Origin of the sequence: Brevibacterium sp. (assembly GCF_022712115.1) — a bacterium.
GTDB classification, from domain to species: domain Bacteria; phylum Actinomycetota; class Actinomycetes; order Actinomycetales; family Brevibacteriaceae; genus Brevibacterium; species Brevibacterium salitolerans.
Genome location: NZ_JALAHB010000203.1, coordinates 1 through 45,532, shown reverse-complemented (window position 1 = coordinate 45,532; position 45,532 = coordinate 1). Strand labels below are relative to the sequence as shown.

At 70.5% G+C, this 45,532-nt stretch carries 36 protein-coding genes and 1 tRNA gene; 13 read left to right on the top strand and 24 right to left on the bottom strand.

The window, feature by feature from the left end; translation table 11 throughout:
* The 3 genes from Q0A33_RS11690 to Q0A33_RS11680 form a co-directional block, all read left to right on the top strand.
* Positions 1 to 789: transketolase C-terminal domain-containing protein (locus Q0A33_RS11690; protein WP_291796697.1), on the top strand; the 789-nt coding region annotated here is incomplete at its 5' end.
* Complete coding sequence (gene tal, locus Q0A33_RS11685; protein ID WP_291796694.1) at positions 786 to 1,901, top strand: transaldolase; 1,116 nt, start codon at positions 786 to 788, stop codon at positions 1,899 to 1,901. The genes Q0A33_RS11690 and tal, both read left to right, overlap by 4 nt.
* A gap of 14 nt (positions 1,902 to 1,915) precedes the next feature.
* Positions 1,916 to 3,637: a glucose-6-phosphate isomerase gene (locus tag Q0A33_RS11680; RefSeq protein WP_291796691.1), complete on the top strand. Its 1,722-nt coding sequence runs from the start codon at positions 1,916 to 1,918 to the stop codon at positions 3,635 to 3,637.
* A 101-nt stretch (positions 3,638 to 3,738) separates the two neighbouring features.
* On the opposite strand, the gene secG is transcribed toward Q0A33_RS11680, so the two are convergent.
* From secG to Q0A33_RS11615, 13 genes are all read right to left on the bottom strand, one after another.
* Entirely contained in the window at positions 3,739 to 3,984 is a 246-nt protein-coding gene (gene secG / locus Q0A33_RS11675) for a preprotein translocase subunit SecG (RefSeq protein ID WP_291796688.1), read from the bottom strand.
* Between the two features lie 8 nt (positions 3,985 to 3,992).
* Positions 3,993 to 4,799, bottom strand: a complete 807-nt coding sequence (gene tpiA, locus Q0A33_RS11670) for a triose-phosphate isomerase (RefSeq protein ID WP_291796685.1) — start codon at positions 4,797 to 4,799, stop codon at positions 3,993 to 3,995.
* A 5-nt stretch (positions 4,800 to 4,804) separates the two neighbouring features.
* Positions 4,805 to 6,028, bottom strand: a complete 1,224-nt coding sequence (locus tag Q0A33_RS11665; RefSeq protein WP_291796682.1) for a phosphoglycerate kinase — start codon at positions 6,026 to 6,028, stop codon at positions 4,805 to 4,807.
* Positions 6,029 to 6,066: 38 nt separating this feature from the next.
* Entirely contained in the window at positions 6,067 to 7,071 is a 1,005-nt protein-coding gene (gene gap, locus Q0A33_RS11660) for a type I glyceraldehyde-3-phosphate dehydrogenase (RefSeq protein WP_291796679.1), read from the bottom strand.
* A gap of 73 nt (positions 7,072 to 7,144) precedes the next feature.
* Positions 7,145 to 8,128, bottom strand: a complete 984-nt coding sequence (gene whiA / locus Q0A33_RS11655; RefSeq protein WP_291796676.1) for a DNA-binding protein WhiA — start codon at positions 8,126 to 8,128, stop codon at positions 7,145 to 7,147.
* A 61-nt stretch (positions 8,129 to 8,189) separates the two neighbouring features.
* Entirely contained in the window at positions 8,190 to 9,230 is a 1,041-nt protein-coding gene (gene yvcK / locus Q0A33_RS11650) for a uridine diphosphate-N-acetylglucosamine-binding protein YvcK (protein WP_291796674.1), read from the bottom strand.
* 5 nt (positions 9,231 to 9,235) lie between these two features.
* Positions 9,236 to 10,129: an RNase adapter RapZ gene (gene rapZ / locus Q0A33_RS11645; RefSeq protein WP_291796671.1), complete on the bottom strand. Its 894-nt coding sequence runs from the start codon at positions 10,127 to 10,129 to the stop codon at positions 9,236 to 9,238.
* A complete protein-coding gene (uvrC, locus tag Q0A33_RS11640) occupies positions 10,119 to 12,035 on the bottom strand; it encodes an excinuclease ABC subunit UvrC (RefSeq protein WP_291796668.1) in 1,917 nt (638 codons plus the stop codon). Before uvrC ends, rapZ begins: the two co-directional genes overlap by 11 nt.
* Positions 12,022 to 14,919: an excinuclease ABC subunit UvrA gene (gene uvrA, locus Q0A33_RS11635; protein ID WP_291796665.1), complete on the bottom strand. Its 2,898-nt coding sequence runs from the start codon at positions 14,917 to 14,919 to the stop codon at positions 12,022 to 12,024. Before uvrA ends, uvrC begins: the two co-directional genes overlap by 14 nt.
* A 127-nt stretch (positions 14,920 to 15,046) precedes the next feature.
* The gene (locus Q0A33_RS11630) at positions 15,047 to 16,054 is read right to left on the bottom strand and encodes an alcohol dehydrogenase catalytic domain-containing protein (protein ID WP_291796662.1); all 1,008 of its coding nucleotides are present in this window, start codon (positions 16,052 to 16,054) and stop codon (positions 15,047 to 15,049) included.
* On the bottom strand, positions 16,054 to 17,784 hold the full coding sequence (locus Q0A33_RS11625; RefSeq protein WP_291796659.1) for a thiamine pyrophosphate-binding protein: 1,731 nt from the start codon (positions 17,782 to 17,784) through the stop codon (positions 16,054 to 16,056). Before Q0A33_RS11625 ends, Q0A33_RS11630 begins: the two co-directional genes overlap by 1 nt.
* A gap of 50 nt (positions 17,785 to 17,834) precedes the next feature.
* Positions 17,835 to 19,166, bottom strand: coding sequence for a TRAP transporter substrate-binding protein DctP (gene dctP / locus Q0A33_RS11620; RefSeq protein WP_291796656.1), 1,332 nt, complete (start codon positions 19,164 to 19,166; stop codon positions 17,835 to 17,837).
* A gap of 66 nt (positions 19,167 to 19,232) precedes the next feature.
* The gene (locus Q0A33_RS11615) at positions 19,233 to 20,033 is read right to left on the bottom strand and encodes an SDR family oxidoreductase (RefSeq protein ID WP_291796653.1); all 801 of its coding nucleotides are present in this window, start codon (positions 20,031 to 20,033) and stop codon (positions 19,233 to 19,235) included.
* 141 nt (positions 20,034 to 20,174) lie between these two features.
* Between Q0A33_RS11615 and Q0A33_RS11610 the strand changes: the two genes are divergently transcribed.
* On the top strand, positions 20,175 to 21,068 hold the full coding sequence (locus Q0A33_RS11610) for a helix-turn-helix domain-containing protein (RefSeq protein ID WP_291796650.1): 894 nt from the start codon (positions 20,175 to 20,177) through the stop codon (positions 21,066 to 21,068).
* Between the two features lie 14 nt (positions 21,069 to 21,082).
* Here the strand turns inward: Q0A33_RS11610 and Q0A33_RS11605 are convergent, their stop codons facing one another.
* Positions 21,083 to 23,596: a DEAD/DEAH box helicase gene (locus Q0A33_RS11605; protein WP_291796647.1), complete on the bottom strand. Its 2,514-nt coding sequence runs from the start codon at positions 23,594 to 23,596 to the stop codon at positions 21,083 to 21,085.
* 69 nt (positions 23,597 to 23,665) lie between these two features.
* Here Q0A33_RS11605 and Q0A33_RS11600 point away from each other — a divergent pair, with 69 nt between their 5' ends.
* Positions 23,666 to 23,953, top strand: a complete 288-nt coding sequence (locus Q0A33_RS11600) for a YciI family protein (RefSeq protein ID WP_291796644.1) — start codon at positions 23,666 to 23,668, stop codon at positions 23,951 to 23,953.
* A 159-nt stretch (positions 23,954 to 24,112) separates the two neighbouring features.
* Here Q0A33_RS11600 and Q0A33_RS11595 read toward each other — a convergent pair whose 3' ends face one another.
* Both Q0A33_RS11595 and uvrB read right to left on the bottom strand, forming a co-directional pair.
* Positions 24,113 to 25,102, bottom strand: a complete 990-nt coding sequence (locus Q0A33_RS11595; protein ID WP_291796641.1) for a TerC family protein — start codon at positions 25,100 to 25,102, stop codon at positions 24,113 to 24,115.
* A gap of 203 nt (positions 25,103 to 25,305) precedes the next feature.
* Positions 25,306 to 27,513 carry an excinuclease ABC subunit UvrB gene (uvrB, locus tag Q0A33_RS11590; RefSeq protein WP_291796639.1) on the bottom strand — a complete coding sequence of 736 codons (2,208 nt, stop codon included), beginning with the start codon at positions 27,511 to 27,513 and terminating at the stop codon, positions 25,306 to 25,308.
* Between the two features lie 198 nt (positions 27,514 to 27,711).
* On the opposite strand from uvrB, the gene Q0A33_RS11585 reads away from it, so the two are divergent.
* From Q0A33_RS11585 to Q0A33_RS11570, 4 genes are read left to right on the top strand one after another with little or no spacing between them, the layout of a single operon-like run.
* Positions 27,712 to 29,145 (top strand): branched-chain amino acid ABC transporter permease, encoded by a 1,434-nt coding sequence (locus Q0A33_RS11585; protein ID WP_291796636.1) that lies wholly within the window; start codon positions 27,712 to 27,714, stop codon positions 29,143 to 29,145.
* A 26-nt stretch (positions 29,146 to 29,171) separates the two neighbouring features.
* The gene (locus tag Q0A33_RS11580; RefSeq protein WP_291796633.1) at positions 29,172 to 30,152 is read left to right on the top strand and encodes a branched-chain amino acid ABC transporter permease; all 981 of its coding nucleotides are present in this window, start codon (positions 29,172 to 29,174) and stop codon (positions 30,150 to 30,152) included.
* Entirely contained in the window at positions 30,149 to 31,075 is a 927-nt protein-coding gene (locus Q0A33_RS11575; protein ID WP_291796630.1) for an ABC transporter ATP-binding protein, read from the top strand. The genes Q0A33_RS11580 and Q0A33_RS11575 overlap by 4 nt, the downstream gene beginning before the upstream one ends.
* A complete protein-coding gene (locus Q0A33_RS11570; protein ID WP_291796627.1) occupies positions 31,072 to 31,842 on the top strand; it encodes an ABC transporter ATP-binding protein in 771 nt (256 codons plus the stop codon). The genes Q0A33_RS11575 and Q0A33_RS11570 overlap by 4 nt, the downstream gene beginning before the upstream one ends.
* A gap of 75 nt (positions 31,843 to 31,917) precedes the next feature.
* Here the strand turns inward: Q0A33_RS11570 and Q0A33_RS11565 are convergent, their stop codons facing one another.
* A complete protein-coding gene (locus Q0A33_RS11565; RefSeq protein WP_291796624.1) occupies positions 31,918 to 33,177 on the bottom strand; it encodes an ABC transporter substrate-binding protein in 1,260 nt (419 codons plus the stop codon).
* 220 nt (positions 33,178 to 33,397) lie between these two features.
* Between Q0A33_RS11565 and Q0A33_RS11560 the strand changes: the two genes are divergently transcribed.
* Complete coding sequence (locus tag Q0A33_RS11560) at positions 33,398 to 33,823, top strand: OsmC family peroxiredoxin (protein ID WP_291796621.1); 426 nt, start codon at positions 33,398 to 33,400, stop codon at positions 33,821 to 33,823.
* A gap of 35 nt (positions 33,824 to 33,858) precedes the next feature.
* Here the strand turns inward: Q0A33_RS11560 and coaE are convergent, their stop codons facing one another.
* The 5 genes from coaE to rpsA all read right to left on the bottom strand — a co-directional run bounded on the left by coaE (position 33,859) and on the right by rpsA (position 40,307).
* The gene (gene coaE / locus Q0A33_RS11555) at positions 33,859 to 34,803 is read right to left on the bottom strand and encodes a dephospho-CoA kinase (RefSeq protein WP_291796618.1); all 945 of its coding nucleotides are present in this window, start codon (positions 34,801 to 34,803) and stop codon (positions 33,859 to 33,861) included.
* Positions 34,804 to 34,833: 30 nt separating this feature from the next.
* On the bottom strand, positions 34,834 to 35,544 hold the full coding sequence (locus Q0A33_RS11550; protein ID WP_291796615.1) for a GntR family transcriptional regulator: 711 nt from the start codon (positions 35,542 to 35,544) through the stop codon (positions 34,834 to 34,836).
* Positions 35,487 to 36,752 carry an MFS transporter gene (locus Q0A33_RS11545; protein WP_291796612.1) on the bottom strand — a complete coding sequence of 422 codons (1,266 nt, stop codon included), beginning with the start codon at positions 36,750 to 36,752 and terminating at the stop codon, positions 35,487 to 35,489. Before Q0A33_RS11545 ends, Q0A33_RS11550 begins: the two co-directional genes overlap by 58 nt.
* Positions 36,753 to 36,923: 171 nt before the next feature.
* A complete protein-coding gene (locus tag Q0A33_RS11540; protein WP_291796609.1) occupies positions 36,924 to 38,798 on the bottom strand; it encodes a hypothetical protein in 1,875 nt (624 codons plus the stop codon).
* A 30-nt stretch (positions 38,799 to 38,828) separates the two neighbouring features.
* Positions 38,829 to 40,307, bottom strand: a complete 1,479-nt coding sequence (gene rpsA, locus Q0A33_RS11535) for a 30S ribosomal protein S1 (protein ID WP_291796606.1) — start codon at positions 40,305 to 40,307, stop codon at positions 38,829 to 38,831.
* A 252-nt stretch (positions 40,308 to 40,559) separates the two neighbouring features.
* Between rpsA and Q0A33_RS11530 the strand changes: the two genes are divergently transcribed.
* Positions 40,560 to 41,396: a class I SAM-dependent methyltransferase gene (locus Q0A33_RS11530; RefSeq protein ID WP_291796603.1), complete on the top strand. Its 837-nt coding sequence runs from the start codon at positions 40,560 to 40,562 to the stop codon at positions 41,394 to 41,396.
* Positions 41,397 to 41,439: 43 nt separating this feature from the next.
* Here Q0A33_RS11530 and polA read toward each other — a convergent pair whose 3' ends face one another.
* On the bottom strand, positions 41,440 to 44,085 hold the full coding sequence (gene polA / locus Q0A33_RS11525) for a DNA polymerase I (protein WP_291796600.1): 2,646 nt from the start codon (positions 44,083 to 44,085) through the stop codon (positions 41,440 to 41,442).
* Between the two features lie 102 nt (positions 44,086 to 44,187).
* Between polA and Q0A33_RS11520 the strand changes: the two genes are divergently transcribed.
* A complete protein-coding gene (locus Q0A33_RS11520; RefSeq protein ID WP_291796596.1) occupies positions 44,188 to 44,634 on the top strand; it encodes a hotdog fold thioesterase in 447 nt (148 codons plus the stop codon).
* A gap of 21 nt (positions 44,635 to 44,655) precedes the next feature.
* Here Q0A33_RS11520 and Q0A33_RS11515 read toward each other — a convergent pair whose 3' ends face one another.
* Positions 44,656 to 45,276, bottom strand: a complete 621-nt coding sequence (locus Q0A33_RS11515; RefSeq protein WP_291796594.1) for a response regulator — start codon at positions 45,274 to 45,276, stop codon at positions 44,656 to 44,658.
* A 116-nt stretch (positions 45,277 to 45,392) separates the two neighbouring features.
* On the opposite strand from Q0A33_RS11515, the gene Q0A33_RS11510 reads away from it, so the two are divergent.
* Positions 45,393 to 45,474: transfer RNA gene (locus Q0A33_RS11510), tRNA-Leu, on the top strand.
* Positions 45,475 to 45,532: the final 58 nt, after the last annotated feature.

The window sequence follows — 45,532 nt, the reverse complement described above, 5'->3', positions numbered from 1 at the left end:
CTCATCTGCACCGGCATCGCCCTGCACGGTCCCACCCGCCCCTACAACGGCACCTTCCTCGTGTTCAGCGACTACCAGCGCCCGGCCGTGCGGCTGGCGGCGCTCCAGCAGGTGCCCAGCGTCTTCGTCTGGACGCACGACTCGATCGGCGTGGGCGAGGACGGCCCCACGCACCAGCCGGTGGAGCACGTGAGCTCGCTGCGCGCGATCCCGGGCGTGGACGTCGTCCGCCCGGCCGACGCCACGGAGACCGCCGTCGCCTGGGCCAAGGTGCTCGAGCGCACCGACGGCCCCTCCGGCCTCGTGCTCACCCGTCAGGGCGTGCCGGTGCTGGACCGCACGGTGCTCGCGCCCGCCGCCGAGGCCCGCCGGGGCGCCTACGTGCTGGCCGACGCGGTGAACGAGTCCACCGGCCTGCCGGACGTGCTCCTCATGGCCTCCGGATCCGAGGTGCAGCTCGCCCTCGCGGCGCAGGGGACGCTCGCGGAGTCCGGTGTGCACGCCCGTGTCGTCTCCGTGCCCTGCATGGAGTGGTTCGAGGCCCAGCCGGCCGAGTACCGCGAGTCCGTCCTGCCGGCCGCGGTCGCCGCCCGCGTGAGCGTGGAGGCCGGCACGGCGCAGAGCTGGTACCGCTGGCTCGGCACCCACGGCGTGCCCGTCTCGCTGGAGCACTTCGGAGCCTCCGCGCCGGGCGCGGAGCTGTTCGAGCGGTTCGGGTTCACCCCGGCCGCGGTCGTCGACGCCGCGCGGGCCTCGCTCGACGCCGTCGCGGAGAGGAGCCGGTCATGAGCACACCGCTGGAGCGCCTGAGCGCCGCCGGCGTCTCCGTCTGGCTCGACGACCTCTCCCGCTCGCGACTGGACTCGGGCTCCCTCGCGGAACTCCTGGAGACCCGGTGCATCGCGGGCGTGACGACGAACCCCACGATCTTCGCGCAGGCGATCTCCCAGGACCCGGCGTACGGGCCCCGCCTCGCCGAGGCCGTGCGCACGGCCGGGCCCGAGGCCGGCGCGGAGGAGCTCATCGATCTCCTCACCGTCGCGGACGTCCGCGACGCCTGCGACGTGCTCCGCGGGGTCCACGAGCGCACCGACGGCGTGGACGGCCGCGTCTCCCTCGAGGTCTCCCCCGCCCTCGCCCATGACAGCGAGGGCACCATTGAGGCGGCGAAGCGCCTGGCCGCGGCGGTGGACCGTGAGAACGTCATGATCAAGATCCCCGCGACCGAGGCCGGGATCTACGCGATCCCCCGCGTCCTCGAGGCCGGCATCAGCGTCAACGTCACCCTGGTGTTCAGCCTCGACCAGTACCGCAAGGTCGTGGAGGCCTACCTCACCGGCCTCGAGCGGGCCCGCGAGCACGGCGCGGACCTCTCACGGATCGCCTCCGTCGCCTCGGTCTTCGTCTCCCGGGTAGATGCGGAGATCGACGGCCGCCTCGACGCGCTCGGCACGGAGGAGGCCCGCGCCCTGCGCGGCGGCGCGGGCCTCGCCAACTGCAGGCTCACGCACCGCGTGCAGTCGCAGGCCTTCGGCTCCGAGCGCTTCCGGGTGCTGGCCGCGGCCGGTGCACGGATGCAGCGGCTGCTGTGGGCCTCGACTGGCGTGAAGGACCCGGCCTACCCGGACACCCTCTACGTGTCCGGGCTCGTCACCCCGGACACCGTCAACACGATGCCGGAGAAGACGCTGGAGGCCTTCGCGGACCACGGCGAGGTCCCTGCGGACACCATGCCCGGCTCCTACGCCGCGGCGGATGCGCACTTCGATGCGCTGGCGGGCCTGGGCATCGACTACGCCCAGGTCATGGAGAAGCTGCAGGCGGAAGGGCTGGAGAAGTTCTCCGCGAGCTGGAGCGAACTGGTGGACGTCGTTGCGACGCGGCGTTCGGACTCGGTCTGAAAGGAGTGAGCGCGATGAGTGCGACAGTGGGGTTCCCCGCTCCGGAGGAGCACAGGGCGGAGCGCGGCAGGATGATCGCGGAGAAGCTGGCCTCACGGCTCGCGGCGCGGGACACCGGCCTCTGGGGCCCGGGCACGGCGCGGACGGCTGAGCACCGCCTCGGCTGGACGGACCTGCACACGCGCTCGGCAGGCCTCGTCGAGCAGATCGACTCCCTCCGTGAGGAGCTGGCCGCCGAGGGCGTCGACCGCATCGTCCTCGCAGGCATGGGCGGCTCCTCCCTGGGCGCCGAGGTCATCGCCGCCTCCCACGGCGCCGAGCTCGCCGTCCTCGACAGCACGGATCCGCTGTCCGTGCGGGCCGTCGTGGAGTCCGCGGACCTCGCCCGCACCGCCCTCGTGGTGGGCACGAAGTCCGGGACGACGATCGAGACGGTCTCCGCCGCCTCCGCCTACGCGCAGGCGCTGCGGGGCCTGGACATCGAGCCCACGGAACGGCTCATCGCCGTGACGGATCCGGGCACCACCCTCGCGGAGCAGGCTCTCGAGGAGGGCTGGCGCCGGGTGTTCCTCGCGGATCCGGACGTGGGCGGGCGCTTCAGCGTGCTCGGCGCGTTCGGCCTGGTGCCCGCCGGCCTCGCGGGCGCGGACGTGGCCCAGGTCGTCGCAGAGGCGGCCGCCGTCGCGGAGGCGCTCGCCGAGGACGGCGAGGGCAACCCGGCGGTCGAGCTGGCCTCGGCGCTGTCCGCCGCCCATGCCCGCAGCATCCGGATCCTCGCCGTCGCCGCCACGGACCCCGCCCTCGAGGCCCTGCCCGCCTGGCTGGAGCAGCTCGTGGCGGAGTCCACGGGCAAGGACGGGGCCGGCGTCCTGCCCATCGCCTGCGAGTCCGTGCACGCCGCGGGCTTCGCCGATGCGGACGCCGGCACCGGCATCTGCTTCCTCGGCGAGGCGCTCGGCGAGCATCAGCCGGTCTCCGGCGTCGCGGTCTCGTGCGAGGCTCCCCTGGGTGCGCAGTTCCTCATCTGGGAGACCGCGACGGCGCTGCTGGGGGCCGCCATCGGCGTGGATCCCTTCGACCAGCCGGACGTCGAGGCCGCCAAGGCACGGGCGCGGGAGATCCTCGCGCGCAGGACGCAGGCGGCCGCGGGGAGCCCGGAGACCGGCGGTGACGCAGACGGCGGGGCAGCACCCGCCGAGGCCGCCCAGGAGCCCGCGCCGTTCCTCGTCGAGGGCGAGGTCGAGGTGTACGCCTCCGTCCACCTCATCGACGACCTCGAGCTCCACGAGCGCACGCTGTCGGGTCTGCTCGGTGCGATCCTGCCCGAGCGCGACGACGAGCGCTACCTCGCCGTCTGCGCCTACCTCAGCTCCGTGCACGACGCCGAGGCCGCGCGACTGCGTCCCGTCCTCGCGGACAGGGCCGACGGCGCGCCGGTGTCGTTCGGCTGGGGTCCGCGCTATCTGCACTCCACGGGCCAGCTGCACAAGGGCGGACCGGACACCGGTTCCTTCCTGTTCGTCACCGCTGCGATCTCCGCCGAGGACGATCTGGCGGTGCCCGGCGCCGGGTTCGGCTTTGGCAGCCTCATCTCCTCGCAGGCCGCGGCCGATGCGGATGTGCTGGAGGGCCTGGGACGCCGTGTCCTGCGGGTCCGGCTGCGTGAGCGGGACGAGGGTCTGCAGCAGCTGCTGGCAGCGGCCGCCGGAACCTCGCCCGAGCGGGTGGGCGAGTAGGCCGCAGGGCGGACACGCGAGAGGCCAGGAGGGACACGTCCCTCCTGGCCTCTCGTTCTGCGGCATTCAGCCCGTGCGGCACTCAGCTCATGTGCGGCGGCTCAGCCGGCGAAGCGCACCGAGACGCCCAGCAGCACGATGCTGGCGACCCAGATGATCGCCACGAGCGTCGTGAAGCGGTTGAGGTTGCGTTCGGCGACACCGGACGAGCCCAGCGAGGAGCTCATGCCGCCGCCGAACATGTCGGACATGCCGCCGCCCTTGCCCTTGTGCATGAGGATGAGCATCGTGAGGAAGACGCTGGTGAGGACGAGAATCGCCGTGAGCGTCCAGTTGAGGATCTCCATAGTGCCCTTCAGTCTACCCGGTGTGCGGCGGTGATCAGCGACGCGAAGCCGGCCGGGTCGAGGCTCGCGCCCCCCACGAGGGCACCGTCCACGTCCGGGACCGCCACGATCTCCGCGACGCTCTCGGCCTTCACACTGCCGCCGTAGAGGATCCGCGTGGCCTGGGCCGCGGGAGCGCCCAGCAGGGTCTCGAGCCGGCCGCGGAGGGCGGTCGCCATCTCCCCGGCCTCCTCCGGCCCCGCGGTCTCGCCGGTGCCGATCGCCCAGACCGGCTCGTAGGCCAGCACCAGACCGGGGACGTCGTCTGCGCCGAGGCCCTCCAGTGCGGCGTCCAGCTGCGCGAGGACGACGGCGACGTGGTCGCCGGACTGCCGGGACTCGAGCCCCTCCCCCACACACAGCACCGGGGCGAGCTCGTGCCGGACGGCCGCGAGGATCTTGCTGCGGACGAGCGCATCGTCCTCGCCGTGGTGCTCGCGCCGCTCCGAGTGGCCCACGAGCACGTACTCGCAGCCCAGCCGGCGCAGGAACTGCCCCGAGACCTCACCGGTGTAGGCCCCGGAGTCGTGCGCGGAGAGGTCCTGCGCACCGTAGGACAGCGCGAGCTTGTCCCCCTGCACCAGGGTCTGCACGGAGCGGATGTCCGTGAAGGGCGGCAGCACGGCCACCTCGACCGCGTCCAGGTCCACCTTCGCATCCCGCAGCGCCCAGTCGAGCTTCTGCACGAGGGTGAGCGCCTCGAAGTGATCGAGGTTCATCTTCCAGTTGCCCGCGATGAGCCGCCTGCGGCCGCCGGCCGTCTTCGTCGTCGCCATGCCGCTCAGCCCTCCAGCACGTCGAGGCCGGGAAGCGTCCGGCCCTCGAGGAACTCGAGGCTCGCCCCACCGCCGGTGGAGATGTGGCCGAACTGGTCGTCGGAGAAGCCGAGGGTGCGCACGGCGGCGGCGGAGTCTCCCCCGCCCACCACCGTGAGCCTGCCGGCCTCCGGGCCGCCGTGGGCGGTGGTGAGGGCCTCGGCCACGGCACGGGTGCCCGCGGAGAACGCGGGGAACTCGAACACGCCCATGGGCCCGTTCCAGAACACCGTGCGCGCGGCCGTGATCCGCGCGGCGAACGCCGCGGCGGTCTCCGGACCGATGTCCAGGCCCAGCGCCTCGGCGCCGCCGGGGGTGGACTCGAGAGCGTCCGCCGGCGCGACCCAGTGCTCCGCGTCCGCGGCGAACGAGGCGGCCATCACGATGTCCGTCGGCAGGAGGATCTCCACACCGCGTTCGGCCGCCTTGCGCAGGTATCCGCGAGCGGTCTCCAGCTGATCGGACTCCACGAGGCTCCTGCCGATCGCGTGACCCTGCGCGGCGAGGAAGGTGAACGCCATGCCCCCGCCGATCGCGAGCGTGTCCGCCCGCTCCAGCAGGCTGTCGATGACCCCGAGCTTGTCGGAGACCTTCGACCCGCCCAGCACCACCGCATAGGGCCGCGCCGGGTCCTCGAGGAGGCGCGTCGAGACCTCGACTTCCGCGCTCACGAGGTCACCGGCATAGGCCGGCAGGCGGGTGGCGATGTCGTACACGCTCGCCTGCCTGCGGTGGACGACGCCGAATCCGTCCGAGACGAAGACGTCCGCGAGCTCCGCGAGCTGATCGGCGAACTCACCGCGCTCCGCATCGTCCTTAGAGGTCTCGCGCGGGTCGAACCGGAGGTTCTCCAGGAGCACGATCCCGCCGTCGCCGAGTGCGGCGACCGCAGCGTGGGCCTGCGGTCCCACGGTGTCCGCGGCGAAGGCCACCTCGCGGCCCACCGCCTCGGCCAGCGCCGGCGCGACGGGTGCGAGCGAGAGCTCGTCGACGACCTGCCCCTTGGGCCGGCCGAGGTGCGCGACGACGATCACCCGGGCACCGGCCTCGGCCAGCCGCCGGAGCGTGGGCGCCGAGGCCGTGATGCGGCCCGGGTCCGTGATGCGCCCGGCGTCCATCGGGACGTTGAGGTCGCTGCGGACCAGGACGCGCCTGCCCGCGAGCGGCCCCGCGCTCTCAAGAGTCTTCATTCGGTTCCCTTTCGGTGTTCGGTGCGGCCGGTCCGCTCTCAGCGCAGCTGCCGGCCCACGTGGGCGGCGAGATCGAGGAGGCGGTGCGAGTAGCCCCACTCGTTGTCGTACCAGGCGATCACCTTGAGCTGCTCGCCCACCTGTTCGGTGAGCGTGGCGTCGATGATCGCGGAGTGGTCGTCCATGACGATGTCGGAGGAGACGATGGGGTCCTCCGTGTAGCCGAGGATCCCGGCGAGCGGGCCCTCAGCCGCCGTGCGCAGCGCCTCGTTCACCTCCGCGGGAGTGGTGGAGCGCTCCGGCACGAAGGTGAGGTCCACGAGCGAGCCCGTGGGCACGGGCACGCGGATCGCCATGCCGTGCAGGCGGCCGGCGAGCTCCGGCAGCACCTTTCCCACGGCACCGGCCGCGCCCGTCGTGGTGGGGACGATGTTGACCGCCCCGGCCCGCGCGCGGCGGAGGTCCTTGTGATTGCCGTCGACCAGACGCTGGTCGCCGGTGTAGGCGTGCACCGTGGTCATGAGGCCGGAGGCGATGCCCACCGTCTCGTGGAGCGTCTTGGCGACGGGCGCGAGGCAGTTGGTGGTGCACGAGGCGTTGGAGACGACCCGGTGGCGAGCGGGATCGAACTCCGACTCGTTCACGCCCATGACGAACATGCCGTCCACGCCCTTGCCCGGCGAGGACATGATGACCACGCCGGCTCCGGCCTCCAGATGGGCCGAGGCCTGGTCCGCGGACCGGAAGCGTCCGGTCGACTCGATGACGACGTCGACCCCGTACTCGCCCCACGGGATCTCCGCGGGCACCGACTTCTCGAACGCCTGCACGTGACGGCCGTCGACGATGAGCGAGTCCTCGTCATGGCTCACCTCCGCGTCGATCCTGCGCCAGACGGAGTCATAGGTGAGCAGGTGTGCGAGCGAGGCGTTGTCCGTGAGGTCGTTGATGGCGACGACCTCGACGTCCGGGGACGTGAGCGACTGGCGGAAGAAGGATCGGCCGATGCGTCCGAAGCCGTTGATGCCGATGCGGATGGTCATGCGTGTGCTTCCCTCCTGAGGCGACGTGCGGAGCGGGTGGCCCCGCGCTCCCATCCTATCGAGACGGGGTGCCTCAGTTCTCCTCGAGCATGTCCGGCGTGACGAACGCATCCGTCCCGGCGATGCCCAGCTCCTCCGCGCGCTTGTCCGCAGTCGCGAGCAGACGGCGGATCCGGCCGGCCACCGCGTCCTTCGTCATCACGGGATCCGCGAGCTGGCCGAGCTCCTCGAGGGAGGCCTGCTTGTGCGTCATGCGGAGCGCGCCTGCATAGCGGAGGTGCTCCGGCACGTCGTCGCCGAGGATCTCCAGCGCCCGCTCGACCCGCGCGCTCGCCGCCACGGCCGCCCGTGCCGAACGGCGCAGGTTCGCGTCGTCGAAGTTGGCCAGCCGGTTGGCGGTGGCCCGGACCTCGCGGCGCATGCGGCGCTCCTCCCAGACGAGCACGGCCTCGTGCGCCCCCATCCGGGTGAGCAGGGCGGCGATCGCATCCCCGTCGCGGATGACCACGCGATCGGTGCCGCGGACCTCGCGCGCCTTGGCGGTGATGTCCAGCCTGCGCGCCGCACCCACGAGGGCCAGCGCCGCCTCCGGGGCGGGACAGGTGATCTCCAGCGCGGCGGAGCGCCCGGGCTCCGTGAGCGAACCGTGGGCGAGGAAGGCGCCCCGCCAGGCGGCCTCGCAGTCCGCGGCGGTGCCGCCCACGATGGCGGACGGCAGCCCGCGCACCGGCCGGCCGCGGGCGTCCAGCAGCCCGGACTGCCGGGCCAGCGAGGCACCGTCGCGCGTGATCCTCACCACGTAGCGGCTGCCCCGTCCCCGGGCGCCGCCGGAGATCACCACGATCTCCGCGACCGGGCCGTAGAGCGAACGGATCTCCGCGCGGAGACGACGCGCCGCCGCCGCGGTGTCCAGCTCCGCCTCCACGAGGACCGCAGAGCCGGAACGGTGGAGCGCACCCGCGAAGCGCAGCATCGAGGAGACCTCCGCCCTCCGCGCCGAGATCCGCGTCACCTCGCAGCGAGCGAGCTCGTCCTTGACCGCAGCCGTCAGCGCCATGTTCGCCTCTCGTCTCCCCACTTCATGAGCCTCACCACCGGTCCGGGACGGAACCCGGCCCTCACCACTGGTCCTCCTCGAGCAGCCCCGAGTCCAGCAGCATGTCACGGTAGCAGGCCGCCAGCTTGAGGCTGTCATGCTGGCGCGGTCTGCGCGAGGTGAGCGGGTGGGTGCGCAGATGGGCCCCGAACAGCGATTCCGCGATCTCCGGGAGGGCGGGCTCCTTGGCCGCCGCCACGGCGTCCACGAGCACGTAGTCGAGTGTGAGCGCCGGCGCGTGCAGGTGCAGCGACTGCAGGTGGTCCACGAGGGTGAGGTCCGCGGTCTCCCCCGGCGCGGCGCCGAGGTTGAGGGTGAGGCTCTTGAGCGCGGTGGAGGCGCAGATCGCCTCGGCCAGCTCCGGCACCAGCAGGTGCGGCATGACGGAGGTGTACCAGGATCCCGGGCCCAGGTTGAGCAGATCCGCCTCCTGCACGGCCTCGATCGTCTCCGCCCGCGCGGGCGGGGCACCGGGGACGAGCCGGACCTGGGCGACCCTTCCCGGCGTCGTCGCGAGCACGGACTGCCCCCGGATGACCGTGACGGGTCCGCCGTCCGGCGGGTGCACGTCCGCCTCGATGGTGAGCGGCACGGACGACATCGGCAGCACCCTGCCGTGGGCCCGCAGCAGCTGGGCGATCCAGTCGAGCCCCTCGACGTGGTCGTCGTTGATCTGCCACAGCGCGGCGATGAGGAGGTTGCCCACGGCATGGCCGTCGAGGCTGCCCGAGGACGTGAAGCGGTGCTGGATGACGTCGCGCCACACGCGCCCCCACTCGCCGTCGTCGCAGAGTGCGGCCAGCGCCATGCGCAGGTCGCCCGGCGGCAGGCCGCCCATCTCCTGCCGGAGGCGTCCGGAGGAGCCTCCGTCGTCCGCGACCGTCACGACCGCCGTGAGCGAGTCCGTGATGAGGCGGAAGGCGCGCAGGGCGGCGTAGAGCCCGTGGCCTCCGCCGAAGCTCACGACCCTGGGCTCGGAGCCGCGTCCGGCGGCCCTGCCGCGGAGCGAGAGCGGCAGCTCCTCCGTGGTCGGGGCCCCGCCGGCCTCGTGCTGAGCGGTCATGGCGCTCACTCCCTTCCCAGATCCCGGTGGCGGACGGTGACACGCGCCGGCGTCTGCTCGCGCAGACGCCGGCCGAGCTCCTCGGCCATCGCGACCGAGCGGTGCTTGCCCCCGGTGCAGCCCACCGCGATCGTCGCGTAGCCGCGGGACTCGCGGAGGTAGCCCTCGATCGCGATGCGCAGCGCCGCGGTGTAGTGGTCGAGGAACTCGCCCGCACCCGGGTCCGCGAAGACGAAGTCCGCCACCTCGCGGTCCGTGCCGTTGAAGGGCCGCAGATGGGGCACCCAGTGGGGATTGGGCAGGAAGCGCACGTCCGCGACGTGGTCGCCGTCCTTGGGCACGCCGTTCTTGAAGCCGAAGCTCATGACGGTGAGCCGGAGCGTCTCCGCGTCCTCCGAGCTGAAGGCCTGCCGGACCTCCCGGCCGAGCTCGTGCACGTTGAGCTCCGAGGTGTCGATGACGACTCCGGCACGGTGCCGGAGGTTGTCCAGCGCCTCCCGCTCCGCCGCGATGCCGTCGAGCAGCGTCCCCTCGCCCTGCAGCGGGTGCGGGCGGCGGACGGACTCGAACCTCTGCACGAGCACGTCGTCGCTCGCGTCGAGGAAGAGGACGCGGACCATGATGCCCTGTTTGAGGTACTCGTCGACCGCGTGGTCGAGATCCGTGCGCTGCGTGCTGCGGCCGCGGATGTCCGCCACGACCGCCACCTTGGGCAGCGCTCCGTCGGCACGGCCCACCAGCTCGAGCAGCGGGGCGATCATCTGGGGCGGCAGGTTGTCCACGACGTACCAGTCGAGGTCCTCGAGCACGCGCGCCGCCGTGGTCTTGCCGGCGCCGGACATGCCCGTCACGAGGAGCACGTCCACCTGATCCGGTCTCGTCTCGTTCTCACTCGTCACTCTCGGACTCCTCTCCCCCGGGCTGGGCGCCGCCCGCCTGTCGCTGCGCGCCGTTCAGCTCTCGCTGAATGGTATCCGCCAGGCTCGGTCCCACACCCTTCACCCGCTGCAGCTCCTCCGGTCCCGCGCGGCGGATGCCGGCCACGGAGCCGAACTCCGCCAGGAGGGCCTTCCGCTTCGCCGGTCCCAGTCCCGGGATCGAGTCCAGCGCCGAGGCCGTGCTCGATCTCCCGCGCCGCTTGCGGTGGTAGGTGATGGCGAACCGGTGGGACTCGTCGCGCACGCGCTGGAGGAGGTAGAGGCCCTCGGAGCCGCGCGGGAGCACCAGCGGGAAGTCGTCGCCGGGCAGCCACACCTCCTCGAGCCGCTTGGCGAGCCCTGCGACCGCGATCTGCGCGAGGCCCAGATCGTCGAGGGCGCGCCGCGCCGCGGCCACCTGCGGCGGGCCGCCGTCCACGAGGAGCAGCGAGGGCCGGTAGCCGAACCTCTCGTCCGGCTCGTCCGAGGCCAGTGACTCGAGGTAGCGGGTGAACCGGCGGGAGACCACGTCGTACATGGAGGAGGTGTCGTCCCGCGCGGCCTCGCCGCGGACGGCGAAGTGCCGGTAGTCGCGCTTGACGGGCAGACCGTCCTCGAACACCACGAGGGAGCCCACCACGTCCTGGCCGCCCGTGTGCGAGTTGTCGATCGCCTCGATCCGCAGCGGCGGCTCCTCCAGCCCCAGATGCTCCTGGATCTCCTTGAGGGCCTCGCTGCGGGTGGTGAGGTCCGACGCCCTCCGGGTGCGGTGGAGGGTGAGGGCCTGCTCCGCGTTCTGCCGGACCGTCTCGAGGAGCGCGCGCTTCTCCCCGCGCTCCGGCACGCGCAGATCCACGCGGCGACCGCCGCGGCGGTCCCACAGCCAGTCGCTCAGGCTCTCGGGCTCCTCCGGCAGTGTGTCGACGAGGACCTCCGGCGGCACGGCCTGCGGATCCGCCTCGCCGTAGGCCTGACGCAGATAGTCCGCGGCGAGGCTGGCCGGGGTGGAGTCCTCGAGCCTCTCGACGATCCAGCCGCGTTCGCCCCGGATGCGCCCGCCCCGCACGTGGAAGACCTGCACGGAGGCCTCGAGGTCGTCGAAGTGGACGGCGAACAGGTCGCAGTCGGCGTTCATCGACAGGACGACGGCGTTCTTCGCCAGCACCTTCTCCAGTGCGGCGATCTCGTCACGCAGACGCGCGGCGGTCTCGTAGTCGTAGACCTCCGCCGCGGCGGCCATCCGCCGCTTCCTGTCCGTGATCATGGTGCCGGTGTTCCCGGACATGAAGTCCGTGATGCCGCGCACCAGCTCGCGGTGCTCCTCCTCGCTCACCTGCCCCACGCAGGGGGCCGAGCACTTGCCGATGTAGCCCAGCAGGCACGGCCGGCCGCTGCGTTCGGCCCGCTGCAGCACGCCCTTGGTGCACGTGCGCACGGGGAACACCTTGAGCAGGAGGTCGAGGGACTCCCGGATCGCCCAGGCCTGGCCGAATGGACCGAAGTAGGTGATGCCCGGCTTGCGCCTGCCGCGGGTGACGAAGACGCGCGGGTACCGGTCCTTCGAGGTGATGGCCAGATACGGGTACGACTTGTCGTCCCGGAACATCACGTTGAAGCGGGGGCTGAACTCCTTGATCCAGGTCCACTCCAGCTGGAGCGCCTCCACCTCCGTGCCCACCACGGTCCACTCGACGGAGGCGCCGGTGTGGACCATCCGGAAGGTGCGGGGGTGCAGGTTCGCGGGGTCCGCGAAGTACGAGTTCAGGCGCTGCCGGAGGTTCTTCGCCTTCCCCACGTAGATGACGCGGCGGTCCTCGTCGCGGAAGCGGTAGACGCCCGGCGACGTGGGTATCTCGCCCGTGCGGGGCCGGTACTCACTCGGATCCACCGGCCGCCCTCCGCTCGAGGAGCTCGGCGAGGTAGCGCCCCGTGTGGCTGGACTCCACGCGCGCCACCTCCTCCGGAGTGCCCTGTGCGATCACCTGGCCGCCGCCGCGGCCGCCCTCCGGACCCATGTCGATGATGTGGTCCGCCGCCGCGATGACGTCGACGTTGTGTTCGATGACGATGACCGAGTTGCCCTTGTCCACGAGACCCTGGAGCACCCCCAGCAGCCGGGAGATGTCCTCGAAGTGCAGACCGGTCGTGGGCTCGTCGAGCACGTAGACGGTGCGGCCCCGGGTGCGCTTCTGCAGCTCCGCCGCGAGCTTCACGCGCTGCGCCTCGCCGCCGGAGAGGGTGGTCGCGGGCTGTCCCAGCCGGACGTAGCCCAGCCCCACCTCGTTGAGTGTGCGCAGGTGCCGGGAGATGGCGGGCACCGCCTCGAAGAACTCCGCGGCCTCCTCGATGGGCATGTTGAGGACCTCCGCGATCGACTTCCCCTTGAAGCGGGCGTCGAGCGTCTCGCGGTTGTACCGCGCGCCGCCGCACACCTCACAGGGGACGAACACGTCCGGCAGGAAGTTCATCTCGATGCGGATGGTGCCGTCGCCCTTGCAGTTCTCGCAGCGTCCGCCCTTGACGTTGAAGGAGAAGCGCCCCGGCTGGTAGCCCCGGATCCGCGCGACCTCCGTCTCGGAGAACAGCCGGCGGATGTGGTCGAAGACCCCGGTGTAGGTGGCCGGATTGGACCGCGGGGTGCGGCCGATGGGCGACTGATCGACGTGGATGACCTTGTCGAGGTGCTCGAGGCCCTTCACCGACTTGTGTCGGCCAGGCACGCGCTTGGCGTTGTTGAGCTTGTTGGCGAGCTCCGTGTAGAGGATGTCGTTGACGAGGGTCGACTTGCCGGAGCCGGACACGCCCGAGACCACGGTGAGGACCCCCAGGGGGAAGTCGACGGTGAGGTCCCGGAGGTTGTTCTCGTTGGCCCGCACGACGGTGAGCGTCCGCTCCCTGTCCAGCGGGCGGCGCGCGGCCGGCAGCGGGATCCGACGCCGGCCCGCGAGGTAGTCGCCGGTGAGGGACTTCTGCTCGTCCGTGAGGCCCGCCACCGGTCCGGAGTAGACGATCTCACCGCCGTGCTCACCGGCGCGCGGGCCGATGTCCACGATCCAGTCGCCCGCCTCGATGGTCTCCTCGTCGTGCTCGACGACGATGAGGGTGTTGCCCAGGTTGCGGAGCTTCAGCAGCGTCTCGATGAGGCGGCGGTTGTCCCGCTGGTGCAGGCCGATGGACGGCTCGTCCAGCACGTAGAGCACGCCCACGAGGCCGGAGCCGATCTGCGTGGCGAGCCGGATGCGCTGCGCCTCTCCGCCGGAGAGGGTGCCGGCGGTCCGGTCCAGGCTGAGGTAGTCGAGGCCCACGTCGAGGAGGAACTGCAGCCGCGCGGTGATCTCCTTCATCACCTGGGCGGCGACCTGCGCGTCCCGCGAGGAGAGTTCGAGCCCGGTGAGGAACTCCGCCGCCTCGTCGATGGGCAGGGAGGAGACCTCCGCGATGGACCTGCCGCCCACCGTGACGGCCAGGACCTCCGGCCGCAGACGGGCACCGTGGCAGACGGGGCAGGGCACCTCCCGCATGTACGCCTCGTAGCGTTCGCGCGAGGAGTCCGACTCCGTCTCCTCGTGCTTGCGGAGGATGTACTGGTAGACGCCCTCGAAGCCGGTGGAGTAGGTGCGCTCGCGGCCGAACCGGTTCTTGAACTTCACCTGGACCTTGTAGTCCTTGCCCTCGAGCAGGGCCTTCCGCACGGGCGCGGACAGGTCCTTCCACGGAGTGGTGAGATCGAAGCCGAGCTCGTCGGCCAGGCCCGCGATGATGCGGAGGAAGTACTGCGAGACGTTCTTGCCCGCCGACCACGGCGCGATCGCGCCCTCCGTGAGCGAGAGGTCGTCGTCCGGGACCACGAGCGATTCGTCGACGCTCAGGCGGGTGCCGATCCCGTCGCACTCCGGGCAGGCGCCGAACGGCGAGTTGAAGGAGAAGGTGCGCGGTTCGATCTCGTCGAGGACGAGGGGGTGGTCGTTGGGGCAGCGCAAGTTCTCCGAGAACGTGCGCACCGTGCCGTCGTCGACGAGCTCGACGTCGATGCGCCCCTCCGCTGCGGCGAGTCCGGTCTCCACCGAGTCCGTGAGGCGCTGGTGGACGCCTGAGCGGATGACGATGCGGTCCACGACGACGGAGATGGAGTGCTTGTACTGCTTCTTGAGGACGGGCGGATCGTCGAGCCTGATCTGCTCGCCGTCGACCACCGCGCGGGAGTAGCCCTGCGAGAGCAGGGAGGAGAAGAGATCCTTGAACTCGCCCTTGCGCTCGCGGACGAGCGGGGCCAGCACCGCGATCCGGGTGCGCTCCGGCAGCTGGAGCAGCGAGTCCACGATCTGCTGCGTCGTCTGCTTCTCGATGCGCTCCCCGCACGTGGGGCAGTGCGGGACTCCCACGCGCGCCCACAGGAGGCGGAGGAAGTCATGGACCTCGGTGATGGTGCCGACGGTGGACCGGGGGTTCTTCGAGGTCGACTTCTGGTCGATGGAGACCGCCGGGGACAGTCCCTCGATGAGGTCCACGTCCGGTTTGTCCACCTGCCCCAGGAACATGCGGGCGTAGGAGGAGAGGGATTCGACGTAGCGGCGCTGCCCCTCCGCGAAGATGGTGTCGAAGGCGAGCGAGGACTTGCCGGAGCCGCTCAGCCCGGTGAACACCACCATCGCGTCCCGGGGAATCGTCACGGACACGTCTTTGAGATTGTGCGCGCGTGCACCCTCCACGCGGATCGTGGGAGCGTCGGGATGAGGGAGCACCGCTGCTGCGGAGGTCGTCTGCGAAGTCACGCCCCCACTCTAGTGAAGGGCACGGACACAGGACCCCCACCGTGACCGAGCCCACGGCGCACCGGGACCCACGCGCCCTCACCTCCCCGTGAGCGGGCTGTCCGAGACTCTGCCTCCGGGGGCATTCCTATGGCCGGACCACGCACTTGCCCAACAGGCCACCGGCGCGGAGCCGGTCAAAGGCGCCCTGGACATCCTCGAGCGGAACCGTATCCGTCACCAGCGACTGCAGGACATCCGCCTCGGCGAATAGGATCCGAGAGGCCGACTCCGCGTCGGCGAGGGTAGCGGAGAAGGAGCCGATCATCGTCAGCTCGCGTGCCATGAACTGCAGGGCATCCAGCGTGGGCGCAGCCTTGTAGGCCGCCACCAGGCAGATCCGGCCGCCGCGTTCCACCCCCTGCGTCACCGCGTGGTCCAGCACGGGCTGCGCCCCGGCGCACTCGAAGAGGCAGTGCACCGGTTCCTCCGGCAGGGAGGTCAGGATGCGCGCCCCCGGCAGCAGCTCACGGAGCAGAGAGGTCTTGCCCTCGTTGCGCTCCACCACCGTCACCCGGGAGAACCCGAACCGCAGCAGAACATATGCCACCAGCAGACCGATGGGCCCGGCACCGGCCACCTGCACCGGAAGAGAGCGCTCCTCTCGCAGCACCTCCGACTTGTGCACCGCACGCACCGCCACGGCCAGCGGTTCCAGCAGGGAGGCCGCGGTGCTGGAGACGCCGTCAGGCACCACGCACCAGTCCGGCACGGCAGCCGCCTGCACCACGACCTCATCGGCGAACCCAGCGGCGTAGTTCCCGAACCCGCCGGTACACCGAGTCTCCTCGCCCTGCCGGCATTGCACGCAGGTCCCGCAGCTGCCGAAGGGCAGCAGCACCGCACGCCTCCCCTGCCACTGCGGGTCGGTGCCCGGCCCGGTCTCCACCACCTCGGCGACCACCTCGTGTCCGAACGGGGTGGTCGCGGGGATCCGGCCGAGGCCGGCGAACATCCCGTCGGAGCCACAGATGCCGCAAGCCTCCACACGGGCCCGGAGCTCGCCGACGCCCAGGACCGGACGCGGCACCTCCGTGAGTTCGAGTGCTCCTGGGCCGGCGATCCGCACCGTGCGCACGGTGTCGGGGCGGTTCATCAGGCCTGCTTCCTGAAGTTCTGGTAGTAGGGGATGACGATCTCATCCTCCGCATCGACATCGCCGAGCATCCGCAGCGTGGTGGGGTGCACCACGTCAGGGTCGATCTCCAGATTCAGACAGGCGGGCAACCCCGAGTCGAGCGCGCGCCGCATGGCCGCGGGGATCTCCTCCAGGGTGCGCACCCTCTCGCCATATCCGCCCAGGGCCGCGCAGACCTCGTGGTAGTCCGTGTCGGCCAGCTCGCTCACCACCACTCCGCGTTCGCCGTAGACCGCTTCCTGACCGTGGACGGACATGCCCCAAACGGTGTTGTTGAACACGACTGTGACGATGGGGAGCCCATGCCGGACCATGGTGTCGAATTCCTGGAGGTTGAAGCCGGCAGCACCGTCACCGGTGATCACGACGGTGGGCCGACCGGTCGCCGAATGTGCCCCGATGGCGAAGCCGGGGCCGATGCCCAGGCAGCCGAGATAGCCGAGGCGGAGGACATCGCCAGCGTTCTCGGAGGTGACATGGTAGGAGGCCCACGAGGCGTTCTCAGCCCCGTCGAGCACGAAGGTCGAGCCGTTCGGTGCGGCGTCCACCACCGCCTTCGCCGCGTGGTAAGGGTGCATCCGACCGCTCTGCGTAGTCGAGTCCGCGAACTGCGCCGCATGCGCGGCACGTCCCGTCTGCACCTGCTCCAGCCAGGCGGCGCGCTCGCCGGCCGTCGGCCGCCCGACAAGCGCCTCCGCGAGCTGGACGAGTACGGCACGGCTGTCTGCCACCACCCCCAGCTCCACATCGGCGATCCGACCGATCTCCGCGGCATCCTGATCGACCTGGAACACCCGCGCACCGGGGAACAGCGATGCCCGCCCGCCGGTGAACATCCCCTGTCGTTGGCCGAGCACCAGCACCACGTCAGGTGCCTGCCCCGCCGCGACGCATGCCAGCAGTGTGGAGAGCCCACCGGCATGGAGCGGAGAGCTCGAGGGGATGACCCCTTCGGACTTGTTCGGGGTGAGTACCGGGATCTGCAGGGCCTCGGCGAGCGCCCGCAGCTCCTCCTGCGCACGCGGAAAGCTCACTCCGCCTCCCGCCACGATGAGCGGGCGCTGGGCCTCGCAGAGGGCCTGTGCGATCTGCTCGACCTGTGCGGGAGCAGCGTGGCCGCCCGAGGCGACGGTGCCCACTGCGGGGAACCGCACCTCGGTGACCGGAGCGGTGTCGAAGAGCACATCGATGGGGATCTCGAGAAGGACGGGGCCGGGTACCCCACCCTTCGCCTTCGCCACTGCGAGGGCGAGGATCTCCGGAATCCGCCAGGGATGCGTCACCCGGTAGGACCACTTCGTCATCGGCGCGGCCACTGTGATCTGGTCGATCCCGCCCTGCAGAGGGTTGGTCTCCGTCTCCCGCAGCGGCGGGGCGCCCACGATCGCGATCATCGGCACCCGGTCGAGGTAGGCGTTGCCGATAGCGGTCACGGTGTTGAGGAAGCCGGGCCCCGAGGTCGTGACGGAGACGCCGGGCTCACCGGTCACACGGGCATAGGCATCCGCGGCGTGTCCCGCCGAGGCCTCGTGCCGGGTGTCCAGCAGGGTGACGCCGTGGTCGGCGCACTCCACGAGGAAGGCGTCGAGATGCCCTCCGTGCAGGGCGAATACCGTGGTGAGGCCGAGGCGGTGGAGGGAGTCGGCGAGCAGGGAGCCGCCGGTGCGCTGGTCTGAGGACGTGTGCATGAGAACTTCTTCTCCTGAATCTTGAGGTGCAGGCCGTGCGAGAAGACAAATCATTCCGGCCGGTGGGCAGCAGCGACCTCCTCGCCGTAGACGGAGTAGAAGTCTCGCAGGTAGCCGGAGCTGGCGAGGTCGGTGAGGTCGCCCTCATACCAGTCGGCGAAGTCCGCGTATGTGCCCGCGTCCGTGTAGCCGAGGTCTCCGGCGGTGTCCGCCCACCGGCTCTGTGCCTCCTCGTGGCGCTCCAGGTAGGCGGCCCCGTCGAACGCCGAGGATGCCTCAACCTGTGCGAGCACCTCGGCGTTGACTTCCTGCAGACGGACGTCGGCAGCTGGATCGAGCTGCAGGAACTCGCCGCCGGCTTCGCCCACGGCCTCGAGAGCGTCACGCGCATAGAGGTAGTACCCCTGGTGCTGATCGACGGACCAGTCCGTCATCTGGTCGAACACCAACTGGCGGACAGGGAGCGGCAGGTCCTCCCAGGAAGAGCCCGCGAGGACGGCAGTCGGTCCCAGCACGAAGTTGGTGGTCACCGGGAGAGTCACATAGGGGGCCACGTCGAGCACCCCCATTCCCAGATGTACGGTCATTGCGGTGAAGGAGCAGTCGAGCACTCCCCTCTGCAGCGCGTCGAAGACCTCCGTGTAATCGATGCTCACGGGAGTCGCGCCAAGTGCCTCAAGCTGGGCGATCTGGGTCTCCGAGCTGGCAAGGATCTGCTTGCCCCTGAAATCGTCGACCGATTCCACCGGCTCCTTGCATGCCAGCGCGGTGGCACCGCCGGGCACATGCGGGATCAGCGGGGTGAGGCCCTTCTCCTCCAGTTCCGTGTGCACCTCCGGAGTGTTCCAGGCGGTCTCCGCCATCGCTGCGTGCGAGGCCAGCTCACCGGTGAGCGGGGACGGCGAGCCATCGACGGATGACTCTGCGACGGCGTTGAGCACCGGATAGAGCTTGGGCTCGTAGCTGAAGCTGAAGGACGCCATGTCGAGACGTCCGTCGGCGAGGGCGTCGTCGACCTCCGCGGTGGGCGCGATCGCACCGGCCCAGTTGACGTCGACGGTGACGATGCCTCCGGAGAGCTCTTCGACCCTCTCCGCCATCGCCACCTCCCGCTGGCCGAAGTACCGTTCAGGACCCGTCGCATTGCTCTGGTAGGTCAGGGAGATAGGTTCGAGATCCTGCAGAGCTGCTTGGTACTCCTCGGCGGAGGCACCATACGACACGCCTTCGGCAGCGCCCTCACCGCCGGCTCCGGTACTGAGCGAGCCGGCGCACCCCGCAAGCAGCAGCGCTGTCACGCTGAGACCGGCAGTAGTGGCGACTGTCCGGGACGGACGGGACGAGCTGGGCGGCCAGAAGCGGGTGGGAGCGGTGAGCGTCATCGCTGGTCTCCGATGTACAGGTGCCTGAGGCGGCACAAAGAGATGAATGGGAAAGGAAAGGCGCAGTCAGCGCGAGAGCTTGGCCATCACGTCCGGGTAGCGGCGCAGATGCGCTCCCCCATTGACGTCGAGCACCTCACCGGTCATCCAGGAGGAGGCGTCCGAAGCCAGGAACAGGGCGACCTCCGCGATGTCTTCGACGGTGCCGTTGCGACCGAGCGGGGTGTTGTCCGTGAACTCCGCCTGGATCTCCGGCACCGAGGTGAGACCGGTGACCAGCGGCGTCTCCACGAGCCCTGGCGAGATGGCGTTCGCTCGGATGCCGCGGGGTGCGAGTTCGAGCGCCGCGACCTCGGTGAGCATCGTCAGGCCCGCCTTCGCTGCGCAGTACGCTCCGAATCCAGCCGCCGGCTGACGGGCATTGAGCGAGGCGATACTGGTGAGCGTGCCGCCGTCGGCGAGGGCACGACCCGCATGTTTGGCCACCAGGAATGCACCGGTGAGGCTCACCTCGAGGACGGTTCGCCAGCTCTCCAATGGGTAGTCGATCAACCTGCCCGGGATATTCACTCCCGCGCAGTTGAGGACCGAGTGCACGGTGTCGTGCTTAGCGAACAGCCTTTCGAGCGTGAGTTCTTCCGCCACGTCTGCCTCAGCCCACTCCGCACCACGGCCCAGCTGCTCGGCCCTGGTACGAGCGCCCTGGGCGTCTCGGTCTGCGATCACAACTCGCGCACCGGCCCGGACAAACCGCTGAGCAGCGCCCCAACCGATCCCGGAGGCGCCGCCGATGATGACGGCCCTTCTGCCTGCGAGCACCTCGGACTCTGCCATGTCCTGTGGAGCCGTCTTCTGTGGGTCAGTCATATCCGTCTGCCTTCTGCGATCTCCGTTGATCGCGCAGTCCGATGAACCTGTTACGAACCTAAAGGGTGGGAATATGCATGTCAATAGTGGCACTATGCCACCCTCTACGATGAGGGGCACACCTACAGATGGGAGCAGACCATGGCTCGCCGCTCACCGCAGACCGAACGCCTCACGGAGACGATCGAGCTGCTCGCGTCGACCGGCCGCACTGGCCGCACGCTTGCAGAGCTCGCCCGCCATTTCGGCGTGGACAAGGCGACCCTCCACCCGATGCTCACCGAGCTGACCCGAGTGGGATGGCTGACCAGAGACCCTCGTGCCAAGACCTACCACCTCGGGCCGCGCCTCGTACCGATCGGCGATGCGGCGAGGGACGCGTTCGACCTCGTCGAAATCGCGCGTTCCCACACGCTTCCCCTTTCAGAAGAACTGCATGCGACCGTGCTCACCTTCACACGCTCTGGCGAGAACATCGTGCTGGCAGACATCACCGGCGCGGGCCACTCGGCGCATGGCGGGCGTCCGCCGGCGATCGGCATGCGCACCGGCGACGTCCTCGCGTTCCGGCCTCCGCTCGCCGCTCCCTTCGTCGCCCATTCCGAGGAGGAGGCCGAATCCTGGCTGGCCCGGTCCCCGGACGGTGAAACCGGTCGCGCACACCTGCGCAGCGTGCTGGCTGCAATTCGGATGAGGGGGTTCGGCGTCGAACAGTTCGTCCCCGCACCAGAAGGCCTCGGCGAGATCGTCGAACGGCTGGCCGGGGACCTGTACGGCTCCGCGCGTGCGACGCACCTGATCCAGGATCAGCTCGATCGGTTCGGCAGCGCGTTCGCGGTGGCGGAGATCGAGCCGCAGCGTGAGTACTGGCCGCTGACCGTCAACGCCCCGGTCATCGACTTGGAGGGCCGCGCCGTCATGTGCCTGTCCGTGACAGATCTGCGCGGCCCTCTCAGCGGTAGCCAGCTCACGGAGATCGGTCAACAGGTTGCAGAGACTGCCGCTCGGCTCTCCGCCGCTGCCGGGGCGCGCTGAGGACCCACGCGCCCTCAGCTCCCCGTGAGCGGGCCCACGGATTCGATCCGCAGCACCGCCTCGCCCGCCTCGTCGGAGGCGTCGAGATCCACGACCGCCGTGATCGCCCAGTCGTGGTCGCCCTGCGGGTCGCTGAGGATCTGGCGTGCCGTCCACTCCCGCGCCCCGGGTCCGTCCTCGATCTGCACCAGCCGGGGACTGCGGGCGGCCTGGTCGATGCCGAGTTCCCCGTACTCCTCGTAGAAGTCCTCGATCGCGTCCTCCCACTCCCGGGCGCCCCAGCCGGAGCCCGAGTCCAGGTCGCCCAGCGCGCGGTAGGCGGCGCGCTCCGCCAGCAGCACCCGGTGGAACAGCGCATTGCGCACTGCCGCGGCGAACCGGCGGCGATCGGAGGTGAACGTCTGCCGCAGGGCGGTGAGCGCCTCCTCGGGGACGGCCTCGGTGGGATCCGTGAGCTTCTCCCATTCCTCGACGAGGCTCGAGTCCACGCGGACCACCAGGTCGCTCAGCCAGGTGATGATGCTCTCGAGCTCCTCTCCCCGCCGGTCGACCGGCACCGTCTGCGTGAGTCCCCGGACCACGTCCAGCAGGTACCGGAGCAGACCGCCCTCCACGCGTGCCAGGCCGTAGTAGGCGACGAACTGCGAGAAGTTCATGGACTGCGAGATCATGTCCGCGACGATCGCCTTGGGCTCGATCCCGATCTCGCGCACCCACGGAGCCGAGGCCGCGTACGCCTCGAACGCCTCCTCGAGCACCTCCCGGTTGGGCCGGGGCACGTCGATCTCGTCGAGGATCGCCATGCGCTCCGTGTACTCGACGCCCTCGGCCTTGAGCGCGGCGAGCTCCTCGCCCCTGATCCGGTCCAGCTGGCCCCGGAGGATGTGGTACTGGATCTGGGTGGTGGCCTCGATGACGCTGAGCGCATCGAGCGCCCAGCTCTCGCCCTCCGGGTCGAAGAGATCGAGTGCGGCCAGCGCGAACGGGCTCAGCGGCTGGTTGAGCGCGAAGTCCGGGCCCAGCTCCTCGCTCAGCCGGTACTCCGCACCCCCGGGCACCTCCACGCGCTCCACGACGCCGCCGGCCAGGAGCGTCCGACCGATCTGCAGCGCCCGCAGCATGAGGTCGAGCTGGCGGTCGCGGCTCTCGTGCGTGCGCTCGATGAAGTCGCGGACGGTGTCGACCCCCGCGTGCGGACGCGCCAGGAGGTTGACGATCGTCGAGTGGGTGATCCGCATGTGCGAGCGGAGCAGCTCCGGCGTGCCGTCGACGAGCTTCCGGAAGCTCTGCTCCGACCAGCCCACGAAGCCCTCCGGCGCCTGCTTCTTCCGCACCTTCTTCCGCTTCTTGGGATCGTCCCCGGCCTTCGCGAGCGCCTGGACGTTCTCGATCTCGTGCTCCGGCGCCTGCGCGACGACATAGCCCACCGAGTCGAATCCCGCGCGGCCCGCGCGGCCGGCGATCTGCAGGAACTCGCGCACCTGCAGCTGCCGCACCCGGCGCCCGTCGTACTTGGTGAGCGAGGTGAGCAGCACGGTCCGGATGGGCACGTTGATGCCCACACCGAGCGTGTCCGTGCCGCACACCACGCTCAGCAGACCCGTGAGCGCCAGATGTTCGACGAGGCGCCGGTAGCGCGGGAGCATGCCGGCGTGGTGCACGCCCACGCCCCCGAGGACGAGCCGGCGCAGCGTCTCCCCGAATCCCTTGCCGAACCGGAAGCCGCGCACCTCCTCTGCGATCCGGTCCCGCTGTTCGCGGCTCGTGAGGTTGGCACTGAGGATCGACTGCGCGAGCTCCACCGTGCGCGCCTGCACGAAGGACACCACGTAGACCGGCGCCCGGTCCTCGCGCACGAGTTCGGAGAGCTTGTCCAGCAGCGGCTTCTGCGAGTACTCGAACTCCAGCGGCACCGGCCGCTCCGCGGAGCTGATGCAGGCGGTGTCGCGGCCGGTGAGCTCTGTGAGCCGGCGTTCGATCTCCGTGGTGTCGCCCAGCGTGGCGGACATGAGGACGAACTGCGTCTGCGGCAGCTCGAGGAGCGGCACCTGCCAGGCCCAGCCCCTCTGCGGATCCCCGAAGTAGTGGAACTCGTCCATGACGACGAGGGCGACGTCGAGCTCCGCGCCCTGTCGCAGCGCATGGTTGGCGAGGATCTCCGCCGTCGCGCAGATGACGGGGGCGTCCGCGTTCACGGCCGTGTCGCCGGTGACCATTCCCACGTTCTCCGCACCCAGCGCCTCGACGAGCGAGAAGAACTTCTCGCTCACGAGCGCCTTGAGCGGCGCGGTGTAGTAGGCGGTCCTGCCGGTGGACACCGCGTAGTAGAGGGCGGCGAGGGCCACCGTGGACTTCCCAGAGCCCGTGGGCGTGGCGACGATCGCATTGTCCCCCGCGAGCACCGTGAGGATCGCCTCCTCCTGCGCCGGGTAGGGGGTGATCCCCTGGTCCCGCAGGTGCTCCTCGAACGCCTCCCACACGGTGTCCGCAGTGGCGAAGTCCTCGGGGATCGGGACGAGACGGGGCACGTGTGCAGCTCCTAGCGGAAGGGGAGATAGGCTCGGACCACTCAATCCTACGATCACCAGGAGGGCACTGTGGCCGTCTTCGCCGTCACCTATGTCTACGGACCGGACACCGAGAAGCGCATGGGCATCCGCCCCGCGCACCGCGAGACCCTGGGCCGCCTCTACGAGGAGGGCACGCTGCTGGCGGCCGGCCCCCTCGAGGACGAGCTCACCCCGGGCGGACTGCTCATCGTCTCCGCCGGGTCCAAGGAGGAGGTCGCCGCGATCATCGGCCAGGACCCCTACGCCGAGGCCGGGGTCATCGCGGAGACGACGATCCGCGCCTGGACGCCGGTGTTCGGGCCCTTCGCGGCCTGAGGCTCCTCGCGCAGAGCCCGCGCTCCGCACGCACGCAGCCCCTCCGCACCGGATGGTGCGGAGGGGCTGCGTGCGGCGGGGCAGTCTGCGCTGACCTGCTCAGTCGCGGTGGAGGGGTGTCCGTCTCTCCGACCGGATCCCTTCCTCGCGCTGACCTGCTCAGTCGCGGTGGAGGGGCTTCTCCTCCGCCCGCCGCATGGCGATGAGGCTGGCGATCGTCGCCACGAGCATCGAGACGATGATGAAGCCCAGCGACGTCCAGGTGCTGATCTCCGGGACGCTGTGGCGGAAGGACTCCGGGAACCAGTCCGACTCGTGGAGGGCATGGAGGACGAGCTTCACGCCGATGAACGCGAGGATCGCAGCGATCCCGTAGTGGAGGTACGGCAGCTTGTCCAGCAGACCGCCCAGCAGGAAGTAGAGCTGACGCAGGCCCATGAGGGCGAAGACATTGGCGGTGAACACGAGGAACGGATCCTGCGTGATGCCGAAGATCGCGGGGATCGAGTCCAGGGCGAACATGATGTCCGTGGAGCCGATGGCGATGAACACGATGAGCATCGGCGTCCAGTACTTGGTGCCGTCGATGTTCACGCGCAGCTTGTTCTCGTGGAACTCCTCCGTGATGTTGATGCGCTTGCGCAGGATGCGGATGAGGCCGTTCTCCGAATCCGGGTCCTCCTCGCTGAAGGCCTGCCGCCAGGCCGTCCACAGGAGGAAGACGCCGAACAGGAAGAAGACCTCGATGAAGCTCTCGATCACCGCCGCGCCGGCGACGATGAAGATGCCGCGGAAGATGAGCGCGAGGATGATGCCCACCATGAGCACCTCCTGCTGGTACTTCCGCGGCACGGAGAACCCGGTCATGATCACGATGAACACGAACAGGTTGTCGATGCTCAGGCTGTACTCCGTGAGCCAGCCCGCGAGGAACTGCCCGCCGTGCTCGGCATCGCCCATCGCGAAGAGGATCCCCGCGAACACGAGGGCGAGGGACACGTAGAAGACCACCCACAGGGTCGCCTCCTTCATGGAGGGCACATGGGGGCGCTTGACGACCAGCAGCAGGTCGGCAACGAGGATGAGGACCAGCACGACGGACGAGACGACCTCGAACACGTGGTAGGGGTCCTGGAAGAACTCCAGCATGGATGCCTTTCGAGAGAGGAGCGTGATGGACGCGGTCGAAAGTCTCTCCCACGGCCTTGGCAGACCGCTCCACACCCGGACCCGGAGTGCGCGCCCTCAGAGCACGCGCACCGTCCGGATCGAGCTGACGAGTGTGGACCAGGGTGGGATACTCCCCTTCACCGAACGCTTCATGGTACACCGATCGGGTGCCGGCGTCTCACCTATGCGTGCCCCGCGTCCTTCATCTGCCGCAGCTCCTTCTTCAGATCGCCCAGCTCGTCGCGCAGTCGCGCCGCGAGCTCGAACTGGAGATCCGCCGCCGCCTGGTGCATCTGGTCCGTGAGCGTGCCGATCAGCTCCACCAGGTCCTCGGCCGGGGGCGTCACCGTGTCCCGGCCCGCGCGCGCCGCACGCTGCTCGTCCGTGAGCGTCGCGTTGAAGCCCCGCTTGCCCTTGCCGTAGTCGAACTCCGCGAGGATCTCCCGCGTGTCCTCGTCCTCCCGGCGGAGCCTCTCCGTGATGTCGGAGAGCTTCTTGGTGAGCGCGCGCGGTTCGATCCCGTGGTCCTCGTTGTGCTTGATCTGCACGGCGCGGCGGCGGTCCGTCTCGTCGATCGCCTCCTGCATGGAACGCGTGACCGTGTCCGCGTACATGTGGACCTCACCGCGGACGTTGCGGGCGGCACGGCCGATCGTCTGGATGAGGGAGGTCGCGGACCGCAGGAAGCCCTCCTTGTCCGCGTCGAGGATCGAGACGAGCGAGACCTCCGGCAGGTCGAGCCCCTCCCGCAGGAGGTTGATCCCCACGAGCACGTCGAAGTCGCCGGCGCGCAGCTCGGAGAGCAGTTCCACACGGCGCAGGGTGTCCACGTCCGAGTGCAGGTACTCGACGCGGACCTCGTTCTCCAGCAGGTAGTCCGTGAGGTCCTCCGCCATCTTCTTGGTGAGGGTCGTGACGAGCACGCGCTCGTCGCGGTCGACCCGCAGGCGGATCTGCTCGAGCAGGTCGTCGATCTGGCCGCGGGTGGGCTTCACCACCACCTGCGGGTCCACGAGACCGGTGGGGCGGATGATCTGCTCGACGTGCCCGCGGGAGCGCTCGAGCTCGAAGTCCCCCGGGGTGGCCGAGAGGTAGACGGTCTGCCCGATCCGGTCGAGGAACTCCCCGAACTTCAGCGGCCGGTTGTCCAGCGCGCTCGGCAGGCGGAAGCCGTGGTCCACGAGCGTGCGCTTCCGGGACATGTCGCCCTCGTACATGCCGCCGATCTGCGGCACCGTCACGTGCGACTCGTCGATCACGAGGAGGAAGTCCTCGGGGAAGTAGTCGAGGAGGCAGTTGGGGGCGGTGCCCGCCGCACGGCCGTCGATGTGGCGCGAGTAGTTCTCGATGCCCGAGGTGAAGCCCATCGACTGCATCATCTCGAGATCGTAGGTGGTGCGCATCTTCAGCCGCTGCGCCTCCAGCAGCTTGTCCTGCGACTCGAGCTCCGCGAGCCGATCCCTGAGCTCCGTCTCGATGTCCGCGATGGCACGGCTCATCCGCTCGTTGCCCGCGACGTAGTGGCTGGCGGGGAAGATGTGGACGACCTCCTCCTCCCTCACCACCTCCCCCGTGAGCGGGTGCAGGGTGTAGAGGGCTTCGATCTCGTCGCCGAAGAACTCGATGCGCAGCGCCAGCTCCTCGTACTGCGGGATGATCTCCACCGTGTCGCCCCGCACGCGGAAGGTGCCGCGGGTGAAGGCGAGGTCGTTCCGGGTGTACTGCATCTCCACGAAGCGCTTGAGGAGGGCGTCCCGGTCGAGCTCCTGCCCCACCGTGAGCGAGACCATCCGGTCCACGTACTCCTCCGGGGTGCCGAGGCCGTAGATGCAGCTGACGGTGGACACCACGACCACGTCCCGGCGGGTGAGCAGGGAGTTCGTCGCGGAGTGGCGCAGCCGTTCGACCTCGTCGTTGACCGAGGAGTCCTTCTCGATGAAGGTGTCCGTCTGCGGGACATATGCCTCCGGCTGGTAGTAGTCGTAGTAGGAGACGAAGTACTCGACCGCGTTGTGCGGCAGCAGCTGCCGGAACTCGTTGGCGAGCTGCGCGGCGAGCGTCTTGTTGGGCGCCATCACGAGCGTGGGCCGCTGAACCTGCTCGATGAGCCAGGCGGTGGTCGCGGACTTGCCGGTGCCGGTGGCGCCCAGCAGGACGATGTCCTTCTCCCCCTGCGCGAGCCGCTGGGTGATCTCCGCGATGGCGGTCGGCTGGTCCCCGGAGGGGGTGTACTCGCTCACGACCTCGAAGGGCGCCACGGAGCGCACGACCTCCGGGCGGTGACCGACGAGGGGGACCGGGATGTCCCCGCTCCCACCGGCACGCTCCCTGCTCAGCTGCTCCGTGCGGGGCTCCCTCTGCGACTGCTCATCCTGCGGCTTGGCGCTCATGCCCTCACGATAGCGCGGGGCACGGACACGGCCCGGGCGGGCGTCCTGCGGGAGGCGGAGACACAACTGTGACCAGACTTCTGCGCATACGGGCGGGAGAGGGCCTCGGGCCGGTGTAGCATTCCCTCACACATGTGATCTGCGGCACATTCCGCGACCCGCGTCGCGTGCCGCTCGGAAGGACGGGACCCTCCACCAGTGAACACATCCACACCCGGGCGGAGTCCCGCCCCACTGCGATCCGCGGTGATCCTGGCCGCACTCCTCCTCGCGGCGCTCGGCACCCTCCTGGCGCCGCCCGCAGCCGCCTCGCCCCTCGCACAGGAGACGGAGGACGCCTACTCGATCAAGGGCACGCTCCGCGACGAGGACAGGGAACCGCTCGAGGGCGTCCGCCTCACCGGCGAGGGCGAGGGCGGCAGCGCGGAGACGGTCACCGACGACGCCGGCCGCTGGGAGCTGCGCTTCCCGGCGGGCGGGACCTATGCGGTCGAACTCGACGAGAGCACACTGCCCTCCGGCGTCTCCCTCGCACCGGACGAGTCGAATCCCCGGGAGGTCTCCTTCGGCAGCACCAGCAATGCCGGCGTGATCTTCCGGTTCGGCTCCGGCTCCGGCGAGGACGGCGCCTCCTCCCCCGCCCCCTCGGACGCGGGCGGGGACGCCGGCACGGGAGGCTCCGCCGGGGAGGCGGACTCCGCACAGCCCGGCGCGGAGCCCGAGGGAACCGCGCCGCCGGCTGCCGGCAGGAGCTTCTGGGTGGTGCTGGGCGAGCGCGCCCTGGCGGGCCTGACGTTCGGCCTCATCCTCGGCCTCGCCGCGGTGGGTCTGTCGCTCGTCTACGGCACCACCGGTCTCAACAACTTCTCGCACGGGGAGACGGTCACCCTCGGCGCCGTCGCGGCCTTCTTCCTCTCCGCGGCGGGGCTGCCCTTCTGGGCGGCCGCGCTCGGCGCCGTGGTGGTCGGCGGCCTCTACGGCTACCTCAACGACACCGTCCTGTGGAAGCCGCTCCGGGACCGGCGCGCCGGCCTGGTGCCGATGATGATCGTGTCGATCGGCTTCGCGCTGACGATGCGCTATGTGCTCCTCTTCTTCTTCGGCGGCTCCACCCGGCAGCTGCCGGGCGCGCAGTCCCAGGTGCTGAGGTTCGGCCCGTTCGGCATCACGGTGAACAACCTCACCTCGATGCTCATCGCGCTCGTCATCATCATCGCGATCGCGCTCGTCCTCTCCTACTCGCGCCTGGGCAAGGCGACGCGGGCCGTCGCGGACAACCCGGCCCTGGCCTCGGCCTCGGGCATCAACGTGGACCGCGTCATCCGGCTCGTGTGGATCATCGGAGCCGCGCTCGCGGCGCTCGCCGGCATCCTCTACGCGTTCTACCGCCCGGGGGTGACGTTCAACATGGGCCAGCAGATCCTCCTCATGATCTTCGCGGCAGTGACGCTGGGCGGTCTCGGCACGATCTACGGCGCTCTCATCGGCTCGGTCTTCGTGGGTCTCCTCACGGAGATCTCGACCATCTGGCTCGCCGCCGACCTCAAGTACGTCGGCGCTCTCCTCATGATGATCCTGGTGCTGATCTTCCGACCCCAGGGGCTGCTCGGCAGAAAGGACAGGATCGGCTGAGAGGCCGCATCCGCGAAGGACCCACCATGGATTTCTCAAGCATCCTCACGAACGCGGCCTGGGAGATCATCAACCCCAACACCGCCGCCTATGCACTCGCAGCACTCGGCCTCGCCCTGCACTTCGGCTTCTCCGGACTGCTCAACTTCGGCCAGGCCGGCTTCATGGCGGTCGGCGCCTACGCCTTCGCCGTCTCAGTGCTCACCTTCGACGCGCCGCTCTGGGCGGCGGTGCTCGTCTCACTGACGGCCTCCCTCGGCCTCGCGCTGGTGCTCGGACTGCCCACGCTGCGGCTGCGGGCGGACTACCTCGCGATCGTCACCATCGCCGCGGCGGAGATCATCAGATACGTCGTCACCACCAACCAGCTCACCGAGTACACCGGGGCGGCCAACGGGCTCGCCGCCTTCGAACGCGGCTTCTACGCGCTCAGCCCGATCCCCCCGGGCCAGTACGCGATCGGCCCGCTGGTCGTGGGCGCCAACCAGCTCTGGGCCATCATCGTCGCCTGGGCGCTCGTCGTCCTCACCGGCGCCGTCCTCGCCCTGCTCGTCCGCAGCCCCTGGGGCCGGGTGCTCAAGGGCATCAGGGAGGACGAGGACGCGGTGCGCTCGCTCGGCAAGAACGTCTACCTCTACAAGATGCAGGCGCTCATGATCGGCGGCCTGATGGGCACCCTCGGCGGCCTCGTGTTCGTGCTCGGCACCGGTTCCGTCCAGCCCGCGCGGTTCGGCACCGAGCTCACGTTCTTCCTCTGGACCTGCCTCCTCCTCGGCGGCATGACGACCATCATCGGGCCGGTGGTCGGCGCGATGCTCTTCTGGATCGTCCTCTCCCTCACCCAGGGCATCCTCGTGGGCCTCGTCGAGTCCGGGACGGTGACGATCATCTCCACCGTCCAGGCCGGCCAGCTCCGCTACATCATGGTGGGCGTGGCCCTCATGCTCCTCATGATCTTCCGCCCGCAGGGCATATTCGGCAATCGCAAGGAGCTGGTGTTCTCATGAGCCCGCAGCAGACACCCACCGCCGAGGCCATCGCGAAGGACGGCGCGTCCGGGCCCGGATGCGCCAAGCGCGATCCGATCCTCGTGGCCCGCGGGGTCCGCCGGACCTTCGGCGCCCTCACCGCCGTGGACGTCGACCACCTCGAGATCCCACGGCACCGGATCACCGCGCTCATCGGCCCCAACGGCGCCGGGAAGACGACCCTGTTCAACCTCCTCACCGGCTTCGACACGCCCCAGAGCGGCACCTGGGAGTTCGACGGGAGACCGCTGGCCGGCATGCGGCCGCACAGGGTCGCCCACCTCGGGATGGTCCGCACCTTCCAGCTCACGAAGGTGCTCGGCAAGCTCTCCGTCCTCGAGAACATGCGGCTGGGGGCCACGGGGCAGACCGGCGAGCGGCTGCGCACCGCGCTCATGCCGTGGCTATGGAGGAGGCAGGAGCGGGAGAACACCGCACGGGCCGACGAGCTCCTCGCGCGGTTCAGGCTCGACGCCAAGCGCGAGGACTACGCCGCCAGCATGTCCGGCGGGCAGCGCAAGCTCCTCGAGATGGCACGCGCCCTCATGACCCGTCCGCGGCTGGTCATGCTCGACGAGCCGATGGCCGGGGTGAATCCGGCGCTCAAGCAGTCACTGCTCGACCACATCACCGGGCTCCGCGAGGAGGGCATGACGGTGCTGTTCGTCGAGCACGACATGCACATGGTCCGGCACATCGCCGACTGGGTCGTCGTCATGGCCGCCGGCAGCGTGGTGGCGGAAGGACCGCCGGACACCGTGATGTCCGATCCCGCCGTCGTGGACGCCTACCTGGGGGCGCACCACGACGTGGACCTGGGTGCCAGCGACGGCGCGGCCCGGCTCGAGGCACAGCTCGTCGAGGACGCCGATTCCCCCGTCGGAGAGGAGAGGACCTCATGACCACGTCCCCTGCGGCGGAGCCCGTCGTCACCGTGACCGACCTCGTCGCCGGCTACCTGCCCGGCGTCAACATCCTCAACGGCTGCAGCATCGAGGCCCGTGCCGGCGAGCTCATCGGAATCATCGGCCCCAACGGCGCCGGCAAGTCGACCCTGCTCAAGGCGATGTTCGGACTCGTGAAGGTGCACTCCGGCACCGTCGTCGTCCGGGGCGAGGACCTCACGGGGCTGAAGGCCGACCGCCTCGTCTCCCGCGGCCTGGGCTTCGTCCCGCAGACGGAGAACGTCTTCACCACGCTCACCATCGAGGAGAACATGCAGATGGGGGTCTTCCAGCGCCCGCAGACGTTCCGTGAGCGCTTCGACTACGTCGCGGACATCTTCCCGGAGCTCGGCCGCAGACGCACGCAGCGAGCGGGTTCGCTCTCCGGCGGCGAACGCCAGATGGTGGCGATGGGCAGGGCCCTCATGATGGACCCGGCCGTGCTCCTGCTCGACGAGCCCTCCGCCGGCCTCTCCCCCGTCCGGCAGGACGAGGCGTTCCTCCGCGTGCACGAGATCAACCGGGCCGGCGTCTGCGTGATCATGGTGGAGCAGAACGCCCGCCGCTGCCTGCAGATCTGCGACCGCGGCTACGTGCTGGACCAGGGGCGCGATTCGCACACGGGCACCGGCCGGGAGCTGCTGAATGACCCCAAGGTCATCGCCCTCTACCTGGGCGATCTGGCGGAGCGGACCGACCACGCGGACGAGGACGGCACACGCTGACGGAGCCGTGCCGGCGGCAGCGCTGCGAGGCCCCCGCCTTCCGGCGGGGGCCTCGCAGCGTGCGGCTTGCGCCTCTCAGAGCTTGCCGGACTCCTCGCTGTCCGGCTGCGGCACGTTGTCGCCGTCGTAGACGTACACCCCGATCGTCGCCTCGGTGACGTCGCCCTTGTCGGAGAAGCTGATCGGGCCCGAGTAGCCGTCGTAGTCGATGTCCGCGCTCGGATCCGCGTCGAGGAGCTCACGGCAGGCCGTGAAGCCCTCGCACTTCTCCCCGCCCTGTGAGAGGTCGGTCAGCTGGTCGCGGATGGCCTCCGGGTCGCTCGAACCCGCCGCGATCGCCCCGAGCGCGGTGAGAGCGGTGGCGTCGTAGGCCTCTGCCGCGTAGTTGAAGTTCTCCAGCTCAGGATCGTCCTCGAGCAGCCGATCACGCAGGTCCTGCCCGGCGAAGGCTCCCGGCTGGGTGCCTGCCGCGCCCTCGAGCGTGCCCGGATCGAAGTCCGCGCTGTAGTCCGCGGTGTTGCCGTCCACGAAGAACAGCTGATCGGGGGTGACGTCCCGCGCCGTGAGCAGGGGGACGATCGACTTCGCCTGGTCGAAGCTGATGACCGCGATCGCGTCCGGGTCCGCGCCCACCACCTCGTCGACCTGCGAGGTGAACTGCGAGTCGCCCTCGTTGAAGAGCGACTCCGCGACGATCTCGCCGCCGGCCTCCTCGACGGAGAGCCGGACGTTCTCCGCGAGCCCCGTGCCGTAGGCGTCGTTGAGGACGATGAGGCCGATCGACTGCGCCCCCTGCGAGACCATGTAGTTCCCGAGCACGCGGCCCTGCAGCACGTCCGAGGGCGCGGTCCGGAAGAAGAAGTCCCCGTCGTCCCAGTCGGTGAGCTCCGGCGAGGTGGCGCCGGGGGAGATCTGCAGCACGCCGGCACCGGTGATCTGGTTGATGACCGTCTGGGTCACGCCGGAGGACGGCGGCCCGATCACGGCCCCCACCCCTTCGTTGAGGAGCTCCGTCGTGGACTGCGAGGCGAGGTCGGTCGTCGTGTCCCCGGAGTCGCGGTGCAGCACCTCGACGTCCTCGCCGCCGATCCCGCCGGTCTCGTTGATCTCCGCCTGTGCGACGTTGACCCCTGCGATCTCCGGCGGTCCCAGGAACGCGAGTGCGCCCGTCTGCGGGAGCAGGGTGCCGATCTTCAGCGGGCCCGACCCGCCGTCTCCGTCCTCCTCCCCTGAGCCTCCGGTGGCGCACCCGGAGGCCGTGAGGGCCAGCGCCGCCGCGGCGGCCAGACATGCGGCGGCGCGACGGGTGCGCCGACCTGTGGGTGATGTGAGCATCCTGGTCTTCTTCCTCGAGTTCGGAGGACCGGCGGGCGGGACCCGCACAGCGGTGAGACGATGTGACGCATCTCACTTCCCACAGTGTATAGCGGCGAATGTCGAATGTGATGCATATCTCACCCCACGAAGGTTTCAGATGGGTAACGCCGCGAGGCGGCACAGCGGCCGTCACCGCGTAGACTCGCCTGCGGAAACCGACCCCGTCAGGAGAGGCCCCATGACCGCAGTCTCGAAAGCCCACACCGTCTGGAAGGGCCCTCTCATGGAGGGGTCCGGCACCGTGAGCCTGGAATCGTCGGGCGCAGGCACCCACGACCTCACCTGGGACGCGCGCTCGACCGGCGCATCCGGGGCGACGACGCCGGAGGAGCTCCTGGGCGCCGCACACTCCGCCTGCTTCTCGATGGCGCTGGCCAATGCCCTCACGGCCGCCGGCACGCCGCCGGAGGACCTCTCCACCGGAGCGGACGTCTCCTTCGACCCCGCAAAGGGGATCACCGGTATCCGTCTCTACGTGGTGGGCAGGGTCGAGGGGCTCAGCGAGGACGACTTCCGCATCGAGGCCGAGAGGGCGAAGAAGAACTGCCCCGTCTCCCAGGCGCTCAAGGGCGTGCCCGTGGAGCTGAGCGCCTCACTGCGCTGAGCCCTCCGCCTGGGCGCGCAACGCGGCCCCGCAGCTCACCGCAGGTGCAGTCGGCCCGGCTGCACCGGGTCCGCGAACACGCGGAGCCCGCGGTCCGCGGCGAGCCACCCGCCACCGCGCAGGGCTCCCTCCACGGCCTCGGCGCCCCCGAGCCCCTCGGTCTCCAGCCGGAAGCCGAGGGGTTCGGCCGTGACGGCGGACAGCGTCTCCGTGCTGGCTCCCGTCGCGGCGAGGCAGTGCTCGAGCCTGCGCCGCAGCCGGGCAGGAGCGTGTGCGCGGACCGCAGCCTCCGCCTCGGTGGCGGGCTCGCCCTCCGGACCCTCCGCAGCGGGCTGCGCACGCCCGGAGTCCAGCGCCAGTGCGAACGGCTCGATGCGCTCCGTCCAGAGGGCGTCGAACGCCCGCCTCAGCGCCGCCGGCTCACCGGCGTTGTCGAGGACCGCGTCGCATTCCTCGTACCGCTGCGCGTCGTCGGCCTGCTGGGCGATCCGCCGCTGCGCGTCCTCCCTGTCGAGCCCGCGGGAGCGCACCAGGCGGTCCAGGCGCAGGGGTGCCGGCACGTCGACGAGGACGCAGAGGTGATAGGCGGCGCCCATCCGCTTCTCCACGAGCAGCGGGACGTCGTGGACGACGACGGGACTGGCGGCCAGGGCGGCGAAGCGCTCCTGCGTGCGTGCGGCGATCGCCGGATGCATGATCGCGTTGAGCGCGGCCGTGCGCTCCGCACTCACGAACGCGGCGGCGGCCAGCGCCTGCCTGTCGAGCGCTCCGTCGTCGTCCACCACCTGCGGGCCGAACTCCCGGACGAGGGCCTGCAGCGCGGGCTCCCCCGGCTCGACCACCTCGCGGGCGACGGCATCCGCGTCGACGATCGCGGCCCCCTTCTCCGCCAGCAGCGCCGCGACGGTGGACTTCCCCGCCCCGATCCCTCCCGTCAGACCGATCCGCAGCTGTCCGTCCGCCGTGATGCTCCCACTCATGTGCACACTCTACGACCCGCGGACGCCCTCTCACCCGTGCGCGTCCTCCGTCCCGCCGCTCCTCTCTCCCGTCACCTGTGAGATGTGTGCGCGCAGCGCCGTGGCGAAGGCGGGCGCGTCCCCCGCCCGCAGGTGCTCCACGAGGGCCTGGTGCTCCGCGATGATCTCCTCGCACCGTGCGAGCAGCCTGTCGCCTGCGGCGAACAGCAGGAAGCGGTGCCTGTCCGCCAGCCTCTCGTAGAGCTCCACGAGCACCGAGCTCCCGCCCGCCTCCACGAAGCCGTGGTGGAAGCGCAGAGTGAGATCGATGAACCCGCGCAGGTCCTGGCGGCGGAAGGCCTCCCGCTGGCCCTCCACGGATTCCGCGAGGCGCGCGGCCAGGGTCTCACGCAGCTGCGGCGAGGCCCGGTCCACCGCGGTGGACTCGAGCACGAAGCGGGCGTCCGCGAGCTCCGCCGCCACCGCCGGGGAGACACCGGTGACCAGCGCCCCGCGTTTGGGATAGACGACGATCCACCCCTCGTCCTGCAGCCTTGCCAGCGCCACCCGCACCGGGGTCCGGCTCATCCCCAGGTCCGCGGCGAGAGCGGCCTCCCCCAGCATGGTGCCGGGCGGATCCACGCCCTCGAGGATGCGGTCGCGCAGCGCCCGATAGGCGCGTTCGCCCGCCGGCACCCCGGCGCTCACGGCCGCCCCGGCCAGCGCAGCCGGCGCAGCGCCGGGAGGAAGAAGAGCAGCCATACGACGAGGACGGCCGTCGCCATGAGGTTGATCCAGAGGAAGCCGCCCAGCTCCAGCACGGTGCCGGCCATCGCCGCCATGAGCGCCCCGCCCAGATTCATCGCGGAGTCGGACGCTCCCTGCAGGGTGAGCTTGGCCTCGGGCGGCACGGAGGAGGTCAGTAGCGAGGAGCCGCCGATGAGGAACATCGACCAGCCGATCCCCAGCAGGACGAGCGCCGTCGTGAGCAGGCCCATCGAGGACACCGGTGCGAGGGCGTCGTAGACGCCCAGGCCGATGGTGAGCGCGAACACGAGCGCCCCGACGAGCAGCACGGTGCCCTGCCCCCAGCGGTCCGCCATCCAGCCGAACACCGGGGAGAGCGCGTACATCCCGGCGATGTGGAGGCTCACCACGACGCCGATCGCGGTGAGCTCGAACTCCTGGTGGTCCATGTGCACGGGCGTCATGACCATCACGTTGGTCATCATCATCTGCCCGGCGATGACGGTGGCGATCGCGAGCAGGGCGGCGGGACGGGCCGCCGCGACGCGCAGCGCCGGCCCCAGCGGCAGCTGCGCCGCCGGGGCGCTCGCCGTCCCGTCCCCGCCACCGGTCCGCTGCGCACCGGCGGCGGCACTCCCGCGTGCACCGCCGATCCGCGGGACGAGGGAGGCACAGAGCATCGCGAGGGCGAAGGCGGCCATCGAGATGAGATAGGGGCCCGCGAGCGGGTGCATGCCCAGCGCCTCGCCGAGGTGCGCGCCCGGATCCGTGAAGGAGGGCCCGAGGACGGAACCCACCGTCGTCGCCCACACCACCAGGGACATGGCGCGTCCCGTCGCCGCGGGGTCCGCGAGGTCGACGGCCGCATAGCGCGCCTGGAGGCCCGAGGCCGTCGAGGAGCCGCACATGAGCATGCCCAGGAGGAAGACCGGGAGGAGCTGCAGCGCGACCCCGGCCAGCACCACGAGCGCACCCGCCGTGCCGATGCCGAAGCCGAGGGTGAGTGCGGTCCGGCGACCCTTCCGTCCCGCCAGCGCGGCGAGCGGATAGGCGAGCAGACCGGCTCCCAGGATCACGCTCATCTGCGCGAATCCGGCCATCGAGGTGCGTCCGCTGATCTGCTCCGCGAGCAGACCGCCCACGGCGTAGCCGGAGGCAATGCCCGCACCGGAGAACAGCTGCGCCGTGATGAGCGCGGCCTGCGCGCGCCGCTGCGCCCTCATGACAGTGCCTCCGGGAATGTCGTGGTGCGGGTCATCGTGGGTGCGCCTCCGTCATTGCAGTGCTCGGACGGTCCCATCTGGGATCCATCTTGGATACAACACCGAGGGTAGGACTTCTCTCCTTGTGGGGACGACCTGTCCGGAAGGCGGACGCCGCGCGGGGACGGCTGCTCAGCGCAGGTGCCGCAGATCCAGGACCCAGACACCGCCGTGCAGGGACTCCTCCGCACCCGAGGCCTCGGCGAGACGCAGGGCGAGTGCGTCACCGTCCGCAGGCAGCCGGGGGACGTCCCGGGGCACGAGCAGGAAGTCCGTGCCCCGGCGCGCCGAGTCCGCCACCGCCTCCGCGAGGTCCTCGGGCGGCACGGCCTCCAGGCCTTCGTCCTCCACGGTCCGCAGGGCCTGGTCGAGGGGATCGAGCGGCGACTGGTAGATCACCGGGATCTCCGGCGTCGAGCCGATGAAGTATCCGCCGGTCTCCGAGTACCGCATGCCGCTGACCGCCTGCCACACCATCGACTGCGCGGCATCCGGTTCCGCCAGCGCACGCGGCTGCGGCACCGCCTTCACCACGCTGTCCTCCGGGATCACGGCGGGGAGCTCCCCGCTCGTGAACAGCGCGGGGATGGGCACGGTGCGCGCCTCCACGGCGATCGGCGCGAGGGAGGCCGCCGTCGCGCAGGCCCCGAGGACCGCACAGACCCGCGCCGCCGTCCGCCGGCGCGTCTGCGCCGTGCGCACGGACTCCAGCAGGACCGCCGTGAGGATGCTCAGGCACAGCACCACGTGCACCGCCAGGCGCATGGGCAGCACGTTCTCCAGCACCGGGAGGGACTCCACCAGCCGGAAGGGCCCGGGGAGACCGGTATCCGCGCCGGCCACCCGCAGGCTCCCGCCCATCGAGAGGAGCCAGACGCATGCGGCCGTGCCCGCGGCCGTGCGGGTGAGCGCACCCCAGCAGCGGCTCCCGGCCGTCCGCAGCACCGCCCAGACGGCGACGAGCAGCCATGCGGCGGACAGGTATCCCCCCACCTCCGCCGGGTCGATCCCGAGCACCCGCGGCACGAGGTCCTCCTCGGCGCCGAACGGGACGAAGGAGGGAGGCACCACCGCGTCGGCGAGGTCGTTGACCCATACGCCGTGAGGGCGCAGGCCCTCCCGCGGGGCGCCGAAGTCCGCGGCCATCGTCGCGAGGAGCGGTGCGGCCACCAGCAGCGCGATCGCTCCCGCACCGCCTGCCACGAGAGCGGCCGGACCCAGCCGCCGTACCAGTCCGCGCCGCAGGGCACGGGAGCGCACGGCAGGGATCCCGAACACGCAGGCGAGGACGAGCAGCGCCGTCACAGCGGCGAGGAAGGTGCCGGCCAGCAGCTCGGTGGAGAGGTAGAACTGCCAGACCAGCGCGGCGGCGAGGAGCACACCGGCCGGCAGGAGACGCACGACCCGTTCCGGGAACCGTCCGCCCACGGGCGCCGTGAGGGCGGAGTGGAGGAAGGCGGCGACGAGCGGCGGCAGGACCGCGAAGCTGAGATTGAGATGGCCGCCGGCCTGGCTGATGAGATACGGCGAGAACGCGTAGAGGAACGCGGCGGGGAAGGCGGCCGCCGGGGCGGCGAACCGCCGGAGGAGGAAGCCGCAGGCGAGCCCCGCGGCGACCGGAGAGGCCAGGATGCAGAGGTTGAAGGAGACCACCGGGCCCAGCAGCCAGGTCAGCGGTGCCGCGGGCACCGCGAGGCCGAGCACCGAGGTGTTCCACGCACCGTTGACGCCCTCGGGGTGATTCATCCGCACCGTGGTCAGGAGGGAGCCCTCCCCCGTGCCGGCTCCGAACCAGGACGCGACCGAGTCGGCGGCATGGGCGAACCACCAGATGAACAGGGAGGTGTCGTCATTGGCGGCGGTCACCCGGGAGGCCGGGTCCGCGAGCACCTCGCGGAACGCCAGCGCCGCGGCGGCGGCCAGGACGGCGGCGAAGCCGCACCAGGTCAGGAGGGTGCGAAAGGACCCCCGGACGGGTGTCCGGGGGTCCTTCTGCTCAGCGCTCAACGAGGAAGGCTGATCGTCTCAGCGCGACGCTCAGGCGCCGGCGAGCTTCTCGCGCAGAGCCGCGAGAGCCTCGTCGCTGGCGAGGGTGCCCTCGTCCGCAGGCGTCTCGGAGGCGTAGGAGGCAGCCGAGGGAACGGCGGCGTCCACGGCGGCATCCGCAGCGGCGTCCGCGTCCGCGGCGATCGCCTTGGCGACCTGCTTCTTGTGCTCCTCCCAGCGCTGCTGAGCGGCGGCGTACTGCTGCTCCCACTCCTCGCGCTGGGCCTCGTAGCCCTCGAGCCACTCGTTGGTCTCCGGGTCGAAGCCCTCCGGGTACTTGTAGTTCCCGTCCTCGTCGTACTCCTGGAGCATGCCGTAGAGCGCGGGGTCGAGGAACTCCTCGGCCTCCGGGTCCACGCCCTCGTTCGCCTGCTTGAGGGAGAGCGAGATCCGGCGGCGGTCCAGGTCGATGTCGATGACCTTGACGTAGATCGTCTCGTCGACGCTCACGACCTGCTCGGGCAGGTCGATGTGGCGGACGGCGAGCTCCGAGATGTGCACGAGGCCCTCGATGCCGTCCTCGACGCGCACGAACGCACCGAAGGGAACGAGCTTGGTGACCTTGCCCGGCACGATCTGACCGATGACGTGCGTGCGGGCGAAGTGCTGCCAGGGATCTTCCTGCGTGGCCTTGAGCGACAGCGAGACGCGCTCGCGGTCCATGTCCACGTCGAGGACCTCGACGGTGACCTCGTCGCCCACCGCGACGACCTCGCTGGGGTGCTCGATGTGCTTCCACGAGAGTTCGGAGACGTGCACGAGTCCGTCGCCACCACCGAGGTCGACGAACGCGCCGAAGTTGACGATGGAGGAGACGCCGCCCGGGCGGACCTGACCCTTCTGCAGCGTCTGCAGGAAGTCGTGGCGGACCGCGGACTGCGTCTGCTCGAGCCAGGCGCGGCGCGAGAGGACGACGTTGTTGCGGTTCTTGTCCAGCTCGATGATCTTCGCCTCGACCTGCTGGCCGATGTAGGGGGCGAGATCGCGGACGCGGCGCATCTCGACGAGGGAGGCCGGCAGGAAGCCGCGCAGTCCGATGTCGACGATGAGACCGCCCTTGACGCCCTCGATGACCGTGCCGGTGACGACACCGTCCTCGTCCTTGATGCGCTCGATGTCGCCCCAGGCGCGCTCGTACTGCGCGCGCTTCTTGGACAGCATCAGGCGCCCGTCCTTGTCCTCCTTGGTGAGGACGAGGGCCTCGATCGCGTCTCCGACCTCGACGACCTCGGAGGGGTCGACGTCGTGCTTGATGGAGAGTTCGCGCGAGAGGATGACGCCCTCGGTCTTGTAGCCGATGTCGACGAGGACCTCGTCGCGGTCGACCTTGACGACAGTGCCCTCGACGATGTCTCCGTCGTTGAAGTACTTGATGGTCTCGTCGACGGCTGCGAGGAAGTCTTCGGCAGAGCCGATGTCGTTGACTGCGACCTGGGTCTGCTTCGCCGCGTCCGGCGTGGTGGTGGTCATTAGGTAAGGGACTCCGTGTAATGGAATGCGGCCCGCGATCCCGGGGCAGGCCACGGTCTCGTGGTGGATTGATGTGTGCGCATGCTCTGGGTGCCGCATGTGTTGCAGGTGCCGCATTCATCGCATGTGCTGGATGCTCTTCGTGCTGGTCCGGGATCCAGGTGCACGGAGTGCATACCGTCAAATATGCTAGCACCACAGAGGGGGTTCGCGCACGCGTCCGCCCCAACCGATCAGCGTAAGGACGTGCACGTGACCGAGGGAGAGTACTCGCCGGAGATCATCAGCGGCGGATATCTGGCGATCGGGGACGAGGAGTCCGTCCGCGCCAACCGCTCGTACTGGGACGGCTCGGCGGAGGAGTACCTCGCGGAGCACGGCAGCTTCCTGGGCGCCTCCGAGTTCGTCTGGTGCCCGGAGGGGGTCCGCGAGGACGACATCGGCCTGCTGGGCGACGTGACGCGGAAGCAGGTCCTCGACGTGGGCTGCGGCGCGGGGCAGTGCACCCGCTGGCTCGCGGAGCACGGCGCGCTCGCGACGGGCGTCGACCTGTCCTCCGGCATGCTCGAGCAGGCCTCCCGGCTCAGCCGCGAGAACCCGCTCACGGCCGGCGCCGTGCCGCCCACCTTCCTGCAGGCCGACGCCCGGTCCCTGCCGTTCCCCTCGGGGAGCTTCGACATCGCCTGCTCGTCCTACGGCGCCCTGCCGTTCGTCAAGGACGCCGAGGCCGTGCTGGCGGAGGCCGCCCGGGTGCTCCGTCCCGGCGGGCTCTGGGTGTTCTCCGTGACGCACCCGATCCGGTGGATGTTCCCGGACGTGCCGGGCGAGGCGGGGCTGACCGTCGAGTACTCCTACTTCGACCGCACGCCGTACGTGGAGCTCGACGCCTCCGGGGAGCCGGTCTACGCCGAACACCACCGGACGATGGGCGACTGGATCAGCCTGCTGGTGGAGGCGGGCTTCGAGATCACCGGGCTCACGGAGCCGGAGTGGCCGGAGTCCAACGAGGCCTCGTGGGGCGGCTGGTCGCCGCTGCGCGGACAGCTCATGCCCGGCACCACGATCTTCTCGGCCAGGCTGAAGGGCTGAGCGGGGCGGCTCCGCGCCGCCCCGCTCACGTGCCCGGCCCCGCTCAGTGCGCGGCGGCGTGCCAGCTCGCGCCGGTGCCCACGTTCACGTCGAGGGGCACGTCGAGTTCGGCGGCGCCGGCCATCTCCCGGCGCAGGATCTCCTCGACCTGTCCCGCCTCCCCCGGGGCCACTTCGACGATGATCTCGTCGTGGACCTGGAGGAGCATGCGCGAGCGGAGGCCGCCGGCCCCCAGCGCGGACTCCACGGCGATCATCGCGCGCTTCATGATGTCCGCCGCGCTGCCCTGGATGGGCGCGTTGAGCGCGGCCCGCTCCGCCATCTCCCGGACCTGCCGCTGCGCTGAGGTGAGTGCCGGCAGGTAGCGGCGGCGGCCGTCCATCGTCTCCGTGTAGCCGCGCTCCCGCGCCTCCTCCACGACCGCGCCCAGGTAGTCGCGCACCGCGCCGAACCGGGAGAAGTACTCGTCCATGAGCCCGCGGGCCTCATCCACCCCGATGCCCAGCTGCTTCGAGAGCCCATAGGCGGAGAGGCCGTAGACCAGGCCGTACGACATCGCCTTGACCTTGCTGCGCATCTCCGGGGTGACGTCCTCCGTGGCCACGCCGAACACCTGCCCGCCCACGTAGGCGTGCAGGTCCTCGCCGGCGCGGAACGCCATGATGAGCGAGGGATCCCCGGACAGATGCGCCATGATCCGCATCTCGATCTGCGAGTAGTCCGCCGTCATGAGCGATTCGCTGTCCGCACCCGGCACGAACACCTCCCGGATCCGCCGGCCGGCCTCCGTGCGCACCGGGATGTTCTGCAGATTGGGGTCCTTGGAGGAGAGCCGGCCTGTCGCCGCGGCGGTCTGCAGGTAGGTGGTGTGGATCCGCCCGGAATCGCTCACGGTCTTCTCGAGGCCCACCACCGTCTGCCGCAGCTTGATCCGGTCGCGGTGCGCGAGCAGATGCTGGACGAAGGGATGCCCCGTCTTCACGAACAGATCCGCGAGCGCATCCGCGTCCGTCGTGTACCCGGTCTTGGTCTTCTTGGTCTTGGGCATCTCCAGCTCGTCGAAGAGGACCGCCTGGAGCTGCTTGGGCGACCCCAGGTTCACCTCGTGGCCGATCGCGGCGTAGGCCTCCTGCGCACTCGCCTCCGCCTGGGCGCCGAACTCCTCGCCCAGCTCCGCCAGACGCGCGGCGTCCACCGCGATGCCGCGGGACTCCATCCGTGCCAGGACCTCCTGGACGGGCATCTCGATGCCGGTCATGATCCCGGTGAGATGCGCGCCCTCGAGCGCCTCGGCGAGCACCGGCCGCAGCTGCAGCACGGTCCAGGCGCGGATGTGGAGACCGTCCGCGTCCTCGTCCTCCTGCTGCGCCGCCAGCCCCAGCCGGGCCTGCGCGATCTCCTCGAGGGCGTAGCCCCGGCGGTCCGGCTCCAGCAGGTAGGCCGCGAGCTCCGTGTCCCAGTCCGCGTGCGCACGCGGCAGGCCGGACACGCGCAGCGCCTTGAGCTGCGGCTTCGCATCGTGCATGACGAGGCGGGTGTGCCCGGCGAGGAACTCCTCGAGAGCGGTCGCACCGGCGGGTTCGAGCGCGCTGAGCGCCACGACCGCCGTCCGCTCCCCCCAGGCGAGGGCGATGCGGTCCACCGCCCCCAGACCCAGGACGTAGGTGGCGTCCGTCGCGACGGCGACCCAGGCCTCCGCGTCGATGCCCTCCAGCAGGGGCACCAGCTCCGCCGCGTCCGGCCGGGCGGGGACGGGCGCCTCCTGCGCGGATGCCGCGCCCGCGTTCCCGGACACGCCGAACAGGGCCTCCGCCCGCCGTCCGAGGACCGCGAACTCGAGCTGGTCGAACAGGGCGCTCAGCGCGTCCGCGTCCGGTCCCTGCATGCGTGCGGCCTCCACCGTGACCGGCACCTCGACGTCGTCGAGCAGGCGGTTCACGCGGTAGTTGCGCTCCACCGCCTCCCGGTGCGCCCGCAGGTTCTCACCGGCCTTGCCGCCGATCTCCTCGCTGTGTGCGAGCAGCGCCTCCAGGTCCCCGTACTTGTTGAGCCACTTCGCCGCGGTCTTCTCCCCCACTCCGGGCACCCCGGGCAGGTTGTCCGCCTTCTCCCCCACGAGGGCCGCCTGGCCGCGGTACTGCGCCGGCGTGACGCCGTACTTCTCGCTCACCGCCTCCGGGGTCATGCGGGTGAGATCGGACATTCCGCGCTTGGGGTAGAGGACGCTCACGCCCTCGCGGACGAGCTGGAAGCTGTCCTTGTCCCCCGAGGCGATCCGCACCTCGATGCCGGCCTCCTCGCCCAGCCGGGCATAGGTGGCGAGCACGTCGTCCGCCTCGACCCCCTCCAGTGCCACGACGGGGATGCGCATGGCCTCCAGCAGGGTCTCGATGAGCTCGACCTGCCCGTGGAAGTCCGGAGGCGTCTTCGCCCTGCCGGCCTTGTACCCCGGGTGCTCCTCGAGCCGGAACGCGGGCCTGCCGCGGTCGAAGGCCACGAGCACGTGGGTGGGCCTCTCCGCCTCCAGCGCGGTGAGCAGCATGGACACGAAGCCGAACACGGCATTGGTGGTCTGCCCCGTGGAGGTGGAGAACTTCTCCGGGGGGAGGGCGTGATAGGCCCGGTAGGCCATCGAGTGCCCGTCGATGAGGAGGAGCGATTCCGCGGTGGGGCTGTCGTTCTGAGTCACCGCTCCAGACTACCCGGCACCGCGGACACGGGCACGAGCGCGGACGCCTCCGCCGCTAGAGTGAGATCCGCACCAGTTCCGCTCATCCCCCGGAGGCTCCCGATGTCCGTTCCGCCCGCATTCCCCCGCATCACCGCCGAGACCACCCCCGCGGAGTGCACGGCGCTGCTGGCCGGCTACCGGGACATGCCGGGCACGCTCATGGAGCGGATGGGGATCGAGATCACCGGGCTCGGCCACGGCTTCGCCGAGGGCGTCTGCCCGGTCGAGGGCAACCTGCAGCCCGCGGGCCTCTTCCACGGCGGGGCCCATGTCGTCCTCGCCGAGACGCTGGCCTCGATGCACGCGGCGCTGCGCACCGGCGGGCCGGTGGTCGGCGTCGACCTCAACGCCACCCACCTCCGCTCGGCCACCTCCGGCACCGTGCGGGGGCGCGCGGAGGTGCTGCACGGCGGACGCCGCCTCTTCAGCCACGAGGTGCGGATGACGGATGCGGACGACCGACTGCTGTCGATCGTCCGCATCTCGAACATGGTTCTGGAGAGCTGAGCCGCGGCTCCGCCCCGGTGCTCAGTCCTTCTGGGCGCCGATCTGCGAGAGCACGGTCTCCGCGACCTCGCGCATGGTGAGCCGGCGGTCCATCGAGGTCTTCTGGATCCAGCGGAAGGCCTCGGGCTCCGTGAGGCCCATCGAGGAGATCAGCAGTCCCTTGGCGCGCTCCACGAGCTTGCGGGTCTCGAAGCGGTCCGTGAGATCGGAGATCTCCGACTCCAGCGCGGAGATCTCCGCATGGCGGGACAGCGCGATCTCGAGCGCCGGGATGAGGTCGTTCGCGGAGAACGGCTTGACGACGTAGGCCATCGCACCGGCGTCGCGCGCACGCTCCACGAGCTCCTTCTGGGAGAAGGCCGTGAGGAGGACCACGGGGGCGATCCGCGCCGAGGCGATGCGTTCGGCCGCGGAGATGCCGTCGAGGACGGGCATCTTGATGTCCATCACGACGAGGTCGGGGCGCAGCTCCTCCGCCAGCCGGATCGCGGACTCGCCGTCGGCGGCCTCGCCGACCACGTCGTAGCCCACCTCCCGCAGCATCTCCACGATGTCGAGGCGGATGACGGCCTCGTCCTCTGCGACGACGACCCGCTTCACGGGTCCCTGGGCGGAGTTGGAAGTCTTCTCTGTTTCGCTCACGTCCCCCATGCTACCGCCCACGGGCCGCCTGCGGCACGGCAGGAGTTCGGATGCGGACGTGACCTCGTCTACACTGCTGGAACGGCCCTTCGCAGACGGAGATCCCGCGGGGCCCGGCCGGATTGGCGGAATCGGTAGACGCAGCGCACTCAAAATGCGCCGCCTTCGGGTGTGAGGGTTCGAGTCCCTCATCCGGCACAGCGAGAAGCGGCGGGCGACCACACAACACGGGGGGAGGCGCGGCGCGCGGGGGAGG

Bases quoted from the DNA above. Each gene is read 5' to 3' on its own strand.
- tal (WP_291796694.1), top strand. From the start codon at position 786: ATGAGCACACCGCTGGAGCGCCTGAGCGCCGCCGGCGTCTCCGTCTGG.
- Q0A33_RS11680 (WP_291796691.1), top strand. From the start codon at position 1,916: ATGAGTGCGACAGTGGGGTTCCCCGCTCCGGAGGAGCACAGGGCGGAG.
- secG (WP_291796688.1), bottom strand. From the start codon at position 3,984: ATGGAGATCCTCAACTGGACGCTCACGGCGATTCTCGTCCTCACCAGC.
- tpiA (WP_291796685.1), bottom strand. From the start codon at position 4,799: ATGGCGACGACGAAGACGGCCGGCGGCCGCAGGCGGCTCATCGCGGGC.
- Q0A33_RS11665 (WP_291796682.1), bottom strand. From the start codon at position 6,028: ATGAAGACTCTTGAGAGCGCGGGGCCGCTCGCGGGCAGGCGCGTCCTG.
- gap (WP_291796679.1), bottom strand. From the start codon at position 7,071: ATGACCATCCGCATCGGCATCAACGGCTTCGGACGCATCGGCCGATCC.
- whiA (WP_291796676.1), bottom strand. From the start codon at position 8,128: ATGGCGCTGACGGCTGCGGTCAAGGACGAGCTCGCTCGCTGCGAGGTG.
- yvcK (WP_291796674.1), bottom strand. From the start codon at position 9,230: ATGACCGCTCAGCACGAGGCCGGCGGGGCCCCGACCACGGAGGAGCTG.
- Q0A33_RS11630 (WP_291796662.1), bottom strand. From the start codon at position 16,054: ATGAACCGCCCCGACACCGTGCGCACGGTGCGGATCGCCGGCCCAGGA.
- Q0A33_RS11625 (WP_291796659.1), bottom strand. From the start codon at position 17,784: ATGCACACGTCCTCAGACCAGCGCACCGGCGGCTCCCTGCTCGCCGAC.
- dctP (WP_291796656.1), bottom strand. From the start codon at position 19,166: ATGACGCTCACCGCTCCCACCCGCTTCTGGCCGCCCAGCTCGTCCCGT.
- Q0A33_RS11615 (WP_291796653.1), bottom strand. From the start codon at position 20,033: ATGACTGACCCACAGAAGACGGCTCCACAGGACATGGCAGAGTCCGAG.
- Q0A33_RS11610 (WP_291796650.1), top strand. From the start codon at position 20,175: ATGGCTCGCCGCTCACCGCAGACCGAACGCCTCACGGAGACGATCGAG.
- Q0A33_RS11595 (WP_291796641.1), bottom strand. From the start codon at position 25,102: ATGCTGGAGTTCTTCCAGGACCCCTACCACGTGTTCGAGGTCGTCTCG.
- uvrB (WP_291796639.1), bottom strand. From the start codon at position 27,513: ATGAGCGCCAAGCCGCAGGATGAGCAGTCGCAGAGGGAGCCCCGCACG.
- Q0A33_RS11580 (WP_291796633.1), top strand. From the start codon at position 29,172: ATGGATTTCTCAAGCATCCTCACGAACGCGGCCTGGGAGATCATCAAC.
- Q0A33_RS11575 (WP_291796630.1), top strand. From the start codon at position 30,149: ATGAGCCCGCAGCAGACACCCACCGCCGAGGCCATCGCGAAGGACGGC.
- Q0A33_RS11570 (WP_291796627.1), top strand. From the start codon at position 31,072: ATGACCACGTCCCCTGCGGCGGAGCCCGTCGTCACCGTGACCGACCTC.
- Q0A33_RS11565 (WP_291796624.1), bottom strand. From the start codon at position 33,177: ATGCTCACATCACCCACAGGTCGGCGCACCCGTCGCGCCGCCGCATGT.
- Q0A33_RS11560 (WP_291796621.1), top strand. From the start codon at position 33,398: ATGACCGCAGTCTCGAAAGCCCACACCGTCTGGAAGGGCCCTCTCATG.
- coaE (WP_291796618.1), bottom strand. From the start codon at position 34,803: ATGAGTGGGAGCATCACGGCGGACGGACAGCTGCGGATCGGTCTGACG.
- Q0A33_RS11550 (WP_291796615.1), bottom strand. From the start codon at position 35,544: ATGGCTGCTCTTCTTCCTCCCGGCGCTGCGCCGGCTGCGCTGGCCGGG.
- Q0A33_RS11545 (WP_291796612.1), bottom strand. From the start codon at position 36,752: ATGAGGGCGCAGCGGCGCGCGCAGGCCGCGCTCATCACGGCGCAGCTG.
- rpsA (WP_291796606.1), bottom strand. From the start codon at position 40,307: ATGACCACCACCACGCCGGACGCGGCGAAGCAGACCCAGGTCGCAGTC.
- Q0A33_RS11520 (WP_291796596.1), top strand. From the start codon at position 44,188: ATGTCCGTTCCGCCCGCATTCCCCCGCATCACCGCCGAGACCACCCCC.